This window comes from Pseudomonas bohemica, from assembly GCF_002934685.1.
GTDB lineage: Bacteria > Pseudomonadota > Gammaproteobacteria > Pseudomonadales > Pseudomonadaceae > Aquipseudomonas > Aquipseudomonas bohemica.
The window spans coordinates 1-57,262 of the sequence record NZ_NKHL01000093.1; the positions used below are offsets into that span (position 1 = coordinate 1).

The window sequence follows — 57,262 nt, forward strand, 5'->3', positions numbered from 1 at the left end:
TGAAATACAAAACGCCCGATGCGGTGCATCGGGCGTTTTGAGGGTAAAACAGGTGTAAACCTATTTCAGGACTAGACATGACACTGCGCAAGCACAGCCTTGTGGGAGTGAGCTTGCTCACGAAGAGCCCAGTACGTTCGTACTTGATTCAGCGCCTGGAGGTCAGCCTTCGTGAGCAAGCTCACTCCCACAGGTGTTGCCCCGAGGCCTTTAAGGCCGACCACCACTCACGCATAAAAAGACCCCCGAAGACTTATCGTCGACGAGGGCCAAGGCACTGCGCTCACAGTTCGGTTACAGGACCAAAGGCCTTATGGCATGCCCAGCCAGTTCGGTAGGGCTAGCGATATGAATGGCACGTAGGTCACCAGAATCAGGAACAACAACAGGATGGACAGCCACGGCAAGGCTGCACGGATGGTTTGCCCCAGGGTCAGGCCAGTCACCGCCGAGGTCACGAACAGGTTCAACCCCACCGGCGGGTGCACCAGGCCGATTTCCATGTTCACCACCATCACGATGCCCAGGTGAATCGGGTCGATGCCCAGCTTCATGGCAATCGGGAAAAAGATCGGCGCCAGGATCAGGGTGATCGCCGACGGCTCCATGAAGCTGCCCGCCACCAGTAGCACGATGTTGACCATGATCAGGAAGCCGATCGGCGTCAGCCCTTCGGAGATCACCCAGTTGGTGATTTCCTGCGGGATCTGTTCGGTGGTCAACACGTGGGCGAACAGGATCGCGTTGGAGATGATGAACATCAGCATGATCGCCAGGCGACCGGACTCCAGCAGCACCTTTGGGCAGTCGCGAAAGCGCATGTCTTTGTAGATGAACAGCGCCACGAACGCCGAATACACCGCCGCTACCGCCGCCGCTTCGGTCGGAGTGAACATGCCGCTGTAGATGCCGCCGAGGATGATTACCAGCAACAGCAGGCCCCAGAAGGCCCGACGCGCCGTGTGCAGCCATTGGCGGAAGGTGACCCGAGGCTGGGCAGGCAGTTTCTTGATCCGCGCGACGATGTAGATCGCCACCATCAAGGCCACGCCCAACAGGATGCCTGGCACGATACCGGCGATGAACAGCTTGCCCACCGAGGTTTCGGTCGCGGCCGAGTACACCACCATCACGATCGACGGCGGAATCAGAATCCCCAGCGTACCGGCATTACAGATGATCCCCGCGCCGAACTCCTTCGGATAGCCGGAACGCACCATCCCGGCCACGGCAATCGAACCCACGGCGGCCACGGTCGCAGGCGAGGAGCCTGACAGCGCCGCGAACAGCATGCAGGCCAGCACCGCCGCGATCGCCAGGCCGCCACGAATATGACCGACACAGGCATTGGCGAAGTCGATCAGCCGCTGCGCCACGCCGCCGGTGGTCATGAACGCGCCGGAGAGCAGGAAGAACGGGATCGCCAGAAAGGTATAGCTGTCGGAGGTTTCGAACAGCTTGATCGCCAACGAACTGAGAGAGTCCTGGCTGAACAGCAGAATCGACACCGCGCCGGACAGGCCCAGCGAAATCGCAATAGGCACGCCCAGGAACATGAAGACGAACAGCAACAGGAACAGACAGATGACCGTCATCAGTGTTGCTCCTCATCAGGTTGGGCCAGTTTGCTCGCTTCCGCCGCCTCATCGGCCAGGCCCAGACCGAGCTGACGGTGGGTGTAGATGCGGTAGAGAATTTCCAGATAGCGCAGCAGCACCAGGGTGAAACCAATCGGCACGATGATGGCGATATAGGCGACTTTCACACCATAGCGGTCCAGATCCTCGGCGCCGATACCGGCGACGAACAGGGCGCTGACCCATTTGTAGCTGGCCACCAGAAACAGGCCGGCGTAGGCCATGCAGCACAGGCACGCGAGCAGGGCCAGCAGACGCTGTATCGGTTTGCTGGTCATCTTCACCAGCGCGTCGACCCCCAGATGACCGGCCGTTCGCACGCCGTAGGACACACCGAAGAAAATCAGCCAGCCGAACAACGCTTTGGTCAGGGCCACGCTCCAGGTCATGTTCTGGGCGTACTCCATCGTGTGGTCGCCCAGGAACGAAAAGAACTCGCTGGTGAACGTCCATTTGTCGCTCAGCGAATAAAACAGGGTGTAGATGTTATTGAGCGCTACGTAGACAAATGTCACCAGCGTCATGGCAGCCAGCAGGAAGGCGATCATGCCCTCCTCCAGGTGCTCCCAGAGTCGCGTCAGCGATTGCATAAGAATTCTCCGAACATAGAGAGAGCGGCCACCCCCCCCTCCAAAGAAAAGCGGGTGGCCACGCAGACATCACTGCCTGTATCGATCAAGCCGCCGTTGTAGCAATCAAGGGGCGTTGTTCGAGTCGTCCGCAGCCTTGATCAGGTCGGCACCGATCTCGTCGGAGAACTTGTCCCAGACCGGCTTCATGACTTCACGCCATTTGGCGCGTTGCTCAGGCGTCAGGGTCACGATCTCACTGGTTTTGGAGTCGATGATCTTCTGCTTGGCGGTCTGGTTCAGGGCTTCGGCCTGTTTGTTCACCTCGACCGTCACCTGATCCATGATCTTCTGCAACTCGTCGCGCACGCCAGCCGGCAGGCCGTTCCAGAACTTGGAGTTGGTGATCACCATGTAGTCGATAAGGCCATGGTTGGATTCGGTGAAGAACGGCTGGACTTCGTTGACCTTCTGGCTTTCGTAGTTCGACCAGGTGTTCTCGGTACCGTTGACGGTGCCGGTCTGCAGGCCCTGATAGACCTCGGCGAAGCTCATCTTGCGCGGGTTGGCATGCAGCGCCACGAACTGCGCTTCCAGCACGCTGGAGGCCTGTACGCGGAATTTAAGGCCGCGAGCGTCCTTGGGCTCGACCATCTTCTTGTTCGCCGACAACTGCTTCAGGCCGTTGTGCCAGTAGGCCAGGCCGTGAATGCCCTTGTCGTCCATCGAGGTCAGCAGCGCTTTGCCTTGCGGACCTTGCTGGAAGCGATCGACCGCCGCCAGGTCGTTGAACAGGAATGGCAGGTCGAAGATCTGGGTTTTTTTGGTGTATTGCTCAAACTTGGCCAGGGACGGCGCAAGCATCTGTACGTCACCGAGCAACAAGGCTTCCATCTCCTTGCCGTCGCCGAACAGCGAGGAGTTCGGATAGACCTCGACCTTGACCTTGTCTTTGAGGGCCGGATCGGCGGCAACCAGTTTCTGGAACATCAAGGCGCCCTGGCCCTTTGGCGTGTTTTCCGCAACCACGTGGGCAAACTTGATGACGATAGGATCAGCGCAGGCCATGCCAGCCACGGACACTGCAGCGGCGCAGAAAAGCGCCTTGGTCAGCTTCAACATCGATATCACCTTTTTATTTTTGTAGGAGCTTGTTTTTTTATAGGAGCAATGGGTGGATCTTGAGCGGTTGTGCCATCTAACGATGCCCAACGGGATGTGTTTAGAGAATCAGCTTTTATGTAAGCCAGCGTTCGGTGCAGCCGAACGCCGAGTCATATCCGTCGATATCCCGCCAGCCGCGCGCTAGACAGGACGCAGCAAGGAAGTTAGCAGGCTGGTGAAAAAGTGCCACTATTCCCGGCGCAGTGCCAGGCTCAGCCTTTCCAGGACAAGGCTCGCCGTAGATTTCTGCAACAGCGTGATATCTGTCGGGACGCAGGCGCCTGCCACGGCAGCGAACGCGGGGAATCCGTGAATACCGGCACCTGACCCACCGAGTTCACCACTGTCACGCAGCGGCAGAAGCTCTTACAGCCTCTGTAGCGGCTCCGCTTTCCTGGTTCGCCGCAATTACTGTAGAGACGCCGACACCTGCGGAGTCCGCAACGGCGGTGATATCGCATTCACCCCGCCGCCAGCGCCAGTAGCCGCTGAGCCCGAAGCAAAACCGGGGCATCGACCATCTGTCCATCGAGCTGGAACGCTCCGGCGCCGTTTGCCGCAGTGCTGGCGTCCACCACCCGTTTTGCCCAACTCAAGTCGTCGGCACCGGGCATTAGCGCGGCATGAATCACCGGTACCTGCCTGGGATGAATGCACAGCGCGCCACCGTAGCCCATGTCGTAGGCATGCCGGGTCGCGCGGTGCAGGCCTTCCGGGTCGCCGATCGCGGGGTGCACGCCATCCAGCGGCGGCAGCAAGTCAGCGCCTCTGGAATGCAGCTGCACTGACATGCGCGCCTGGTCGAGAAACAACTGCGCCGCCGGGGTGCCGTTGTTCAGATTCAGATCCAGCGCCAGGTCCAGCCCGCCGAATGACAGGCGCTCGACCCCCGGCGCATGGGCAATCTGCTCCAGCGCCAGCAAGCCCTTGGCGCTCTCGATGATGGGGAGGACGGGCTTGCCGGTTTCCCGGACGGCAGCCACCTGGGCAGCGCTTTCGACCTTGGGCAACAGAACCCCGACGACCCCGGCGTGCTGTTTGCAAAAGGCCAGGTCCGCGGCGTGCTCGGCATGATCAGGCGCATTGACCCGCACCCGGACAGCGGCCTGGGGATTGTCCTGCAAGAACGCCGCGAGATTGTCCCGAGCCTGACGCTTGAGCGGTTCCTCCACGGCATCTTCGAAATCGACGATCACCGCATCAGCGCCAGCGGCCAGCGCCTTGGCAAAACGCTCCGGTCGGCTGCCGGGTACGAACAGCGCGGAGCGGACGATGGTTTGAGGCATGTTTGAAGCACTCCTAGAGAATGAGATCCGACGACGAATGGAGACCCTGTGGGAGCGAGCTTGCTCGCGAAGGCTGGGGTGAACCCGACGCAGAGGTGTCATGTACACCGGCCCCTTCGCGAGCAAGCTCGCTCCCACAGGGCATGCCGTCAGCCCTCTAAACCACCCCGGCCTTGGCCATCCGCGCTTGTTCGTCGGCTGAAAATCCCAGCTCCGCCAGAATGCTTTCGGTGTGCTGCCCCAGCCCCGGCACGCCATCCATGCGCGGGGTGAAGGCGGCATTGCGGCCCGGCGGCAGCAGCGATGGCAACGGGCCGGACGGGCTGTCGACTTCGCGCCAACTGTCGCGGGCCTTGAGTTGCGGGTGTTCCCAGACGCCATGCATGTCGTTGACCCGCGCGTTGGCGATCTGCGCCTCTTCAAGCCGCGCCACCACGTCGTCCAGGCTCAGCACCGCGAAGCCATCGACGATGATCTGGCGCAGCACTTCACGATTCTCCGAGCGCTTGAAGTTCGCCGAGAAACGCTCGTCGGTCGCCAGGGCCTTGTCCAGCAACACCTTCTCGCAGAACAACGCCCATTCCCGCTCGTTCTGCAGACCGAGCATGATGGTGCCGCCGTCTCCCGTGGGAAACGGCCCGTATGGATAGATCGTCGAGTGTGAAGCCCCGGCCCGTGGCGGCTGTGGCGCACCCTTGTAGGCGTAGTACATCGGGTAACCCATCCACTCCACCAGGCTTTCCAGCATGCTGACGTCGATGCGGCTGCCCTCGCCCGTCTTGTCTCGCAGCATCAGGGCCGAAAGGATGCCGGTGTAGGCATACATGCCCGCGGCGATATCAGCGATGGAGCAACCGGCCTTGGCCATTTCATTTTCGCCTGGACCGCCGGTCACCGAGAGAAAGCCGCCCTCGCTCTGGATCAGCAGGTCATAGGCTTTCTTCTTTTCATAAGGGCCGCCTTCGCCGTAACCGGAAATGTCACAGACGATCAGTCGGGGAAAGCGCTCATGCAGCGCCTCGAACGACAGGCCCATGCGCGATGCGGCGCCCGGCGCCAGGTTCTGCACCAGCACGTCGGCCTGGCCCAGCAGCGATTCGAGAATGTCGCCCGCCTCGTCCTGCTTCAGGTCCAGGGTCAGGCTTTCCTTGGAGCGGTTGGTCCAGACGAAATGCGATGCCAGACCGTCGACGCGCTGATCGTAGCCGCGGGCAAAGTCGCCGACGCCAGGTCGCTCGACCTTGATCACGCGAGCACCGAGATCAGCCAACTGACGGGTACAGAACGGCGCCGCAATGGCGTGCTCCAGGCTGATCACGGTGATGCCGTCCAAAGGACGTGGGGATTGTTGAGTCATGTTAGTAGCCTCTCCTACATTCCTTGTAGGAGCGCACTTGCCCACGATTGCGGTTTACCTGTGCCAGCTACAGTGACTGACACAACGCTATCGCAGGCAAGCGCACTCCTAAAGACGAACGCATTCGCAGTTAAATCAAATCCGCCAAATGCAGCGCATCACGCAGATGCCAGACACGGTCGATCAGCGCCTTGCCCTGCTCGACCGTGCGGGCGCCGGAGAACGCCAGCAGACGCTGCACCTTGTCTTCCAGTTCAGGCCGCGACAGGGTGTTACCCGGATCGCCTTTCGGGTCGTCGATGGCAGCGGTCAGCGTGCGGCCATCGGTGGTGGTCACGATCACGCGGCCCAGCCAGCGCGCCGGATAAGCGCCATCGACTTCGGGGTCCAGCTCCATCGTCACTTTCTCGCGGAAGGCCGCAACATCGGCATCGGTCAGCGCCAGATCGCGGAATTCGATCAGCTGTGCGCTGCCATGCACGGCGATCAGACCAAGCACCGCACCCATGGAGAACTTCGCCTGGTGCACGGTTTGCGGCACATCGACTCGACCAAGGACATCGATCGCGCCCTGATGCACGCGGGTGACGACCTTGGCGATCTGGTCGTGGCGCAAGCCTTCGCGCTGCATCAGATGCAACAGCGCATCGGCCGCCGGATGGGTGTGGCGGCAGGAGGCGTGGAACTTGAACGAGGTTTCCACCAGGGCCCAGCGCGAACCCAGACGGTCGGACAATTTGCTCGGATCACTGTCGGTGGACATACCCGCCGCCATGCCTTGATCGCCTTCGAGAATGTTACGCGCACCGGTCAGACCGTCTTCAGTCAAGTACGCAGCGAGCAAACCATCGGCTGCGGCCTTGGCGGTGTGCAGCTGTTTCGAATCGGCCGCGTCGCGCAAGAACTCCCAAAGGCCTGCAGCCTGAGTCCCGGCAGTGCCCAGCAGGTTGATGAACTGTTCCTGATTGAAGTTCAGCAGTTTGCCGACCGCCACTGCGGCAGCCAAGGTGCCAACCGTGGCCGTGGTGTGGAAGATGCGGTAGTGCGAGCGGCCCATGAACTCGCCGATGCGAATCCCGGCCTCATAACCGGCAACTGACGCCAGCAACAGGTCCTGACCGGACTTGCCCAGATCCTGCGCGGCGGCCAGTACAGCGGAAAACACCACGGTGGCCGGGTGCAGCACCGAGCTGTTGTGCAGATCGTCCTGCTCGACCAGATGCGACGCGGCGCCATTGACCAGCGCGGCAAAGTACGCCGAGGTTTCACGGCCGTTGACCAGGATTTTCGACTTGCCGCTGGCCGGGCCCATGCGCTCGGCGTAGCGCTCGAAGATCGGAATCGGCCGCGCGCCTTTGCTCGCAAGCGCCGAGCCGATCCAGTCCAGGAACAGGTCTTCGGTACGGTCCAGCACATGGCCTGGAATCTGCTCGTATTTCAGCTCGGCGAGGAAGCCCGCCAGTGCCTGGGTATGACTCATGTCGGTGTCCTCAGAAGCTGCGTGGCAGTTCGAGCAGGTGCTCGGCGACGTAGGAAAGAATCAGGTTGGTGGAAATCGGCGCGACCTGGTACAGACGGGTCTCGCGGAATTTGCGCTCGACGTCGTATTCGCAAGCGAAACCGAAACCGCCGTGAGTCTGCAAACAGGCGTTGGCCGCTTCCCACGAGGCCTTGGCGGCCAGGTACTTGGCCATGTTGGCGCTGGCTCCGGCGTTCTTGCCGCTGTCGTATTCCTCACAAGCGCGCCAGCGCATCAGGTCCGCTGCTTCGATTTCGATATACGCCTCGGCGATCGGGAACTGCACGCCCTGGTTCTGCCCGATCGGGCGCCCGAACACCACGCGGTCGCGGGCATAGGCGGCGGACTTCTCGTTGAACCAGCGGCCATCGCCGATGCATTCGGCAGCGATCAGGGTGCGCTCGGCATTCAGGCCGTCGAGGATGTATTTGAAGCCTTTGCCCTCTTCACCGATCAGGCTATCGGCAGGCAGTTCGAGGTTGTCGAAGAACAGCTCGTTGGTCTCGTGATTGACCATGTTGGCGATTGGTTGAACGGTCAGGCCCTTGCCGATGGCTTCACGCAGGTCGACAAGGAAAATCGACATGCCTTCGGATTTCTTTTTCACCTCGGCCAACGGTGTGGTGCGCGCCAGCAGGATCATCAGGTCCGAATGCTGGACCCTGGAAATCCAGACCTTTTGCCCGTTGATCACGTACTTGTCGCCCTGTTTGACGGCAGTGGTCTTGATCTTGGTGGTGTCGGTGCCGGTGGTCGGCTCGGTGACGCCCATCGATTGCAGGCGCAGCTCGCCGCTGGCAAGTTTGGGCAAGTAATAGCTTTTCTGCGCTTCGCTGCCGTGACGCAGCAGGGTGAACATGTTGTACATCTGGCCGTGCACAGTGCCGGAGTTGCCGCCGCAGGCGTTCACTTCTTCGAGAATCACCGAGGCTTCGGCAAGGCCCAGTCCCGAGCCGCCGTATTCGATGGGGATCATCGCCGACAGCCAGCCGGCATCGGTCAGCGCCTTGACGAACGCTTCCGGAAAACCTTTCTCTTCGTCGATCTTGCGCCAGTATTCAGCCGGGAATTCCGCACACAGGGCGCGCACGCCTTCGCGGATGGCATTGAGGTCTTCGTTGTCGTATGGACTCATCGTATTTGCTCGCGTTTAGCAACGGCCCGTGGGAAGTGCGGGCCTGGCTATATAAAAGAAGGATTCGGTCGAAGCTGGCTCAGTCGAAACTGATTTCAGCGCTCTGCGCGACACCGGCCTCATTGCCAGCCCACAATTGCGCCTTGCCCACCTCGAGAATGCGGCCACCCACCCGAAAAGGCGTCGGCACGTTCAGCGGACGCACGCCGCGGTAGGCGAAGCGGCGTACGCGTTTATCTGGATTGGCGCGGATGAACGCACGCAGGTTGAAGGTGGCGATCATCGGGCCGTGCACCACCAGGCCCGGATAGCCTTCCACTTCAGTGACGTAGGGGTAGTCATAGTGGATGCGATGGCCGTTGAAGGTCACTGCCGAGTAGCGGAACAACAGGGTCGGCGTCGGCTCGATAGTCTCGCTCCAGTCGCCCTGCTCCGGCGCTTCGCCGCTGTTCAGCTTCGGCGGATTAGGCTCGCGGTAGACGATGTCCTGCTCTTCACGAATGCACAGTTCGCCGTTCTGCGAGTAGTCATGGCGCAGGGTGACGAACAGCAGCGAACCGGTGCGGCCGTGCTTCTCTTCGATGTTCAGAATGGTCGACAGGCGATGGGCATCGGCGCCGACTTTCAGCGGCTGGATGAACTCGACGCGACCACCGGCCCACATGCGATTGCGATTGTCGGCAGGTGGCAGAAAGCCCCCGCGGGCTGGATGACCGTCAGTGCCGAGCTGGGCTTCGAACACCGGGTCCTGGAAGAAACACCACTGCCACAGCGGCGGCAGTGCGTCGCCAGCAGCGGGCACGGGTTCGCCGAACGTGGCGGCAATGCGCTTGATCAGGTTATGGCTCAAGTGATCCCGGGCCTCTTCGGTTCGTCCGATCCAGGCACTGAAATCCACTGGCGAATCTGAAGCACTCATAAGCGAGAACCCTCTGCATTTGTTGTTATGAGCAGATCATGGGAGCACGGCGGCATTCTGTGAATTTGCATTTGCATATACCGGCGTTAATGTATGCTGAACGCCCTGCGCAACGTCCGGATACAACCATGCACTTCGACCTGGCTGACTTGCGCCTCTTTATTCACATCGGCGAATCCCCCAGCCTGACCCAGGGTGCCCGCCGCGCCTTTCTCTCCCCCGCTGCCGCCAGTGCACGGATCAAAGCCCTGGAAAGTCAGCTCGACACGCGCCTGCTGTACCGCGACAGCCGAGGCGTCGAACTCACGCCCGCCGGCCAACGCTTGCTCAAGCACGCGCGGCTGATCATGAGTCAGGTCGATTACCTGAAAGCTGAATTCACCAGCTACGGCACCGATTCGGCGGGCCACATCCGCATCTTCGCCAACACCACGGCGGTGACCGAATTCCTGCCCGAAGTGCTGGCCGGCTTTCTGGCCGAACGGCCCGGCGTAACGGTTGACCTGCAAGAGCGGTTATCCCGGGACATCGTGCGCGGCGTGCTCGACGGCAGCTCCGACATGGGCATCATCGCCGGTCCCGTCGAAGCCGCGGGTTTGCAGGTCATCCACTTCAGCACTGACCGCCTGGTGCTCACAGTGCCCGAAGGCCATGAGCTTGCGGCGCAGAAGAAGGTCACGCTGAAACAGACCCTGGCTTATCAGCACATCGGCCTGCACGAAGGCAGCACGCTGCTGAGTTTCCTGCGCGATCACGTGGAGAGGCTGGGCCGGAATTTGTCGTTGCGGATTCAAGTGTCGAGCTTCGAGGCGATCTGCCGGATGGTCGAAGCGGGTGTCGGCATCGGCATCATCCCCGAGTCCGCCGCCTTGCGTCATAGCCACACGATGAAACTGGTGACCATCGAACTGGACGAGCCTTGGGCGGTGCGGGAGAGAAGCATTCTGGTGAGGGAACTGGACGCCCTGCCGGGGGTGGTCAGGGCGTTGATTGCGGTGTTGATGCCGCTGGGGAGTGATGGGGCAAGTCATGGTGGGGCTTCAAACGCGCTGAACTAAAGTACTTCGAACCACCCTATTTCTTAGAAGAACCATGACGTCCATTTTATTTTCGAACGTGTATTACAGAAGAGCGGACGATACCCTAATCTTCGGCACTGAACAGATCACCACAACTCTGCTCCCCCGATTTGAATGCAACGTATCAAGTCAGCTAAACCCTCACGTTCTGGCAAAGCTCCATGCACCTTGAATAGTGTCATTATTGGCGTTGCGCCATAAGTCCATCGCTGCTGCCAATGGTAGAAGTGATAAAAATCGGCCCCCCTGAAGCAGCCAGTAATGAACCTGACCTATGGGAAACGGGAGTCCATGGCAGAGCGTCACTTTGCGTTCGTGGGCGAAAGGGATGCCATTCATACATGATTTCCATGCTCGCCATTTTGCGCTTATATCATCCAAATTATCGTAGCCACCGCCCATACTACGAATCCAATTCACTGCCTGCTGCCCATTGAATGGGCCGGTGCTCATCGCCAGCCGCCACACGTTGTTGACGTTCAGAGGCACCCGTTACCTGAATCTAGGTTAAAGCTGTTTCCTGTTTAGTTTTTTATCACGTAAAGGCAATCGCAAAACCCTCTGGTGGATATGCGTACGTCTGAGCGCGGTGATGAAAGCTGGTGGCCATTGAACCAGGCGCGTCTTGAATGATGCGCAAACGAGCACTCTGGCCCTTGATCTCCCCGCCTAGCGTAATGACAGATGGGCGTGATTGGGAAGGTAACAATTAGGCGTCTTCGGGGGGAAGAGCTACGGCGATTTGAATATCATCTATATTTACATTTACAACCGACACCAGAGGGGGAGTACTCACTGTGATGCTGAAAATTATTACGAAACGGTATTCGGCCTGAGTTGCCCTGAACACCCCTTCAATTACCTTCCATTGATTCGAAAGAGCATTATCGGCGAACAGAGTAGTATTCGCCTGCAGATGAACTCTAAGACTATGGCCGGCGTAAACGTAGTGAACGTTAACTTTAAAGCTATACCATTGCCCTTCTACCAGCCCAACAAGTGTTTTCTCAAGGTACGACTTCTGCACATATTTCACAGGAATTGCTATAGAACCGTACACATTCTCTCCCGAAGCACCAATGCGATACCACTCAGAGGGAGACGTCAGTTTCCACCCGCCCCATGTGCGATCCTGAAAATCGGTCAACTCCAGAGTTGGATAAATTCCAACATCCCATTGCTCCGAGTCAATCTCACCCGCTCTAGCCGTAAAACCATGTAGGCCAGGCACCAGACTTTCCAATGGAACGCTCCATTGACCCTCTTTCACAGGTACGTTCTTCTTAACCAGGTCATCCCCATCGTATATGTCTAACAATGTAGCTGCTTTTTTTATCGGCATGACTTGACTCCCTCAATAGTGATCTGTGCGCGCTGGCGAAAACAGCCATGACAACCGAATAACCGAAGCCATCATCCGCTACTGAATAGCGTAGCAGCTATGCCGCCGTGTCAACGAACAGCAGCAGACATTGGATATGCACTTGCCCAAGCGTTATCTCTATGACGTCAAAGACAATTATCGACAGCTTCACCGCCCTTTATCGCGATCTAATAGCGCATCAATTTCCAAACAATCTATCAGCATTTAAAGTTCACGATTCAAATCCACACATCATTCTGCGCAGTACGCTCATTGGTATCGTCGCCCGTATTGGTCACCCCGACTGGCTCGATTAGCATCAGCTTCACCTCCCTCCCGGCATACGGCTTGTGCTCTACCCCCTTGGGCACGACGTATAATTCGCCTGCGTTCAGCTCGACGAACCCGTCACGAAAATCAATGCGTAGGCAGCCTTCGATGACGATGAAGGTTTCGTCGGTGTCGGCGTGGGTGTGCCAGAGAAAATCGCCTTCCAGCCGCGCCAGCTTGAATTGGTAGTCGTTCATCTGTGCGACGACCTTGGGTTGCCATTGTTCGGTGAACAGGCTGTATTTGTAGGCGAAGTTGACGGGGGTTGGGGTGGTTTGAGGGGCAGACATTCGGTTGGCTCCGTAGCGTTCGAGAAGTGTCCAATCTACGGCGATGGCATCGTGTCGGTCTTGTACGTTATTGCAGCATCACTCGAGTCACTGTACCAGCGCGCTTGCCAGGGAACGCGGTGTGCCAGTACCCAATGAGCGCCGGACCGACCGCGTTCGCTGCCGTCGTAACCTGCGACGTCTCCCCCAGGGTTCGAGGCAAGCCAGGAATCTGCGGCATCCCTTTTTCTGAAGTGCGCCGCAGCGAATGAAGCTGTTCACTGTCCCTGTGCGGGCTGTGGGAAAACCCCGACGAAAGATTGAACTGCGCGTTCCTGCGTAAATTCTGAAAAAGATTGGCCGGTGTGACGTAGCGGCGCAATTTACAGTTCGTTTTTTAACCAGTCACTGAATTGCCGAGGTTTTCACACAGCCTGTGTGAGAGACGTCGCAGGTTACGACGGCAGCGAAAACGATGGATCAGCCGACACATGACCGCCAGGAAATTCAATCCCCACGCGCACTCAACATCCTCAGCCACCGCCCCGGCGGGTAGCCGAAGGTCTTCACGAAATGTCGCGTCATGTGGCTCTGGTCGGAGAAACCCGCCATCACCGACGCATCGCTGAGCGACACGCCGAGGGAAATGGAATGGCGCACCAGATCCATGCGTCTCAGCGTTAGGTATCGATGGGGGCTAGTGCCGAACAATGCGCGGAAGTCCCGGGACAGGCGCCAGCGGTCGGTGTCGCTGGCCTGTTCCAGCTCTTCAAGGCTGACGCCCTGTTCCAGACTGGCCATGAGCAGTTCGCGGGCCCGTTCGGCCGAAGCATAGTCCACCGATTGCCGCCCTCTGCGCGCGCCCGCGGCGTCCTGCAGGGCAACGGCGATATCGAACACGGCATCGTCCAGTTCCAGAGGGTCGAGTGAAGTCTGTAGGTCCTGCAGCAGCACCTGAGTCGCCTTGAACAAACGCGGGTCGCTGGATACGCCGCCCTTGATGAAGGGCAACGGCTTGCCGCCGAGCACCTGCTGGATCAGCGCCGGTTCCAGATAGAACATCCGGTAGCGGAAGCCATCGTCGGTGCCGGCATGGCCATCATGGGGCTCATCGGGGTGCAGGACCATGGTCTGACCCGGCAGGTTGTTGACCATCTGCTTGTCGTAATGAAAGCTCTGCACGCCGGACAGGGTGTGGCCAATGGCGTAGGTGTCGTGACGATGCATTTCGAAACCATGACCATGGAAATATGCCTCGATGCGCTCCATCCGCGGCAAGGGTTTGGCGCGCACCACCCAGTCTCGCTCGGAGTGGGCGAGATGGGCTTCGCCATTTGAGTATTTGTCCATCGCGCGGGCTCATGATCGAAGTGACACAGGGCGACACTGATACCACTTGGCGCGGCAGTTGGGAATGCTCGCTGTCCTCGCAACCTGCCGCCGATGTCGCCGCCTCTGCAGATATGCAAATATCGTTGACTTTTCTTATAAGGGTTCGCGCATCGGTCCGGGGGTTGCGCATACGCATGCAGAGGTCAAGCAAACCGTGATCGGTCACGATGTGTGGATTGGCATGGATGTATTGATTCTGGAAGGCATCACCATCGGCACCGGGGCGGTAATGGGTGCGCAGTCGTTGATCGCCAAGGATGTGCCGCCCTACGCGATCGTGGTCGGCTCGCCCGCCAAGGTACAGCGCTATCGCTTTGACCCGCAGACCATCGAGGGCCTGCTGGCAAGCCAGTGGTGGAACCTGACTCCGCATCAGCTCGCCGACTTGCCCATGGAGGACCCGGTCAAACTGCTCGAAGCGTTGAAGGGCTTCGTGGTACCGGACAGCCAGCCGGGCAAGGTGGTGGTGCGCAACAAACCGTTTTCGGCCGAGCATCATCCGGCGCAGTGAAAGGCGTGACCGGGGCCTGTGTCGCTAGCCGGACTGCTTGGCACCCGCTGGCGCCTCGTTTATCGCATGCACCGCCGGTGCCTTCTCATTGAGCAGCGTTTGAATCGCCTGGCCATATGCCTGGCGTCCCAGGTTCATGCTGTTGTTGTGATTGCCACCGGGCACCATCAACAGGTTTTTCGGCTCCTGCGCGGCCTGGAACAATTCTTCACTGAAATGCGGCGAGACGAACGGGTCGGCGGTGCCGTGCACGATCAGCAACGGCATGTGAACGTCGGCGATCTTGTCGATGGAATTGAATTTCTGCGACACCAGCCAACGCACCGGCAGCGAGGTGCGGGTGCTGGCGACCGATGAAGCGACGTCGGCGAGGTTGGTAAAGGTCGACTCAATGATCAGCCCCCGCGCCTGAATCGGCTCATCGCCCTTCTGCGCATCGCGTCCCAACTCTGCGGCCAGGTCCACCGCCACGGCGCCGCCAAGCGAGTGCCCGTAGATCAAACGCTTCTGCGGATCAGGCTGCAGCTGTTTCAAGCGTTCCCAGGCGATGCGTGCGTCCTCGTAAACAGAGGCTTCGGACGGCAGCTGCCCCTTGCTTTCACCGAAGCCGCGATAGTCGATCGCCAACACCGAAAAGCCCAGCGCATGCAGCTGTTCGATGCGAAAGAACTGACCTGTGAGGTTCCAGCGTGAGCCGTGCAGATACAGGATCGCGGGCGCGTCTTTCTTGTCGGCCAGCCACCACCAGGCGTGGATGTTCTGCGCCACGCCAAACGACGGCGCCTTGAGTTCCAGGTTCTGCACATCGGCCGGGATGCCGTGATACCAGCTGGCGGTGCCGGGTTCGATCATGAACACCAACTCGCGCTCCTTGTGTTGCAACGCCGCGCAACCGACCGGCAGGCCGACGACGATCAACAGCATGCACAGCCAGAAAAACCAGCGTGCCTTGAAATGCGGCAGGGAGAGTTGCGGCATGGGGTCTGTCCGGTGTGAAGGTGAATACACCGGCAGTTTGCCATTCATCGTGCAGGGAGGTCAGTGCCGTCTGCCGGAAGGGTTAGCCTCGCAAAGGCTGCATGCGTCACAGATCACTGTGAGAGCGAGCGTGCTCACGAAGATTGTGTCGGTCAACCTGTTCATAGCTGACCCCCGCCTTCGCGAGCCAGCTCGCTCCCACAGGTTTAGTGTTCGCTCCAGAGACTCAGTAACCGGAACCCGACACCGGAGTGCCGCTGACGATGGCAATGCCGGAACTGGTGCCCAGCCGTGTGGCGCCGGCTTCGATCATGGCCACGGCGGTGGCATAGTCGCGCACGCCGCCCGAGGCCTTGACGCCGAGACCCGCGCCGACCACCTTACGCATCAGCGCGACGTCTTCAAGGGTGGCGCCGCTGCGGCTGAAGCCGGTGGAGGTTTTCACGAAAGCTACATTCAGCTCCCGGCAGATCTCACAGGCAGTGGTCTTCTGCGCGTCATCCAGCAGGCAGGTTTCCAGGATCACTTTCAGCGGCACTGCGCCACAGGCCTGCTTGACCGCCGCGATGTCGTCACGCACGACATCCAGCAGGCCGTCCTTAAGCGCGCCGATGTTGAGCACCATGTCGATCTCGCCCGCACCTGCAGCAATCGCCTGCTTCGCCTCAAAAGCCTTGGTATCGCTCAGACCGGCGCCCAGTGGAAACCCGACCACCGCGCAGACTTTCACCGTTCCACCTGCCAGCAGAGACGCCGCATACGGCACCTGGCCGGAGTTCACGCACACCGAATAGAATCCATGCTCCCGGGCTTCGCGGCACAGGGTCGCGATCTGCTCGCGGGAGGCATCGGCGGCCAGCAGGGTGTGGTCGATATACTGCGCGAGTGCTGCGGGTTCGATCTTCATCGGGGGCCTTCTTTTCATTGGAGAACAGGTCAATAGAGAGCGTTGCCAGGCGACAAGCTTTATGCTGCGAGCCTGTACGTAGTACTTTATGTTGTATATATAACAGAAAATGTTATTTTTTTACCATATTCAATCGACAGCCGGAATGCCTGTGGACAGTAAAAAATCCGATCGCATCAAATTGATTCAGCAAGCCCTCCAGGATCAGAAAGCCATCCATCTGCGGGAAATGGCAGCGCTATTGGATGTCTCGGAGATGACCCTGCGTCGTGACCTGGGTCGGCATCCGGAGAAGTTTCACTTGCTCGGCGGGCACATCACCCTGGCGTTCGATCCGTCCGAGGCCAGCGATTACAAGGTCAGCGAGCAAGGCACCCGTCACGTCGAAGAGAAACGCCGTATCGGCAAACTGGCCGCGGCGTTCATAAAGCCGGGGGACACGGTGTTCTTCGATTGCGGCACCACCCTCCCTTTCGTCATCGATTTCATTCCCGAGGAACTCGAGTTCACCGCCGTGTGCAACTCCCTCAACGTCTTGCTCAAGCTGCAACACAAGCCCAACTGCCACATCGTCCTGTGCGGCGGCAGTTTCCATCGCAAGAACCAGGTCTTCGAGCATCACAGCGAATCCAGCATTCTCGATGGCATCCGCCTGACCTGGGCGTTCGTGTCCGCGGCCGGTGTCAGCGATGAATTCGGCGTGACCTGCTTCAACTTCAATGAGGTCGAGGTCAAGCAGAAGGTCCTGCGCCAGGCGCGACACTGTATGTTGCTGGCCGACCATTCAAAATTCGACGCGGTGCGCACCGCGCACTTCGCGACGCTGGAGCAGTTCCATGTGGTGGTTACCGATAAGAAACTGCCCAAGCCATATCGTGATTTGATTCAGGGGTATGGGGCGCAGTTGGTGATGTGATCGGACCCTGGATCTGCGTCGCCAGTACCCGCGCATTCGTGAGCAAGCTCACTCCCACAGTAATTTTGCGCCTGACCGCAGATCATGTGGCGATGCCGAAATCTGGAGGAGTCGGCTTGCCGGCTCCTTCAAAGATATGCGGCGCAGGGAACATCTCGGGCGGACTGGCGCGTCTGGGTTTGGGCGTGTTCCGGGCCGCATCCGGACAATCAGGTCATAAGCGCTTCAAATCCCCTTCTATCTGCCGCACTTCTTCAGCCGCCAGATACCCCGTCGTCACACTGAACGCAGCACGCTCCCCTGCATCCAGCACCCGCACATTACCTTTCGCCTTTTCCGCCAGATAGCCTTCAGGCTCGCAGGTCGCCGGCAGTACGAACGCGGCCACCTGCTGATCGGCGTTGTGCAGAATCCAGCGCGCAGCGTGGTCGAACTGCGCGGGCTTGTAGCGGGTGTAGAACGCCGGTCCGTCGGTGTGCTTGAGCAGGAAATGCGCATCACCGTTGGCATCGGCCTTCACGCCGTCGAAGAAGCAGACGATTTCAGGGTCATACAGCTCGGGGGCATTCAAGGTCTGCAAGCGCGACGGATCTTCGGTCAACTCGGTGATATACGCAGACCACGCAGGCGTCGGCTTCACATGGGCCGGAACGCTGCTGCGCACCCGCGTTACCTCGATCCCCAGCGGTTCGACAAATTGCCCATCCGCGATGTAGGCATAGTTCATGTGCGCCATGTACATCAGCTCCATCGGCTTGCCGGCCAGATTGCGCACGTCCATGCCGATGTCGAACAGCGCCGAGCCTGCACGCAAGGTCACGCTGGGCCCGGCGCGGTAATGATCGCCAAAGCCCATGACGTATTCGTACTCGCCGCCCACCCGCACAAATGCGCCGGAGCCGTCCTCGCCGACTTCCAGCCAGGCGCTGTCCATCGGCGCGCAAGGCATCTCGCCGTGCAGAGGGTGATCGTCCTCAGGCGTCGGGCAGCCGTTGCGCAAGATGCCGCTGTGAAACATGAAGCAGCCGTAGGTGCCAATCACCGTCGGGCTCGGGCGCGGCTGTTCGAACATGTTGCGCATGGTCAAGTCGCAACCATCGAACACTGCCGACCAGACCATCTGTCCCTGATACGGCAGTACCACGACCCGGCCACGATTGTTCTCCAGCGCCAGCGCTTTTACGCCACTGGGATAAGTCCAGGCCAGCACGCGAAAGTCAGCCGACTCCAGCAGGGTCTTCTCATCGCCAGTGAACAGTTCCGCAAACAACGCAATCGTCGTGGTCATGATGCAGTCACCGCGCCCACCGGCGCCGTTTCGCTGCGCGGATCACGCATGCATTTAATCGCATAAGCCACGATGACCACGAAGCACAGCAGCGGCACGACGTAGGCGATCTGCATATTGCCGTTGGTGGCGTCGGACAGCAGGCCCTGGAAGATCGGCATCACGCCGCCACCGACGATGCTCATCACCAGCAGCGAGCCGCCAACGCCGGTGTCTTCGCCCAAACCGTCGATGGTCAGGCCATAAATGGTTGGCCAGCACGGCCCCAGGAAAATACTCACGCCCACCGCCGCATACACCGCGCTGATGTTCGGCACCAGAATCGTGTAGGCCAGCAGCACGATGGTCAGCACACCGTAGATCGCCAGGACCTTGGCCGGGTGCAGTTTGCGCATCAGCAGGTTGGCGACCATTTTGCCGACGAAATAAGCGGCGAACGTAGTCAGCAGGAACCACGACGCGCTGCGTTCGTTCATCCCGCCCATTTGCATGGCCAGGCGAATGGTGAAACTCCACACGCCGACTTGCGCGCCGACATACAGGAATTGCGCCAGCACGCCAAAGGTAAAGCGCGGGTTGCGCCACAGACGGGAAAGGCTCTGACCGATGCTGCTCTTTTTGACGTTGTTCTGGATGTTGCCTTTGCACGCAGGGAACCTGGTGAAGGCAATCAGCACGAACATCAGGATCAGCACCGCGATCATCCACTTGTACGGCAGCAGGGTCGATTGGATCATTTGCAGTTGCTGGATGGCGGCGTCGGAGGCACTCATCTGAGTCAGCTGTTCGCGAGTGGCGTCGGTGTCCTTGAACATCACGAAGCTGCCGACGTACACCCCGGCCATGGCGCCGAACGGGTGGAAAGTCTGCGAGATGTTCAGGCGACGAGTGCCGGTTTCACGGGGGCCCATCAGCGTCGAGTAGGTGTTGCAGGCGGTTTCCAGGAATGACAGGCCAGCTGCGATAACGAACAACGCCATCAGGAACATGCCGTATTTGGCCATCGATGCGGCCGGGAAAAACAGCGAACAGCCCCCCATGTACAGCAACAGACCGATCAGGATGGTGGTTTTGTAGCTGAAACGTCTGACCACCAGGGCCGCCGGAATCGCCACGAAGAAGTAACCCAGGTAAAACGCCGACTGCACGAAGGCCGTCTGGAAATCGCTGAGCAGGAAGGCTTTCTTGAAATGTGCGATGAGCACGTCGTTCATGCTCGCCGCCGCCCACAACGCGAAGCAGCAGCACAACAGCAGGAAGGCGAACCACGGCGTACGGTTCAGGTAGAACCCGTCCGGGGATTGTTGGAGCGCGGGCTTTGTCATTGTTGTTCTCCATGAATCTGTGAGAATACCCCGCCTTGCCAGCCTTGCGACCGGGAAAGGCGCGGCGCTTGATTGGCTTAAAGCGTGTCGAGGAATTGCCCGAACGTGGCAGCGTCCGGATAGGAACTCTGGGTACCGAGCCCGGTGACCGAGCAGGCGGAATAGGCGACGGCCTGGGTCATGGCCCGGCGCATGTCGCCGTCCTGACTCCAGTGATGAGCGAAACAGCCGATGAAAGCATCGCCCGCCCCCGTGGTGTCGCGGGCATTGACCTTGATGCCCTCGACCCGGAACTCGCCTTCTTCACCGACGTACAGCGCGCCCTTTTCACCCAGGGTCACGATGACGTGGCGAATGCCGTCCTGCACCAATTGCAAAGCAGCGGCGCGCGCCGAATCCAGCGAGTCGACGACAAGCCCGGTGATCAGCGCCAGCTCGGTCTCGTTGGGGATGAAGAAGTCCAGCTGTAACAAGTGCTCGCGGCTCAGTCCTTTGACGGCCGGCGCCGGATTGAGCAGCACCGGAATGCCGTTGGACTTGGCGAAATCGATTGCGTAGTAAACGGTTTGCAGCTCGATTTCCAGCTGCAGGACGATCAGCTTGCAGTCGCGCAAGGCGGCCTGGGCGGCGTCGATGTCGGCTGGTTTGAGGTGAGCGTTGGCGCCCTTGACGATGAGAATGCTGTTGTGCGAATCGCTCTGCACGAAGATTGGCGCCACGCCGCTGGACACGCCAGGCACGCGCTGCACGAATTGAGCATCGATGCCGTAACGTTTGAAATTGGCCAGGGTGTTGTCGGCAAACATGTCGTCACCGACCTTGCTCAGCATCAGTACATCCGCGCCGAGCTTGGCCGCCGCGATGGCCTGATTAGCACCCTTACCGCCGCAGCCCATGGCGAAATCCGGCGCTTCAAGGGTTTCCCCCTGGGCCGGCATTCGGTCGATGTAGGTGATCAAATCCACCATATTGCTGCCGATGACCGCGATCTTGTTCATGTGTGTCGTTACCTTATCTACACCACAGCAGGCACTGGGCGGCATTATTTTTGTTATTTAAATAACATTTGTTGTGACTATTCAACCTCTATTTTATGGGGCGACCGCATCGCGCGCAGAAAAAAGGGCCACACATCACTGCCTGACCCGTTGAGAGCCGGGATTTAGAGGGGTCAAGCTGCGGAGCCATTCAGACAACCGGTGGTCGCAATCGTTTGCGGTAGGGGGTGATTCGGCCTGAATCGGCATCGACGCAAGGCATTGCGCGCTCAGGATCGGGACTTCAGCGGCTCTTTGCGCCGCGCCAGTTCAACAGGCGGACCCATGATCTTCGCATGAGCATCGCCTCAATAATCCCCCTGCCCTTCGAGCAAGGTATCCAGCAGCCATGCCCCCGCAGGCCCGAGGCTTTTTTGTCGCGACCAGATCACATCGACCGCCGAACTGCGCGGCCAGCCAGGCACCTGTAGTTCCTTCAAGCGTCCTTGGGCATAGCCTCGCACCAGCCAGCGCGGCAACGCCGACCATCCAAAGCCGAAGATCGCCATGTCCATCAACAGCAGGTAATTGGGTGCTGACCAGTTGCGCCGGGCGCCGTCGGGCAGGTCGTCGGTGGGGATGCTTTCGTCAACGATGGTGTTCAGGCGCAGTGCGCGGTGCTGCGCCAGCTTGCGGTAATCGACCTCGCTTTCGGCCGCAAGGGGATGCAGGTGCGAGACGAACAGACCAAAGTCGGCGCGCTCGGCGATGGTCGCGTGACCCACCTCCGGCGGATAACTGGCCTGCGCTGACAACAGCCCCAGCGACGCCCGGCCACTCTGGATCAGGTTGATGGCATCGCCGTGTTCGGCGAAGACGCATTCGAGTTCAAGCTCCGGAAAACGCTGGTCGAGCTCGGCCATGCGCATTTCGAATTCAGCGAACTGATTGGCGTCCGAGAGCACCAGTGTCAGGCGCGGTTCCATGCCCTCGGCCAGACGTCCTGCGGCGCGCCGCAGTTTGTCCGACGCCGCCAGCACCTCTTCGATTCGCACATGCAGCGCTCTGCCGGCCTCGGTCATCGCCGGGTGTTTGGAAGATCGGTCGAACAGCTCGACACCCAGATCGATTTCCAGCCGCGAGATCGCTTCGCTGATGGTCGACTGGCTTTTACCCAAGCGTCGGCCAGCGGCGCTGAATGAGCCCAGGGCAACGGTCTGGGCAAAGGCTTCGAGGGCTTCGGGGGAATAACTCATGACAGATACGCTCTTCCACCCATCGGTTTTTCCGATGGAAACGATTTTCACTTTAGTCCATCGGACCACGACAATGCACGCCTGCCCTGAACAAAGTGAACACAGTCATGTCCCGCAATACTCGCAAAGCCGCGAAGTCGGCTGTCCCGGCAAAATCCGTCAAGGAGCGCGCCTTTCATGCGCTGCTGTTCGAACTCATCGGTGTCGCGCTGTTTGCACCGGCTCTGGCCTGGGTGCTCGGCCAGTCACTGGGCAAAATGGGCGCGATGACGGTGATGATTTCCACCGTGGCGATGCTCTGGAACATGCTGTTCAACGCAGGATTCGATCGGCTGCGGGGGCGTTTTGGATTTGCCCTGAATCTGAAAGTACGCGCGCTGCATGCGGTCGCATTCGAGACCGGGCTGATCACCGTCGTGGTGCCCCTGGCGGCGTGGTGGCTGTCGATCAGCTTGTGGCAGGCGTTCTTGCTGGATATTGGTCTGCTGCTGTTGTTTCTGCCGTACACGCTGCTGTTCAACATCGCTTATGACAAGGCGCGGGAGCGGCTTGTGGTATCGCCCGAGCCGAACGTGCGGGCGAATCGTTGAGGCAGCAGCCAACACATCTCTGTCGGAGCGCGCTTGCCCTCGAGGGGGGGTGGCAGTCACCGGACTGGGTACAGACATAACGCTATCGCGGGCAAGTGCGCTCCGACAGTGTCAATGCTGGATCAGAAACGGCATCACCTGCGCCAGTAGCTCCTCCGGTATTTCCTCCGCCAGATAATGTCCGCCCGGCAGCGCTTTACCGCGAACGTCCGTCGCGACTTGCTGCCACTCTTTCATCGGGTCGAAACATTTGCCCACCGTGCCCTCCGCTCCCCACAGCACCAACAATGGCAACTGCAGATGATTGCCCGCAGCGATGTCGGCGCGGTCGTGCTCCAGATCGATGCTGGCGCTGGCGCGATAGTCTTCGCACACACCGCGAGCAGCCCCCGGCAAACTGGCGCAACGCAGGTATTCGGCGAACGCCGCTTCGGTGAAGGGCGTCAGACCGGCGCTGCGGCTGCCCATCACGCTGCGCAGGTATTGCTCTGGATTGGCCTCCAGCAACGTCTCGGGCAACGGTGCCGGGCGAATCAGAAAGAACCAGTGCCAATACGCGCGCGCAAAGGCTTCGTCGGTCTGGCTGTACATCGCCAGCGTTGGCGCGATATCGAGCAAAGCCATGCGCGTCACGGCCTGGGGATGGTCCAGCGCCAGTCGATGCGCCACCCGCGCGCCGCGGTCATGAGCCAACACCGAAAACGTCGACAGGCCCAGTTCACGCATCAGCACCACCATGTCACGGCCCATCTCGCGCTTGGAATAGCTGGAATGGTCCTCGCTGGCCGGCGGTTTGCTGCTGTCGCCATAACCGCGCAAATCAGCGGCGACCACGGTGAAATGCTGGCTCAAGCGTTCGGCGATCTTGTGCCAGATGACATGAGTCTGGGGGTGTCCGTGCAACAGCAACAGCCCAGGCCCGGTGCCGCCGATGCGATAGGCGATCTGCACGCCATTGACCTGACGCTGGTCTTTCTGGAATCCGGCAAACATGAATGACTCCTTGTGATTGTTGGGGCTAATCCTAGTTCGCCGAGTCTGTGCGGCAAGGCGCAAAGCGTGGCGGCGCCGTTCATGAAGCGTGTTCACCCGGAAATGCGCCGGATGGGACGGGCGCAATTGGTCTCTGAAATTCCCGAACCATTGGCTATTCGGCCGCCACACCGGCAAGCGTAAGGTAGCGCCACATCCAACGAGTTCCCCTACCTCTGCACCGGAGTATGCATACATGAACAAGCGAATTGCCTGGGCTCAGATATCGCCAGAAGCCTACAAAGCCATGGCCGGCCTGGAAACCGCGCTGGCCAGATCCGGCCTGGACAACGCACTGCTCGAACTGATTCGTCTGCGCGCTTCTCAGCTCAACGGCTGCGCCTACTGCATCAACATGCACGCCAATGACGCGCGCAAGGCTGGCGAGACCGAAGCCCGCTTGCAAACCTTGAGCGTCTGGGAAGAGACCGAATTTTTCAGCGACAAGGAAAAGGTCGTGCTGGCCTGGGTAGAAAGCCTGACGCTGCTGCCGGTCCACCGTGCGCCTCAGCATCAATACGAAGCGCTGCTGGCGCATTACAGTGAAACCGATGTCGTCAACCTCACCCTGGCCATCGCTACCATCAATGCCTGGAACCGCTTTGGGGTGGGCTTCGCCATGATCCCTTAGCCGCAGTTGCGAGCATTGGGCTGCAAGCTGCATGGGCGCGTCTTTGCAGCATCAAGCTTGAATCTTGAAGCTGCATTCAGCCATCAACATGCCGAATGCCATCCATCAGCATTATTCGTTGGTATCCGTTACTCGCTTCGACAACAATCGAGCCATCTTCCTCTGGCTCCAGGCTTGCGCGAACATGATTCAGGACATCCTCAGACTCGCCGCTTTTTCTGACGCGCAACAAGGCGGTAATCCTGCAGGCGTGTGGATCGGCGAGGTTTTCCCCGACGACGCCACCATGCAGGCGGTGGCCTTTGACGTGGGCTATTCGGAAACCGCTTTCGCCGTCCCGCAAAACAATGCCTGGCGCGTGCGCTATTTCTCCCCCAAGGCAGAAGTGCCATTCTGCGGTCATGCCACCATTGCCCTGGGCGCCGCTCTGGCCACTCGCTATGGCGAGGGCGATTACAAGCTGGTGCTGAACGAGGCACAGATCAGCGTCGAAGGTTACCGACACGGCGCACTGATGTCGGCCACGCTGCAATCACCGCCCACTCACAGCCAGCCCGTCAGCCATGAATTGCTCAGTCAGGCAATGACGTTGTTCGACCTGCGGGCCGAAGACATCGACCTGCGTATCCCACCGGCGCTAATCAACGGCGGCGCGCAGCATCTGGTGCTGGCGTTGAATCGTCGGGAAACCTTGAAGAACATGCGCTACGACTTCAACACAGGTCGCGAACTGATGGTGCGCGAAGGGTTGGTAACGATCCTGCTGGCGTTCGCCGAATCCCCTCGCCTGTTTCACACTCGCAATCCGTTCGCGTTCGGTGGGGTTTATGAAGACCCGGCCACCGGCGCTGCCAGCGCCGCCTTTGCCGGTTACCTGCGCGCCATCGGCTGGAACCACGGCGGCGCCATCGACATCGTGCAGGGTGAAGACATGGGCCGCCGCTCGCGGATTCGCGCCCAGTTCAGCGACGTGCCCGGAAGCTCGATTCGCGTCTCGGGCACGGCACGCATGCTCTGAGTCTCAGACCTTCAGAAACCGGCCACTGAGCGCCACTCCCAGCAGCATGACGGCAATGACCAGAAAGGCGATGCCGAGGCTACTGAGGTGGGCGACCAAGCCGATGCCGGCCGGGCCCATGAGGATGCCGATGTAACCCAGAGTGGTGATGGCCGGGACGGCAACGTTTTCCGGCATGGTCTTCTGGCGTCCCACCGCGCTGTAGAACACCGGCACGATGTTGGAACAGCCGATGCCGACCAGCGCATAACCAGACAGCGCGGCCTGCCAGTACGGAATCAACGTGGCAACGGCCATACCGACTGCAGCGCACAAGCCGCCGAACAGAATGATCTTGTGCACCCCCAGGCGGCGCACGATCGGGTCGCCACACAACCGGCCGATCGCCATCGCCAGGGCAAACACCGCATAACCAAACCCGGCATAGGACGGTTCGACGCCACGCTGGGCGCTGAGAAATACCGCGCTCCAATCGAGCATCGCGCCTTCGGTGAGGAACACGGTAAAGCACATCAGGCCGATGAACAGCACCACGCCACGGGGAATCGCGAAGGCCGGGCCGCCCGCTTCGCTGCCGTAACCGAGCATGTTGGGACCGGCCCTGAACAGGGCGATGGCGATGAACAGCGCCACCAGGCTCATGGTCAACCAGGGTCAGACGCCGACGCTCAATAACGCTGAAACGCCCGCCGCGCCGAGGATGCCGCCGCAGCTGAACAGACCGTGAAAGCCAGACATCATGGTTTTGCCGCTGGCGCGTTCGACGATGATCGCCTGAATGTTGGTGACACAGCCAAGCGCCCCCATGCTCGCGCCGTAGACGAACAGCGTCGCCACCATCAGTGGCACTTGAGTGAGGGTTGCCAGTAAAGGCAGGCACAGACAGGCAATACCGCCGACCGTCACGATGATCCGCCGACAGCCGTAGCGCACGGTCATGGCGCCCGCCAGTGGCATGGAAAGAATCGAGCCGATGCCCAGGCACAACAGCAGCAGCCCGAGGCTGGCGTCGTCCAGTCCCAGACGGCCCTTGGCGTAAGGCACCAGAGGCGCCCACGCAGAGATGCTGAAGCCGGTGACGAAGAACGCCACGCGTGTGGAGAACTGTTCCAGCCGCCCAGGCACGACCGGTGCCGCGGTGCCGATGGAGGTCATTGCAACTCCCTTGAATGGCATGCCTGCCCATCATGGGTCGACAAAAAAGCAGCCTAACAAAGGTTGGCGCGATGCCGAAGAAGGGATGCCGAGGGATTTGGCCTCAGGAATGCCTCAAGACCGCGCATCGCTCCCGGCCAAACGCATCTCCAGAGTTTGCACCATCAAGCGTCGATCAGGCTTTCCACGGCGAAGTACGAATGATCTCGACGAAATTCAGCGGCTTGAATTTCGGATCTTCGTCCACCAGCACGTCGGCATTGACCGTACCGAAGGTGGTGTCGGGCTTGTCGCGCAAACCGTTGGCGAAGGCGCACAGGATGCACTCTTTAAAGGCCTCGCCACGTGGATGGGCATGGGTGACCACTTCTCGTTGCTCATCGCTGAATGTGTCGTAGTTGATGCCCAGCACGTCCATTTCGACGCCTGCAGTCACTAATGCCACGTTCGGGCGCAGATGCTCGGGAACACCTGGCGTCGTGTGCAGCGCGATGGACAACCAGACTTGCTCCAGATCGCCTTCGGACAGCCCGAACGGCTTGGCGAAAGCCCGCGCTGCGTTAGCGCCGTCGACTTCGAACCGCAGGTCGGCGCTGCGGTGTTTTTCCACCAGGCCCAGGTCATGGAACATAGCGCCGACGTAGAGCTGCTCGGCATCGTACTTCAGGCCTTTACGCTCACCGGTCAACGCGCCCCAGAGGAACACCCGGCGAGAGTGATGGCACAGCAGGTCGTCTTCCTGATCGCGAATGTACTCGGTGGTCGCCCGTGCCAGGGCGCTGTCAGGGATTCTGATACCGGCGATTTCTTGGGTCATGGAGGTCTTCCTCAAAGGGCCGCGTCGGTGTGGCGCGTTGAGAAAAAGTCTGAGGGACAGTGATTAATCACTCAATCGGCAGGCGGTCTCGTTCTCTGCCAAACGTGCATCGTTTACTGCCAGCCGAAGTGGTGTTTACCAGAACGCGGGCGAACGCCGGGGATGGCTTCGGATAGACTGTGGGTCGTTTCCTGCAAGCGGGCCGTCAGAGCCTGATAACGGAAGCCATCCATACCTATAAAACCGGAACCTCAAAAGAAAAAGGGAGCCCCTGTGTACAAGGGTGTTGCGTTATCGGTCATGGCCTCCTGCCTCTTCGCGGTCATGTACTACTACACCTCATTGCTGAAACCATTGAGTGGAGAAGAAATATTCGGTTGGCGCATGCTGCTGACCCTGCCCTGCGTGACGATCTTCATGCTCTCCAGCGGAGACTGGGAACTGGCACGCGCCCTGGCTGCGCGGGTTCGTCATGCACCGGCCCTGCTGGCGGGGATGGTGTTATCGGCATCGCTGATTGGTGTGCAGTTGTGGCTGTTCCTATGGGCGCCGCTGCATGGGCGCAGTCTGGAAGTGTCACTGGGCTACTTTCTGCTGCCGCTGACGATGATCCTCACCGGCCGTGCGGTCTATGGCGAGCGACTGTCACGCCTGCAGAAGATCGCCGCCTGCTGTGCGGTGGTCGGCGTGGGCAACGAATTGCTGCGGCTGGGGAGTTTTTCCTGGGAAACCCTGGTGGTGTGCCTGGGCTACCCGCTCTATTTCATCCTGCGGCGCAAGATCAGGAGCGACAATCTGGGCGGGCTGTGGTGGGACATGCTGCTGATTCTGCCAGTCGCGGTGTGGTTCATCTGTAAGGGCAATCCGGCGGTGGTCGAGCAGTTCCCGCGCTTCTATGTGTTGATTCCGGTGCTGGGTGCAATCAGCGCTTCGGCACTGGTCAGCTACATCCTCGCCAGCCGCCTGCTGGCCTTCAGCGTGTTCGGCCTGCTGAGTTACGTCGAGCCGGTGCTGCTGGTGGGCGTGGCCTTGCTGCTGGGGGAAACCATTGGCCGCGATGAGTGGATGACCTACCTGCCGATCTGGCTGGGGGTGATGGTGTTGGTAGGTGAAGGGATCAAGCATGTGTTGGCGCAAGGGCGGCGAAGCAGATCCTGATCGATAGCCCCCCTTTCCATTCAAACACTGGCTATGCCGCGGATGCACACGATCCACTGTGGGAGTGAGCTTGCTCACGAACGCGGCGTTTTAGGCCCGACATCTAACTATGGATGTACTGGGTGAGCACACTCCCACAGGTATCTACCGCGCCGGGTATGGAATCAAGGCGTCAATGCCCGAACCGCGCCAATTGCATCTCCTGCAAGCGGCTCAGGGTCCGGCGAAAGGCGAATGCCAGATACCCCTCGGTATACAGCTCTTGCATCGGCATCGCCGCTTCGACATACAGCGGCACCTTGCGGTCGTAACACTCATCCACCAGCGCAATGAAACGCCGCACACCATCATCGTAGGGCGACAACTGCGGCAGTTCGCGATCCCCCGCCACCACCTGCTCTACCCCGTCCTCGGTGCCTCGGGCAATGCGCCCCTCACGCTGCGGCGCACTCAAGGCCGGGACTTCGCTCAACAACACGGCGTTGTAACGGTCACACAGCTCGATGAAGTCCATCGCCGCCAACGGCTGTTCGCACAGATCCTTGTAGCGGCACCAGACCACCGTCTTGCTGCAGCGCAGCACCGGCAAATGACGACGGCCCAGCGGCACCGGCTGAATCGACACCGACTCGCCACTGCTCAGGGTCTCGAACACCTCGACCAGCGCGCTCGGCCCCTGTGCTTTCGCCACCCAATAACGCTGCTGCGCCTGGCCGGGGTGCAGACGATGATCCTCACCACCGTCCACCGACACCACCGTCATGTAGCGATTGATCGCCGCAATCGCCGGAATGAAACGCTCGCGATTGTGCCCGGTGGCATACAACTGCTCGGGCAACTGATTGGAGGTACAGACCAGTACCACACCTTCCTCGAACATCGCCCGCAGCAGGCCGCCGAGAATCACCGCATCGCCGATGTCATTGACGAACAGTTCGTCGAAGCACAGCACGCGCACCTCTTGCCCCAGCTCATGGGCCAGCACCTCGAGGGGTTTGGCTACGCCGGTCAGCTGGAACAGACGCTGATGCACCCAGCGCATGAAGTGATGAAAGTGCTGACGTCGTGCAGTCACCTGCAGCCCTTCGAAGAAACGGTCCATGAGCCAGGTCTTGCCGCGCCCGACCGGCCCCCACAGGTACACGCCTTTGAATGCACTACGGGGCGTGCCGTCACGCAGCGCCAACCAGCATTCCTGCAGTTTCTGCGCAGCCTGGCGCTGGGCCTCGTCAGGCTGAAAACCCTGCGTGTCGACCGCCTGCTGCCAGGCATCCAGAGGAGACAGAACACTCATCGCACAATTTCACCGAGTACTGGAAGGTGGGTCGTGGCGTTTGGAGTACGAGGCTCCCAGCAGATAGAAGCAGCCGCCACCCACGATAAAGGCCGCCAGCACATAGAACATGAAGTGCGCTGGCTGCGATGCCAGGGCGAAACCGCACAACACCGGGCCCAGCGCGCCGCCGAGGTTGGACAGATTCTGCGCGCCGTAATACATGCCGCGCAGGTGGTTCGGGGCGATGCGGTCGATGAACATGTATTCGGCGGGGAACACGATGATCTCGCCCAGGGTGAAGAGCGCCACCGCCACTGCCCAGTGCAGCACCGTAGTCGACAACGCAAAACCGACCACGCCCATCAGAAACAGACTGAAACCCGCCGTCAGCCATTGATTCAAGTACTGACGGCTGATGTGCTTGCCGACGAAATATTGCAGACAGATCACCACCGCGGCATTGACGGCGACCACAGAACTGATGACCTGGTAGGTAAATTCCGGGGTGCTGGTGGTCACCAGGTATTGCGAGATGTAGGCGGTGAACTGACCGAACACCACCGCGCTGAGCACGCCACCGACCGTGAAGCACACCAGGCGATAGTCCTTGAGCAGAATCTGCCCCACTGCAAGGAACGACACCGGTGCGTTGGCCGGGTCTGCGGAACTGAGCTTGCGATCGCCATAAATCGCGTAGACCACAAAGAAGCCCAGCCCCAGCGCCGCCGACATCAGGAACGGCAGCTTCATGTTCCAGTGCGCCAGGCCAGCGCCAATGAACGGCCCCACCGCATAGCCGATGTTGATCAGGGTGTAGCGCACCGAGAACACCTTGCTCTGCTCGGTCACTGGCAACAGCTTGCCAAACGCGGCCTTGACCACGATGTCGGTCACCGAATACGCGAAGTTGAACGACACCAGAAACAGGAAGAACAGCCAGAGCTTGCCGGTCACGCACATGCCGACGAAGCCTGCGACGAAGAAGCCGGTGAAGCACAGGATGAGTTTGTAGCTGGACAGCTTGTCGGTGAGATAACCGCCATACAGGCTCAGCAGCGAGCCGACGATCAAGGCGCTGCCGACGATCATGCCGATGTCACTGATGCCCAACGTGAAGTTGGATGACAGATAGATCACCAGATACGGCAAGGTGATCGCCCTGCCCAGCGTCAGAAACAGCGATGACGCAAGCAGGAGATTGACTGAGGCAGGGTAATGTCTGAGAGCGGCGAGCATCCGTGTTCTGTCCTTCATGAGGGGGCAGCGTTTATTCAAGCCCGGCATCGTTACACAATCGCGGTTGACTGGACACTGAGATAATTTCATTTGGCGTGGCGGTTTACGAGCCAGAGCTGTGGGAGTCAACCTGCAGGCCTACTGCAAGAATCCAGGCCGCCGTTTCGCCGGCTCCGTGCCAAACCCGGATCCTGTAGGAGTGAGCTTGCTCACGAAAGCGCCAGTCCAGACGCCAACCTCCTTCGGCCATTAAGCAGCCTTCGTGAGCAAGCTCACTCCCACCAGATCGGAGTCAACCTGCAGGCCTACTGCAAGCATCCAGGTCGCCATTTCGCAGGCTTCGTGTCAAACCCGGATCCTGTGGGAGTGAGCTTGCTCACGAAAGGGCCAGTACATTCGACGTATCTTTGCGCCTGAAACTCAGACTTCGTGAGCAAGCTCACTCCCACCAGATCGGAGTCAACCTGCAGGCCTATTGCAAGAATCCAGGCCGCCGTTTCGCCGGCTCCGTGCCAAGCTCGGATCCTGTAGGAGTGAGCTTGCTCACGAGAACGCCAGTCCAATCGGCGTATCTTTGCGCCTGAAACTCAGCCTTCGTGAGCAAGCTCACTCCCACGGGTTCGAGTCAAGCTGCAGGCCTATTGCAAGCATCCAGGCCGCCGTTTCGCAGACTCCGTGTCAAATCCAGCCCCTGTGCCAAACCCGGACCATGTGGGAGTGAGCTTGCTCACGAAAGGGCCAGTACATTCGACGTATCTTTGCGCCTGAAACTCAGCCTTTGTGAGCAAGCTCACTCCCACGGGTTCGAGTCAACCTGCAGGCCTACTGCAAGCATCCAGGCCGCCGTTTCGCCGGCTCCGTGCCAAGCTCGGATCCTGTAGGAGTGAGCTTGCTCACGAAAGGGCCAGTACATTCGACGTATCTTCGCGCCTGAAACTCAGCCTTCGTGAGCAAGCTCACTCCCACCGCTCATCATTCGACGATGATATTTCGGTCTGGCTGGCCCGTTTGCCACACATTCCGTAACATTCGCACCCTTTACGCCTCCGTCCTCAGGTATCCCATGAAACCCGCTCGTCTGCGCGCCGATGTCCTTGCCGGCCTCACCACCTCCTTCGCCTTGGTGCCGGAGTGCATCGCTTTCGCCCTCGTCGCGCACCTCAACCCGCTGATGGGCCTGTACGGCGCGTTCATCATCTGCACCCTGACCGCTCTGTTCGGCGGTCGGCCAGGCATGGTGTCCGGGGCGGCGGGCTCCATGGCCGTGGTCATTGTCGCGCTGGTGGTGCAACACGGCGTGCAATACCTGCTGGCGACGGTGCTGCTGGGCGGATTGGTGATGATCGCGTTCGGCCTGCTGCGCCTGGGCAAGCTGGTGCGCATGGTGCCGTACCCGGTGATGCTCGGCTTCGTCAACGGCCTGGCGATTGTCATTGCGATGGCGCAGCTCGAACACTTCAAAAACGGCGAGCACTGGCTTGGCGGCACGCCGTTGTACCTGATGCTCGGTCTGGTCGCGCTGACCATGGCGGTGGTCTATTTGCTACCCCGCCTGACCCGCTCTGTGCCGCCTGCGTTGGTCGCCATCCTCGGTGTCGGCGCTCTGGTCTACTGTTTCGACCTGCCGACCCGCACCCTCGGCGACATGGCCCACATCGCCGGCGGCCTGCCAAACGTGGTACTGCCGGACGTCCCGTGGGACCTCGACACCCTGCGCATCATCGCCCCCTACGCCATCTTGATGGCCCTGGTCGGCCTGCTGGAAACCCTGCTGACCCTCAACCTCACCGACGAAATCACCGAAAGCCGTGGCTACCCGGACCGCGAATGCGTGGCCCTGGGCGTGGCCAATATCGCGTCGGGCGTCTGCGGTGGCATGGGCGGATGCGCGATGATCGGGCAGACCGTGATCAACCTCAGTTCCGGCGGCCGCGGGCGACTGTCGGGGGGCGTGGCCGGGGTGATGATCCTGATGTTCGTGCTGTTCCTGTCGCCGCTGATCGAGCGTATCCCCCTGGCGGCGCTGGTCGGCGTGATGTTCGTGGTGGCCCAGCAGACCTTCGCCTGGGCCTCGCTGCGAGTGTTGCGCAGGGTGCCGATGAACGACGTGCTGGCGATCATCGCGGTGACCGTGGTCACGGTACTGACGGACCTGGCGACCGCCGTGCTGTTCGGCATCCTCATCGCCGCCCTCAATTTCGCCTGGCAGCAGGCACGCGAGCTGTACGCCGACAGCCATATCCAAGCCGATGGCAGCAAGCTGTACCACCTGCACGGCACCCTCTTTTTCGCCTCCACCACGCCGTTTCTCGATCAGTTCGATTACCAGGCTGACCCCGAGCACGTGACCCTCGACTGCCAGCACTTGCGTTTCGTCGACTACTCGGCGATTGCCGCGCTGAAAACATTGCGCGAGCGTTATGAGAAGGCCGGGAAACATCTGCGCGTGGTACACCTGTCCGAACGCTGCAAGAAGCTGCTGAAACGCGCCGGGGTGCAGCACGCCTAGCTTCTCGGCCCCCCTGCAAAGACGCTTGTCTCGGAGTGAGTTTGCTGAGTCATTGCGTCAGGCAAATGGCAAAAGCCGGGGCACGGTGCTGGGCCATTCGCCACTTTTTCGCGCATCAGGAAAAGAATTGTTCCAAAAATACTCATTCTTTGTACACAACCCTCCTCTGAAACACCTTTGAAACAATCCGCCGAACGGATGAGGCCCTTGTATCCAGAGGCCTGCCGGCTCCCCCCGCCCCTGCGAACTGACCATTCGATCAGCTTAATGGCCCACTTATTGCTCCGAGCGAATGAGCGGCACTGTTCCATCGTGGTTGTGCGCTTGTATTTGCGGAGTTTTCTATGCCTGTCTGGCGAAAAAGTATTCAGTGGCAACTGACACTGAGCATGGGGGCTGCGCTGGTGATCAGTAGCTTGATCGTCATCGGTATCTACGCCTATGCGCTCAACAAACTCACCGACCGCTACCTGCTGCAACAAGCCATGCCCGCCAGCGTCGAAGCGATCCGCAACGACCTCGAACGCCTGCTGGCCGCGCCTCTGACAGCCGCCAGCGACATTGCTGACAACACGCTGGTATCCGACTGGCTGGGCAACGGCGAAGATCCTACGCAACAGCCGTCGTTCATCCGCTACCTGGCCAGGATCAAGGAGCAGCACAACGCGCTGACCACCTTCATTGTCGCCAAGGACAGCGGACACTACATCACTAACAAGGGCGCAGACCGTACGCTGCAGCGCGGCCCGGCGGAAAACGGCTGGTTCTACGGCTTTCTCGACAGCAACAAGCAGCGCTCGCTGGACATCGATATCGATGCCACGACCAAGGTGCCGACGCTGTTCATTAACCAGCGCATTGAGCACAACGGCAGTGTGGTCGGCGTGGCGGGCCTGGGCTTCAGCATGAGCGCGCTGTCGCAGATGGTTCGCGACTTCCATTTCGGCAAGGACGGTCAGGTGTATCTGGTCAGCCCCGACGGCAAGGTCAAGGTTCATCCGAACGCCGATTTCAATGATCGCGAATCATTGACCCAACTGGTGGGCGATGCGGCGGCTGGCGCCCTGTTGGGCCAGGGCGGCAACGGGCAGGCGCTGGAATTCGAGCGCGACGGACTAGAGTATGTGGCCGTGGCCAAGCCAGTGAACTCTCTGGGCTGGACGCTGGTTAGCGAAGTGCCACTGGCGGAAGTCTATGGCCCGGCGAAAGAGGCGTTGACGACGATTTCGGCGATCAGTCTGGCGGTGGTGCTGTGCTTTTTGGGCTTCGTCGCCTGGATCGCGCGGGGTATCGTGCGACCGATCCAGCAAGTGACCACAGCATTGGTGGACATCGGCGGTGGCCAGGGCGACCTGACTCGCCGTCTGGACGACAGCCGCGCCAACGAACTGGGCGACCTGGCCCGTGGCTTCAACCGCTTCATCGAGAGCCTGCGCCTGTTGATCGGCGATGTGCTCAAGACCAGCGAGCAATTGCGCCACAGCGTGGTGGATGTCGCACGGGTCGTCGACAGCACCGCGAGTCGTGCGCTCAAGCAACAACAGATGACCGACATGGTCGCCACGGCCGTTCACGAAATGGGGCTCACGGTGCAGGAAATCGCCCGCAATGCCGGTGCAGCTGCCGACGTGTCGCGTAATACGCGTCAGGAAGCGGTGTCAGCCAAAAACGTTGTCGGCGAATCCATCGGTCACATCCAGAGCATGTCTGACGGTGTCGGCACTGCAGCGGTCGCGGTGGAAAACCTCGCCACGCAAATCTCAACCATCGATCAGGTGCTCAGCGTGATTCGCAGCATCTCCGAACAGACCAACCTGTTGGCCTTGAACGCGGCCATCGAAGCGGCACGTGCGGGTGAGATGGGACGGGGCTTCGCGGTGGTGGCCGATGAGGTGCGCACCCTGGCCGGTCGTACGCAGAGCGCCACCTCGGAAATCCAGCAGATGATGGGCGAGCTGAAAAACGGTGCCGATCAGGCCGTGACTTCGATGCGTGCCGGGCAGGCCGCGACAGGCACGGGCGTGGAAGCCAGCCGTCGCACGGGCAATTCGCTGGATGCCATCGCTGGGCATGTCGAAGAACTCACTGACCGCAATCACCAGGTCGCTGCCGCCACCGAAGAGCAGAGCACCGTGACCGAGGAGATCAACCGCAACGTGCAAGGCATCGCCGACCTGGCCCAGTCCACGGCCAGCGACGTCAAGGCCTGTCGGGAAGATTGTCAAAAGTTGTCGGAAAAGGCTGAACACCTGGCAGCGCAGATGGCGCGGTTCCGGTTGTAAGCAGCTCACTTTGCAGGAGCGCGCTTGCCCGCGATGACGTCGGCGGTCCAACATCATCAGGACGGAAGGTCGCCATCGCGGTCAAGCGCGCTCCCACATGCCGGAACGTTCTCGGGATCGCCAGCCGTGTTGCGACAGGGTTGGCTTGTTACCGGCCAAGGCTTTGCAAAATCGCCTCTGTCGCCACCACCTGCGCATACTCTCCATGCAGGTTGGCCAGCGACATGGCATGAATGTCTTCGGCGCTGCGTGGATGGCCGAAAAAATCCGCGCCGTCGAAGGTGTAGCAGGCGTCGTAAGGCACGATGACCTCAAACCCCAGATTGCCGCCGGTACGGGCCGTGGACTCTACGGAGTTGTGGGTTACCACGCCGACGATTAACAGCTGATTGATCCCGTCCGCCCGCAACCAACCCTCCAGCGCCGAATGACAGAACGCATCCGGCACCTGTTTGTGCAACTCCCCTTCCCCGTCCCACGGCAGAAACGCCGGCTGGAATTCGACCCCCGATTGCCTGGGCCAGAACACCGAATCCGGCGACCGGGAAAAATGCCGCACATGGATCACCGTGCGCCCGGTCTCGCGCCAGACGTCGAGCAATGCGAGCATCCGCTGCTCAGCCTCGGGATTGTTGCGCCGCCCCAGTTTCGGATGATTGATACCTTGCTGCATATCGATGATGACCAACGCAGCCTTGTGGTGTATTTCCATGGTTCTCTCGTCGTGAGCAATGTTGTCTGCAAAAGCGCGCCGTTTGTCCAAATCGCGCTGAAAGGCCGTGCCAACTGCTGCTCGGCAAACGGCTCGATCACAAAATCGACACAGGCCCGGGTCTTACCGGGCAACATTTTGTGTGCGCCGTAATAAATGCTGATATTGCCATCCTCCACGTACCAATCCCGCAAGACGCGCTGCAATACGCCAACGGCGCAGGTACGGCAACGCGAACGGCATGCGCACCAGCGCGACGCCCAATCCCTGCGCGGCGGCGCGGCAGGCGGCTTCGGCGCCTGATTCCCACGTCCGCAAGCGCGATGCAACGCCCCAGCCTTCACAACGAAGCCGGGGCTTGCTGCTTTTCTGCTTAACCGCATGAAAATTCTGAAAAAAAGTTTTGCCTTCGTAAGAGCTTTCGACTACATTAGCGCGCCTCGACAGACTGAACGTCTGAAGAGATACGGTGAAGTGTCCGAGTGGCTTAAGGAGCACGCCTGGAAAGTGTGTATACAGGAAACTGTATCGAGAGTTCGAATCTCTCCTTCACCGCCAAATTCGATATACGTTAAAGCCCTGACTTTCCTCGCGAAACTCAGGGCTTTTTCATGCCCATCCGATTCATCGGCGCATCTTGGGGCGACGGCGACAGCACGCCGTCCTGCCCCTTCGCGTCCTCTTCGCCAACATCCTCGAAAAACCACATCAACTCGATGCCCAATTTTGCTCAGGGAAAGACTTCGGATTGGGGCAAGCAACGCAAATACGGCCCCGGTAGCACGCCTCGTTCATGCTTGCCAAAGTCCGTTGGGCGGCATGGCGGTGATCGGAGCGAGCGGCTATCCCCGTATGGATAGAAAATATATCCAAAAGACCCGATTTTTCATGCGCCTGTGCCACATGCTCCATTTACTTTTCACAGACCATCGGAAACCTGCCCATCCAGTCAATTGACAAGCTACTGTCTACGCGTTGCTGCGTTCATTTGGCGTAGCAGCCCAGTACGAGGCTCGTTCTAAAAAGTAGATCACCCAGCCCGTATTCCAGCCCCCATTACGCGCCCCTGTCGAAACAGCGGCGCGAATTTCGCAGGAGTAGGTTGATGAACGGTATAGGCAAACGTCTGAAACAGGAAAGGAAACGCTTGAAACTCACGCAAAGCGCCCTCGGCGCTATCGGAGGCGTGGAGGCGAATGCTCAAGGTCATTATGAAAGTGGACAGCGCTTGCCCCGGGCCGATTATTTGTTCCGTATTGCGGCCGCTGGCGTGGACATCAGCCGGGTGGTCACGGGCATCGATTCAAGCAATCGAATGGAGGTGCCGATGCCGCCGTCGCTGGGTCAATTCGAGGACGATCGCGACAGCGCCGAAAGTGTGGTGAAAATCATCGGTCAACTGCGTCAGAGCCTTTGGGTAACTGCCAGCGCCCTTTGCGAAGTCACGCGGCTGATCGATTCCAAGGAGCAGCAGAACAACGCTGACCATGTGGAAGACCATCTTCGGGTTCTGCAGGGCGACGCCGATATGTTCGTGGCGCTGGCCCTGGCCAAGGTGCAAAAAGCCAGTCACGAAGCCCATTGAAATCTGCGGTCCGACGCTGACAGCCTATTCCTCTGATGGTAGCCTTGCGCCATCTATGGAGGGCTTCAATGAAAGGGTCTTTAATCGTGCTCGCGGTGTTTGCAATCGGTCTATGCGACGCGGCCAGTGGCGAGGTATTCAAATGCATCGCCCGCGACGGCAAGATCAGTTTCGCCGCAACGCCATGCCCCGATTACGTTGGCGAGGCATTGCCGCAACGCCCCGGTCAATCACGTCTTTCCAGCGACTGGGAGGAGCGGGATTTTCCCCATCGACTGAACAAGAACGCCACCGAAATTCTGCAGATCAGTCGGCGTCGGCGGATCATCATTACCAATGAAAAAGAGATCTCCGACCACATGCAGAGCATCCGCCCTGCTCCTCCTGGCGTGCCTTCGCGATGCGTCGCGCCAAACTACGACAGCGCGTGTTTCGATCCTTCCGGTGGGAGAATTCACCAGCCGTTGAAGGGCAGTCTGTTCAAGTCAGGCGCCAATTAGCGCCTTTTCTAAATCAACAGTGACGGGCACGCGCGCCTACAGTGGAATGTCTGACGAACGATTGATAGGGTCGCCAACCCTGTCCTTACTTCCGAAATTCCTGAACTAAGTATTTATCGGCAACGATGTTAACGAATGTAAGAGCTGCTTAAAGTCGTGCCCCATCGCCAGAATCACAACAACGAGACGGCCATGACCTCCACAGCGCACCTCAAAGAACACGTCCAGCAAGCCGCCAGCGAGCTGATCGCGGCGTTCGCCAGCAATGATACTGACGCTTATTTCGCCGCATTCAGCGAAGACGCCACCTTTGTGTTCTACACCCTGCCCGCTGCACTGCTATCCCGAGCCGCTTACCGCGAGGTGTGGGCTGGCTGGCAGGCGGACGGGTTCGCAGTGCTCGACTGCCAGTCAAGCAACGTCCACATCAATCTACAGGGCGATGTCGCGATCTTCATGCACGACGTCGCCACCCGCGTGCGTTTCGGCACAGCAGAAAGCCAGTTTCACGAGCGGGAAACCATCGTCTTGCGCCATGACGGCAGTCGCTGGCTGGCCTGTCATGAGCATTTGTCGGCGCAACCCGAATAACCCGATATCAAGGCTGAGCGAGCCACAAGAGCCCCGCCGCCGCACCGTTTCAACCACAACAACCAGACGTTCAAGCACTTCAGGTCGGCCTACCGACCACTGCCAATGCCACGGCCGGACTCGCTCCGGCCGAACAATACAGGCTCGCCTACAGATGCGGGCCTGATAACAACACGACAGCGCGCAGGAAACCGTCATGTCACATTCCACTACAAGTATCGAAACCTTCGGTGTCGAACAAATTCCGGACGATCAGCGCGATGCGTCGCCCATCGATCTGTTTCGCCTGACATTCGGCGGCGCCAACACCTTCGCCACGGCCGTGCTCGGCAGCTTTCCGGTGCTGTTCGGGCTGTCCTTCCAGGCGGGCGTCTGGTCGATCATTCTCGGCATCGTCCTGGGCTCGATCATCCTCGCGCCGATGGGCCTGTTCGGCGCGCTCAACGGCACCAACAATGCCGTCTCCTCGGGCGCGCACTTCGGCGTTCACGGGCGGATCGTCGGCTCTTTCCTCTCACTGCTGACCGCCGTCGCATTCTTTTCGCTTTCAGTGTGGAGCTCGGGCGATGCCCTGATCGGCGGTGCCAAGCGCATGGTCGGCCTGCCTGAAAACGATCTGACCCTGGCGGTCGCCTATGGCGTGTTCGCAGTGCTGGTGCTGGTGGTGTGCATCTACGGCTTTCGTTTCATGCTGTGGGTCAACAAGATCGCGGTGTTTGCGTCCAGCCTGCTGTTCCTGTTGGGCATCTTCGCCTTCAGCGGCAGTTTCGATGCGGGCTTCGCCGGGACGGTCAATCAGGGCAGCGAAGGCTTCTGGGCGGCATTCATCGGTGCGGCATTGCTGGCAATGAGCAACCCCGTTTCGTTCGGCGCATTTCTCGGTGACTGGTCGCGCTATATCCCGCGCCATACTTCGAAAAAACGCATCATGGCCTCGGTGTTTCTGGCCCAGATATGCACGCTGATCCCGTTCCTGTTCGGGCTGTGCACGGCCACCATCGTTGCCACCCAGGCGCCGCAGTACATCACCGACAACAACTATGTGGGCGGCTTGCTGGCCGTGTCGCCGAGCTGGTTCTTCCTGCCGGTATGCCTGATCGCGATCATTGGCGGCATGTCCACCGGCACCACGTCGCTGTACGGCACCGGTCTGGACATGTCGAGCATGTTCCCGCGTTTGCTCAATCGCGCGCAGGCGACGATTCTGATCGGTCTGGCCGCCATTGCCTTCATCTTCATCGGCCGTTTCGCCTTCAACCTGGTGCAGAGTGTGTCGACCTTCGCGGTATTGATCGTCACCTGCACATCGCCCTGGATCGTGATCATGGTGCTGGGCCTGATCATTCGTCGCGGCTTCTATCATCCGGCGGACCTGCAGGTCTTTACCCGCGGCCAGAGCGGCGGCCATTACTGGTTCGAACACGGCTGGAACTGGCGCGGTCTGGGCGCCTGGATCCCGAGCGCGGCAGTGGGCTTGTGCTTCGTCAATCTGCCGGGGCAGTTCGTGGGGCCGCTGGGGAATCTGGCCGGTGGTATCGACATCAGCCTGCCGATCACCCTGGGCCTGGCGGCGCTGCTGTACATCACGCTGCTGCGCACGTTCCCGGAGCCCGTCGGTGTGTACGGCGATCACGGCCCCCATCCGCTGCTTGGCGATAATGCGCATCGCAACCTGAAGAAGCCCATGACCATTGATTGAGCGGATTCGCGACATAGCCGCATGAGGAAGGGCTCACCAACCGGTGAGCCCTTTTCATTTGCAGCATCGCACTTTCCAGCACGACGGACGGGGCATGTTCGTCTGGCATGAGCGGCGGACATCCCGCACAATCGTGCCTCACGTCAGCATCCCTACACTACAAAACGTCAGCTCGACCCACAGGAGATCTACCTCACATGAATAAAGAAGAATGGATCGAAGCTGCCCTGCCGAAGTACATCGTGACCAACCCGGCTTTGCAGGAAGAGATTCAAAGCCTGAGCCCCAAGGATCAGCAAGACCAGACGCGCTGGGCGTTCGAAGACGAAGCCGAGGCGCTGAGCATCGAAACCTGGGAGCTGGCCCTGCGGTTCAGCAGCAAGTCCGAAGAAGAGATCAAGGCATTGCGCATGGCCGTGCACAAGGAAGCGGCCGAGGCGCTGGACATGGACTGGGATGAGTACTGCGAGCTGAACGCGGTCGAGGAATAACTTTCGCCCCCGCCTTTCGGGCCGCGCCCTTCACTGCCCTGCATGCGGCCCGAGACCTTGACTCATCGGTCACCCTTTACGCTTTACCTTGCCTCTTGGGGTGAGTAACGTCTGCGCCATCTCAAAACAATAAAGGACTCGTCCCATGAGTGATTTGGTCGCGTATCAGTTGGACGACGGCGTCGCCACGCTGACCCTGAGCAACGGCAAGGTCAACGCCATCAGCAATGAAGTCGTCGCAGCCTTCAACGCCGCGCTGGATCAGGCGGAAAAGGATCGTGCGGTGGTGATCATCACCGGTCAGCCGGGCATTCTCTCCGGCGGCTACGATTTGAAAATCATGACCTCCAGCCCTGAAGCCGCTATCGACCTGGTTGCAGCAGGCTCGACCCTGGCGCGGCGTATGCTCTCGCACCCCTTCCCTATCGTCGTTGCCTGCGGTGGCCATGCCGTGGCCAAGGGCGCGTTTCTGTTGTTATCGGCGGACTACCGCATTGGCGTCGAAGGCGCGTTCAGCATCGGCCTGAATGAAGTGCAGATCGGCATGACCATGCACAACGCCGGCATCGAACTGGCCCGTGACCGCCTGAACAAGAGCGCGTTCGGCCGCTCCGTGATCAACGGCGAAATGTACGATCCCAAGGGCGCGCTGCAGGCCGGTTTCCTCGACAAGGTCGTTGCCCCGGAAGCACTCATCGACGCCGCCCGCACCGTGGCCCTGCAGTTGAAGAAGATCAACATGAAGGCCCACAAGCAGACCAAGCTCAAAGTGCGCAAGGCGTTTCTGGAGACGCTGGACAAGGCGATCGAGCTGGATCGGCAGCATCAGTTCTGATGCCTTGCTTGCCATAAACCACCTGCAAACCTGGTGAGAGTGAGCTCGGTCACGAAGTCGGCAGTTCAACAGCATCAATGTTGACTGACGCGACGCATTCGGGAAGCTCACTCCCACAGTGTCAGCTGCGCGGCTCAAGCCAACGCTGAGCCCAATCTCACCTCTGAAACATTCGCTTAAATTCGCCGAATACCACACGTCCGTCCGGTAATTGCCGATTCGAGTGCACATCCGTACACTGCGCCACCTTTTGTAGCCGAGAGTGGTCCGCATGCTGTTTGTCCTGCGTATGTTGCTGATGGGGGTGCATTTCGTTGTCGCTGGGGCGCTGGGACTGGCCCTCGGCATCTGTCGTCCGTTCAACCCCGATAACAGCCGGTTGTGCGCGCGTCTGTATGCGCTGCCGGCCATGTGGATTCTGCGTCTGCGCCTCAAGGCCCAGATGGGTGCGCACTTCGACAGGTCGCGCCCGTGCGTGGTCATCGCCAACCATCAGTCCAACTACGACCTGTTCGTCCTCGGCAACATCGTGCCACCGCGCACTGTGTGCATCGGCAAGAAGAGCTTGAAATGGGTGCCATTGTTCGGTCAGTTGTTCTGGCTCGCCGGCAATGTGCTGATCGATCGCGGCAACCCGTTGCGCGCACGTCGCTCGATTCGGCAAACCACCGATACCCTGCAGCACAAGAACACTTCGATCTGGGTGTTCCCCGAAGGCACGCGCAATCTGGGCAAGGGCCTGCTGCCATTCAAGCGTGGCGCCTTCCAGATGGCCATCGAAGCAGGCGTGCCGATCGTGCCGGTGTGCGTGAGCACCTATGTGCGCGACATGCGTTTGAATGTGTGGGACAGCGGCCAGGTGATGATCCGCTCCCTGCCAGCGATCTCCACCGCTGGCATGACCAGCGATGACATCCCTGATCTCATCGCCCTTTGCCACAGCCAGATGCAAACCTGTATCGAGCAGATGGACGCCCAATTGCACGCCACCCCGACGCCAGGCCAAACCGCTGCTGAACAGCTTGCACAAAACCCTCGAACTCGTTGAACCGTGCCCACTCTGAAGAGAAGACCGCGCTAAGCTGCGCATCAGTCCCCCTAAAAGAAGAAGCAGATCACCATGGGCCGAGTTGTCGCTGCTGCCGTTTACAACGCCGGGAAGAAAGTCACCGATATCACCCTCGACGAAGGGGCCGCCTGGGCCGCGAAGCCCGGGCATTTCGTCTGGATTGGCCTGGAGCAGCCCAGCGCTCAGGAGCTGGCCTCGCTGCAAAAGCAATTCTGTCTGCATGAGCTGGCCATCGAAGATGCGCTGGAGATCCACAGCCGCCCCAAGCTCGAGACCTTCGGCGATGCGCTGTTCATCGTGACCTACGCGCCGATCCGCGAGGACGGCAAGCTGATCTTCATCGAAACCCACATTTTCGCGGGCAAGGGCTACATCATCACCTCGCGCAACGGGCATTCGAAGTCTTACGGGCTGGTCCGCCAACGCTGCGAGGCGCGGCCACTGCTGCTGGAGCACGGGGAAGACTTCGTGCTGTACGCGTTGCTGGATTTCGTCACCGAGAATTACCAGCCGGTCACCGAGGCCATTCACTGCGAGCTTGAAGCGTTGGAGCACAGCGTGCTGAGCACCGAACTCAATGAAGCCGACATCCATCGCATCCATAGCCTGCGCCGCGACCTGCTGCGCCTGCGGCGTTACGTGGCGCCGATGGTGGAGATTGGCGAAGAGCTGCAGAAGCTGAGCTTCCCCTTCATCGACAAGAACATGCGCCCGTACTTCCGTGATGTGGAGATTCACGTCAAGCGGCAGATGGAAGACCTGGCCAACCTGCGCGACATCGCCAGCCAGACCATTGAAATCGGCTTGCTGCTGGAGTCTTCAAGACAAAGCCTGACCCAACGCAAATTCGCCGCCTGGGCCGCGATCCTGGCGTTTCCGACGGCGATCGCCGGGATCTACGGGATGAACTTTCAGAACATGCCGGAGCTGACCTGGCATTACGGCTACTTTGCCGTGTTGGGGGTGATTCTGGGCGGATGCGGGATTTTGTTTGCCAGCTTCAAACGTTCGGGTTGGCTTTGAATACACCTTGACCTATGGGCGCGCGCTTGCCCGCGATTGCGTTGTATCCGTCACACCAGTGGCGGCTGACACGAGGCAATCGCGGCCACGCGCGCTCCTACAAGGGATAAGGCCAGCCTGAAGAGATCACGCCGCGTCTGGCTTGTTCGCCACAAACCGCATCATCCATTCAGCCACCGTAGTGCCGTGGTGCTCTTCTTCCAGGCTGGCGATTCCCTTGCTGTACACCTGCTCCCCCAGCGCCTCCTGACGAATGTCGAGCAAGGTGCGCGAGTAATCGTGGATGAACTCGGGATGGCCCTGGAAGCACAGGACCTGGTCGTTGATGTGATACGCCGCGAACTGACAGAACTCGCTGGAGGCGATCACCGTCGCGCCTTCAGGCAAGGCTGTGACCTGGTCCTGATGACTGATCAGCAGCGTCAGCTTGTCCATCGCCGGGGTCATCCACTGCTTGGCCGGGGCCAGGTTGTAGTGGTGGATGCCCACACCCCAACCCTGAGTCGCGCGCTCGGTCTTGCCACCGAGCAGAAGCGCCAGCAATTGGTGACCAAAACACACGCCCAGCAGCTTGTCGCCCCGCGCATAACGCTCGAGCAGGTAGGTCCTCAGGGTTTGAATCCACGGATCGGTGCCGAAGGAGTCAGCCTTGGAGCCAGTAATCAGGTACGCATCGAAACGCTCATCGTCGGGCGGATAATTGCCCTGCATCACGTTGTAGACCACGAATTCGGCGGCAATGGGCTGGCGGGAAAACAGTGACTCGAACATCCGCCCATAACCTGTGTATTGATCGACCAGTTCCGGGCGAAGAACGTCGGTTTCCAGAATGCAGATGCGTAACGACATAAAAATACCTGAAGCGACAAGGCGAAAATGCACACGCCCAAGCCTGCCTTGAAGCCCGAGGCAAGGCAATAGCCGTTTGTGCCGGACCCTGCCTCTGGCTGAACCCTGGCCGTAGCAATGCCAGGTCATCGACGTATCAGAACAGCTCGCCGTTGCGGGCCTTTTCCAGCAGCAGCGCCGGTGGCTGGAACCGTTCACCATAGCGCTCGGCCAGGTACTGGGCGCGGGCGATGAAATCCTTGACGCCATACTGATTGATGAATTGCAGCGCCCCGCCCGTCCACGCCGGAAAGCCAATGCCGAAGATCGAGCCAATGTTAGCGTCGGTGGTCGAGCGCAGCACGCCTTCCTCAAAGCAGCGCACGGTTTCAATCGCCTGAATGAACAGCAGGCGGTCGCGAAGCTCCTGTCCTGCAAGTTGCGAATCGGGCTTCTCGAAGCGCGCCTTGAGTTCAGGCCACAGACGCTTCGGCGCACCTTCGGGGTAATCGTAGAAACCGCCGCCTGCGGCCTTGCCCGCGCGCTTGTACTCATTGAGCAGCAGATCGATCACGGCGGTGGCCGGGTGCTCTGCAACCGTTTCGCCCTGCCCTGCCTGGTCCTTGCGAGCTTGCTGGCGAATATGGCTCATCAGGCTCAGCGACACTTCATCCGACACAGCCAGTGGCCCCAAGGGCATCCCGGCCTTGCGCGCTTCGGTCTCGATCATCACCGCGCAAACGCCCTCGCCAAGCATGGCGCCCTCGTTGGTGAATGTGGCGAATACCCGTGAGGTGAAGAACCCTCGGGCGTCGTTGACCACGATCGGCGTCTTGTTGATCTGCTGCACGAAGTCGAACGCGCGGGCCAGGGTCATATCGTTGGTGCGCGCACCCTTGATGATTTCCACCAGGCGCATCTTGTCGACCGGGCTGAAGAAATGCATGCCGACGAACCGCTCCTGCCGACTGACCGCCGTGGCCAACCCGGTGATGGGCAGAGTCGAGGTATTGGACGCAATCACCGCATACGGCACCACCACCTGCTCGGCGGCAGATGTGACCTGTGCCTTGAGCTCGCGATCCTCGAACACCGCTTCGATGATCAGATCGCAACCCTCCAGATCACTGTCACGGCCCGTGGTCTTGATCCGTCCCAGCACGGCGTCCCGCTGTTCGGGCTTGATCCGGCCGTTGGCGACCTGTTTGTCCAGCAGCCTGACGGAATAATCCTTGCCCTTCTGCGCAGTGGCGAGATTGATGTCCTTGAGCACCACATCGACACCGGCCAGCGCCGTGACGTACGCGATCCCGCCACCCATCATCCCCGCGCCAAGAATGCCCACCTTGCGCATGCGATACACCGGCGGCGCCTTGGGTCGCGACTCGCCAGCCTTGAGTTCGTTGAGCTGAAACCAGGTGCCAATCATGTTCTTGGCGATCTGGCCGGTGGTGAGTTCGGTGAAATAACGCGCTTCGATGACTTCGGCGGCGTGAAAATCCACCTGCGCACCTTCGACCGCTGCCGCCAGGATTTTCTCGGGCGCGGGGTAACAGCCCTGGGTTTTGCTGCGCAGCATCGAAGGCGCGATCGCCAGCATCTGCGCGACGCTTGGGTTGGACGGCGAGCCACCCGGAATCTGGAAACCCGGTTGATCCCACACCTTGCTCGGCGCCGGATTGGCCAGAATCCATTCACGAGCCTTGCTCAGCAGATCCTCAGGGTCGCGGGCCAGTTGATCGACCAAGCCTGCCTTGAAGGCCTGTTGCGCGTTCAGGATCCGCCCTTCCATGAGCAATGGCAGGGCCTTTTCCAGCCCCAGCATGCGCACCAGCCGCACCGTGCCGCCGCCACCGGGCAGCAAACCCAGGGTGACTTCCGGCAAGCCGAGGCGCACGTGTTTTTCGTCGAGGGCGATGCGCTGATGACAGGCCAGGCACAACTCCCAGCCGCCGCCCAGCGCCGCGCCATTGATGGCGGCGACCACCGGTTTGCCAAAGGTCTCGAGGGCGCGAAGCTGCGCCTTGAGGTCCAGGGTCATCTGGTAAAACCACTGAGCTCGAGACTTGTCGACCTTGACCAGCTCATTCAGATCGCCTCCGGCAAAGAACGTCTTCTTCGCCGAACGAATGATCACGCCCACAACGCGGTCCTTGTCCGCCTGTAACCGGTCGAGGGTCGCACCCATTGCCTGGCGGTACAGCGCATTCATCGTGTTGGCCTGCTGGCCGGGCATGTCCAGCGTCAGCGTGACGATCTGATCGGGGCCGATTTCGTAGTGGATGGCGTCAGTCATGCGGTCGTTCTTCCTGAAACTGTTGTTATATGTAGAGTCACTTTCAGCCGCTAGAGTCGCTGCGGCTGTAACGCCCTTTTAGTGAGCAAGCTCACTCCTACAGGCTCGAGATTAGCCTGAGCAAACCTCGCAATCGGCACAGTCCTTCAAACCCGCTCGATAATCGTCGCTATCCCCATGCCTGCGCCTACACACAAAGTCGCCAGGCCGTAGCGCAGCTGCCGTGCTTCCAGTTCGTCGAGCAGGGTGCCGAGAATCATGCAGCCCGTGGCGCCCAAGGGGTGGCCCAGCGCGATAGAGCCGCCATTGACATTGACCTTTTGCGGGTCGACGCCCATGTCCTTGATGAACTTGAGTACCACCGAAGCGAAGGCTTCGTTGACCTCGAACAGATCGATATCTTCAATCTTCAATCCGGCGCGGGCCAGGGCCTTGCGAGTCGCCGGAGCAGGTCCGGTGAGCATGATGGTCGGATCGGTGCTGGTCACGGCGCTAGCGACGATTCGCGCACGGGGTCGCAGCCCGAGTTCCTGACCTTTCTGGGCCGTACCCAGCAACATCAGCGCCGCGCCGTCGACAATCCCTGAACTGTTGCCGGGGGTGTGCACGTGCTCGATACGCTCGACCTGGCTGTAGACCCGCAGCGCCGTTGCGTCGTAACCCATCTGACCGATGCTCTGGAAACTGGGTTTGAGCTTGCTCAGGCCCTCGAGCGTCGAATCGCCGCGAATGAATTCATCGTGGTCCAGCAACAACAGGCTGTTCTGATCGCGTACCGGAATCAGCGAACGCTTGAATGCGCCGCTCTGTCGCGCGCGGGCGGCTTTTATTTGAGATTCCAGTGCAAAGGCGTCGACGTCAGCGCGACTGAAGCCTTCGATTGTCGCGATCAGGTCGGCGCCAATGCCTTGCGGGGTGAAGTGCGTGTGCAAATTGGTCAACGGGTCCACTACCCAGGCGCCGCCGTCGCTGCCCATGGGGACCCGCGACATGGACTCCACACCGCCGACCACCACCAGATCCTCGAACCCGGAACGAATTTTCATCGCGCCGAGGTTGACCGCTTCCAGGCCCGAAGCGCAGAAACGGTTGATTTGCACACCCGCCACGCTGATCGCCCAATCAGCGACCAGGGCCGCGGTCTTGGCGATGTCGGCGCCCTGATCGCCGACGGGGGTCACGCAACCCAGGACGATGTCGTCGACCTGGGCGGTGTCCAGATGGTTGCGCAGTTGAAGTTCACTCAGTAATCCCGCAACCAGCTTTACCGGTTTGACGCTGTACAGCGCGCCATCAGCCTTGCCTCTGCCCCGCGGGGTGCGCAGTGCATCGAAAATAAACGCCTCGGTCATCGTATCCCTCGCTGCCCTGCTGGATGTTTCTATTCTGCTGACAGCATACGGTCACACAGATGGTGTCATGGGTCCAAGCACTCTGTTCACTGACTGTGAGCAAGACTAGCTTGTTGCGAGAGCTTTCGGACTCGGACGAACGGTAGCGAGCTATCGGACGTCCCCCTGTTTGCCCGCAAGTGTCTAGCAAGGGAGTGTCCAATGCTAGCCAAACGCCTTATCTCCTTTTCTCCTAACCAAATCGAATTATTCATAGCAAACCGATCTAAGCGGCGCCGCACGTGGGCTCTAAGGTTAAGTCTGTAGCAGGAGCGCAATAAAAAAGATGCCTACAGCGCCCGTCGTCTCCGATCGATTGTCGGAACACCTGCTCTTTTGGATTTCACCTCTGCCAGCTGTCGCTTCCCTGTTCAGTGAAGCAGGTAGCTTTTGTTGCTCAGGAAAAACAAGAAAAGGCCATTACGCCATGTTCAAACATTCGAAAGTACGTCAAGCCGGGCTGATTGTTTTCGCCACCACACTGTTGCTGATCCTGCCGAACCTGACCCGCCTGTTCGGCTGACCCAGTGAATTCACGCTTGCGAGCGAGCGTATTTGCGCCGACCTGGTTTCTATCGAAGGATGGGAAGTGAGCGCATGTGTCAGCGGGTACCACAACTCAAGCGGGTCATGGCAAATCGCATTCGGGTGGAGGGTGGTCTTCAGCGAAAGCGATCCGCGGGCTGATAGGCCAGCCTGCTGAAAGCGGGCTACAACGGCATCATCAACGATGGCACCTGCGATCCGGCGCAGTGATGGCTGGCATGCGAAGGCACTGTAGGAGCCGGCCTGGCTCCTACAGCGTGTCAAAAGTCAGGACTGTCGCTGCACCTGCATCTGCACGACCGGCGTGGCGACTGGCGCCGAATCCGAGACCACCACCTTGGCGTGCATCTGCTCACAACCGCCGCCACGGCGCATACCGCGTACCGGGCAGGCATCCAGATAATCCAGCCCTACTGCCAATTTCAAATGGCGCTCGGGAATCGCTAGTTGATTGGTCACGTCGAAGCTGTACCACGCGTCGTCGATCCACGCTTCGGCCCAGGCATGGCTGGCCAGGTGTTCGCTGCTGTCGCTGTAAAGGTAACCCGAGACATAACGCGCCGGCACGCCAAGGCTGCGAGCGCAAGCCAGGAACGCGTGGGTGTGGTCCTGACAGACCCCTGCCCCATTGGCAAACGCCTGCGCCGCGCTGGTGTCGACCGCGGTCGAACCCGGCGTATATACGATGTGCTGATTCAACGCCTGCATCAGATCGATCAACGCGTTGCGATCGGTGCGCTTCTTGGTCTGCCTTGCGGCAAATGCACGAATCGCTTCGTCGGCTTCGGTCAGACGGGTGAAACGCAGGAACGGCAGCGAAGACTGGCTTTCATGCTCGGCCTCGCGCTTCTCATCGATCTCCACCTGGCCCCGCGCGCCGATGACGATGGCCTCGTGGGGCTCGTCCATGGTCAGCACATGGAGAATGTTGCCGAACGGATCGACCTGCGCGCGCACCGGGCGCGGCAGGGAAAGTTGCCAGCTGAGCACCTGCTGGCGCTCGCTGTCATGTGGGGTCAGGCGCAAATACTGGATGCTGGCGCGGACCTGATCGTCGTAGTGATAAGTGGTCTCGTGGCTAATTGAAAGTCTCATGCAGCCTCCAGATAAGAGGTGTGAATAACGTTACCGAGTTGGGCCAGCAGCGGAATGAATTCGTTCAACCATTCATGCAGGCCCTCGCCGAGGATTTCGTCGATACCGGTGTAACGCAGGCGCGCATCGAGCTCGGCGGCCAGACGTTGCGCGGGACGACCATTGGCGCCGGGAAGACTGGCCAGAATCATGTCCAGCTCCTCAAGGCAGGCGCGCAACGAACGCGGAATATCGGCGCGTAGCAACAGCAGTTCAGCGACCTGGCGCGCACCCGGCGCATCGCGATAGACCTCGGTGTAGGCCTCGAACGACGACAGCGCGCGCAGCAAGGCGCTCCACTGGTAATAACCGGCTGCGGAACTGTCCGCCGCCGCGTTGGCTGAAGGGCCGCGCAGCTCGAGCATCTCATAACGCGCATCGAGCATGCGCAGGGTATTGTCGGCGCGCTCGATGAAGGTCCCCAGGCGAATGAAACGGAAGGCATCGTTGCGCATGATGGTGCCGTAGGTGGCGCCACGGAACAGATGCGAACGCTCCTTGACCCACTCACAGAACCGGCTCATGCCATAACGGCTCAGGCCTTGTTCGGCGATCCCGCGAATCTCCAGATACGTGGCGTTGATGTTTTCCCACATGTCCGCAGTAATCCGCCCACGTACCGCATGAGCACTGGCCCGTGCGGCGCCGATACAGCTGAAAATGCTAGCAGGGTTGGCGGCGTCCAGAGCGAAGAAATGCAGCAAACGCTCGGCGTGCAGCTCGCCGTGGCGCTCCAGATAATCGTCCAGGGTTCCGGTAATCAGCAGAGGCATGGCGATTTCATTGAGGCCATCTCCGCGTCCGTCCTGGGGCATCAACGACAGCGAGTAACTGACGTCCAGCATCCGCGCGAGGTTTTCCGCCCGCTCCAGGTACCGCGACATCCAATATAAATCCGAGGCAGTTCTACTTAGCATTGGCAGGCATCCTTAATCCTCGACCACCCAGGTGTCCTTGGTTCCGCCACCCTGCGACGAGTTGACCACCAGCGACCCCTCGCGCAATGCGACGCGGGTAAGTCCGCCAGGAACGACGCGGGTTTCACGGCCAGACAGAACGAACGGGCGCAGGTCGATGTGTCGCGGGGCGATGCCGTTCTCGACGAAAGTCGGGCAGGTCGACAGGGACAAGGTGGGTTGAGCGATGTACGCGTGTGGCTTGGCCTTGAGTCGGGCGCGGAAGGCCTCGATTTCAGCCGCGGTGGCCGCCGGACCGACCAGCATCCCGTAGCCGCCGGACCCCTGCGTCTCCTTGACCACCAGATCGCCGAGGTTGGCCAGAACGTGAGACAGCTCTTCTGGCTTGCGGCACTGCCAGGTCGGCACATTCTTCAGGATCGGCTCCTCGTCGAGGTAGAAGCGGATCATATCGGTCACGAAGGGATACACCGACTTGTCGTCCGCGACGCCGGTGCCAATGGCATTGGCCAGGACTACATTGCCCGAGCGATAGGCCGACAACAGACCCGGCACGCCGAGCATCGAGTCCGGGTTGAACGCCAGCGGATCGAGGAAGGCATCATCGAGACGACGGTAAATCACATCCACCGCTTTCGGGCCATCCGTGGTGCGCATGAACACACGATCGTCGCGCACGAACAGATCCGCGCCTTCAACCAGTTCGACGCCCATTTCCCGAGCCAGGAACGCGTGCTCGAAGAACGCACTGTTGAAGCGGCCGGGCGTCAGTACCACCACGCTGGGATTATCCAGCGGGCTGGAGCTTTTCAGGGTGTCGAGCAACAGATTCGGATAGTGATCAACGGGGGCGATGCGTTGCGCGGCGAACAGCTCGGGGAACAGACGCATCATCATCTTGCGGTCTTCGAGCATGTAGCTCACGCCGCTCGGGGTGCGCAGGTTGTCTTCGAGAACGTAATAAGTCCCGTCGCCATCGCGCACCAGGTCGACGCCGGAGATGTGTGAATACAGATCGCGGTGAAGGTTCAGACCCTGCATCGCCAACTGGTATTGCTCGTTGGCCAGCACCTGCTCGGCGGGGATGATCCCGGCCTTGATGACGCGTTGACCGTGATAAAGGTCGGCAAGGAACATGTTCAGCGCCTTGACGCGCTGGATGCAGCCGCGCTCAACCACGCGCCATTCACTGGCAGGGATACTGCGTGGAATCGTATCGAAGGGGATCAGACGCTCGGTTCCCTGCTCGTCACCGTACAACGTAAATGTAATCCCGGCGCGATGAAACAAAAGATCGGCCTCACGCCGGCGCTGAGCCAGTAACTCAGGTGGCGCTTCGCCCAGCCAGCGGGCGAATTCCCGATAATGCGGACGGACAGCCCCGTCCACATCGTACATCTCATCATAAAAGGTGCGGATCATGCCGTACTCCTTGTCACCATGGACACAAGGGCCTTCGCAAGGCCCGTGCCAGCGGTATAAACGCTGTTAAATCAAATGGTTAAAGAAATCGACAGTCATCCTCGCACCATACCTGTGCAAGATGCGCCCCCACCCATTCTCTTACGCTTCAAAGAGAAGCGTCCTGCCACTGAAAATCTATTACCAGCATAGCCAGAGTTGATTTCCCGACCGGACTTTGTTTCCAGATAATCGCCCCATCGACGCAGACAAGCTGGCTACAGGCTGCTTGAGCAAACTTCATGCATCGCAGGACTCCTTCATGAAATTCCCTTTAGGCCGCTCACATGGAGCGGCCTTTTTTTGCCCTTTTTTTGGCTGCTCGGCGACCTGTTATTTATTAAATGACCTTCTTTAGCAACACGGCTTGCCGGCGGTGGCAAGATTGAAATCGTCGCCGCAGGCAAGCCGTGCTAGAGGTTTCCGGAACCGCCCGACAGCGAGGCCGGGCGTCATATCAGGTGCGCTCATCAATGAAGCCGTTTGATCTCCTGCTTCACCCCCCAACCCTCGACTTCACCATCAAACCCTAGAATCGCAGTCTGGAAATCCTGTTCGAAGTCGCCGATGCCGTCGTAAGTGGCGTACATCAGTTTGCTCAGTTGCAGATGCCACGCTCCGTCCTCACGGGCGTTGACTTGAGTGTTAAGAGATTCACCACGAAATTTTTCCGCTGCCTGACGCGCCCGCTCCTCGTCCGGGAAGACTGCATAGAACTCGATGGGATGGATACTTGCGAAGTCGAAACCGCCTTCTTTCATGCGGCGCAGCACGTGGGTGCTGATGTCTTCTTGATAGGTCGTGCTCATGAAACGTCCTCCTATGCAACGATAGATAGAGTTTCAACGATCCCGAAACGGCCTCTGCTCCAGAGGGGCGTCAAGCGACAGATCATCTGCCGCCCGGGACTCAAGCATGTCGCTGACAAGGTCGGTGCTGCTATTACAAATCAGGCATCTACACGAACTTGCTCGGGTAGATGCTTCACCGCCTTCGCCTGGAGATTACGCCCATTAATGGCGTGTTGCCAATTGGCAAATAGCGACGACCGCAAGTGGTTTCAGGGAGCTTCCACAATGGAAATGATCTGTACCGCGTTTTGCTCCTTGAGTGTTTTGACGGTGGGGTCTGCTGTGCGCCCATCCAGGTCGTTGAGATCAAGGTCTTCGGTTACCGGAAACAGGGCATGACGCAGGCGCTGGGCAGCCTCCTCGTCACTGGGACGCTGGTCGGATTCAAGATTGTGGGTCTGCTGCACGCCATCTTTATCCTGAAACGAAATAGTCCAGACTTTCATCAATGTCTCCTCAGTCAGGCCGCACGCCGGCCTACTGAAATCGGACTGCGCTTTTTTATCATTCGTTCAACGTTTGTGACGTGGCACAGAGGTTGTTTCAATGCAAAAAAAAGAGGCCATGTGGCCGCCACGGGGGCGGCCAAGAGGGCCTCTTTTTTCTCCAGCAGACAGCTTACGGCTTGGCGTCTTTCACCCCGGCGGTGTTGTCCAGCAGGCTCTTGGTCGCGGTCTGCAGAAAGCTGTCGAGCTTCTTGCGCAGCTCGGCGATGTCCGGCGCGTTGGGCATCACTTCGGCGTGGGGCTTGGTGCCCAACTCGTAACTGTAGACCTTCGGCTCCATTTCCTTGGGTTCGATCAGGATGCGGTTGCCGGTGACCAGCGCAACCGTCTGTTCGCTGCCCGAAGGCTTGATCACGCCGAAGCCCAGGTCGCCCGCTGGCAGGTTGAGCAGATCGCGGCCCCAGCACTGGTGCACGGTGTCGCCCCCCAGACGGCCCATGATGGTCGGCACGATATCGATCTGCGTGCCGACGATACTGCTGCGCTTGCCGAACTTGTCCTGCAAGCCCGGCGCGATCATCAGCATCGGCACGTTGAAGCGCCCCAGGTCCATCTCGGTGATCTGCTCGTTATTACCGAAGCCATGGTCACCAACGACAACGAAGAGCGTGTCCTTGTAGTAAGGCTCCTTCCTGGCCTTCTCGAAGAACTGACCCAGTGCCCAGTCGGAATAACGCATTGCCGTCAGGTGCTCGTCCAAGCTGCCATGGCCAGTCACGCGTTCAACCGGCAGGTTGGCTGGCAGCGCGTATGGCGTGTGGTTGGACAGGGTCTGCAGCAAGGCATAGAACGGCTTGCCCTTGGCTTCGCGGGCTTTGAGTTCCTCGGCGCCACGGTCGAACATGTCCTGGTCGGACACCCCCCAGGTCGGATCAGAGAACACCGGATTGACGAAATCGTTGCGGCCGATGAAGTTGGTCATGCCCTGGTTACTGAAGAACCCGGACTGGTTGTCCCAGGCGAAGTCGCCGTTGTAGACGTACACGTCGTCGTATTTGCGCGCGCTCAGCAACTGCGGCAAACCGGACAGCTTATGACTGCCTTCCGGGGTCTGCATCAGGTATTCGAAACCCGGCAGGTTCGGGAAGCAGGCCATGGTGGCGAACATGCCCTGGTGAGTGTGGGTGCCGTTGGAGAAGAAGTGGTCGAACAGCAGCCCTTCTTCCGACAGCTTGTCGAAGTACGGCGTGATGTTCGACTCATCGCCCAGCGCACCGACCGAATGACCGGCGAAGCTTTCCATCAGGATCACTACGACGTTCTTGATCGGCAGGGTATTGCTCTCGGGCGGCGTGAACTCACGACGCACGGCAGCAGTGCCCGGATCCACCAGTTTTTCATTGGCAGTCAGCAGCATGTCGCGCACGGTCTGCTGAGCTTCAGGCTGCGGCAGCGTGGCCTTCCAGATGTTGTCGCGGTCTTCGGACATGCGGCTCTTGGCGGCAGCGATCAAGGTCAGCGTGCCATTGAGGCCCAAGGTGTTGGCGAAATTCGACTCGGTGGTGTAGGCATCGCCCCAGCGCAGTGGCGGGCCTTGACGCAAGGTGCCGCGCGCGGCGATCACCGCGACCGCCAGACACAGGACGAACACCCCGATGCGGGTGTACCACGGCGCGATGGCGCGATTGCTGGAGCTGCCAATACTGAAGCCGCCACGAGGCCGGGTCAGACGATCGATGCCCTTGAATACCAGACTCAACAGCCAGGTCAGCAAAGCCCAGGCCAGCAGGTAGCGCACCACTGGGTAGCCGTACCAGATCATGCTCAATACGGTTTTCGGGTCTTCCTTGACGTACTGGAAGACCAGGCCGTTCAGGCGCTGGTGGAATTCGCGGTAGAAATCCATCTCCATCAGGCCGAAGAACGTGGTCAGGCTGGCGACCAGCGTCAGCCAGAACCGGAACAGGCCGCGGGCTGCCATCAGACGAGCACTGAAGAGTGCCAGCAGCAGTGGAATCAGGATGTAGACCACCAGCCGCAAATCGAAACGCAGGCCGTTGCCAAATGCCTCGATGAACGTCGAGGCCGGCGTTGCGCCGATCCCTTCACGGTTGTAGACCAGCAGCGCAACGCGCAGCAGGGTGTACAGAACCATCAGCGCCAGCCCGCTCAGCAGCGTATAAGCCAGGTGTGATTTGACGGTAGGTTGCGGCGCGCGCGCCGGGGCGTCCGGTTTGGCCATGTGTTGTAGGATCCGTTGGATTCAGGTTTAAGGTCGAAAAGCCTGTGCGCCCGGTGACATCGAAACGATGGTGCGGGACGCGGGGGGCAAATATTACGTGATCGCCCGGTGTTTACCACCAACGCGGCTCATTCTTCATGAGCCGCGAGGTGCATGACAGGGGGTCGGCCCGGTCGGCGAGACTGAAACGACGCGAATTTTCCCGAAGGAGCAGTGAAAATTCCGTTGTTTTGCCAGGTATCTCATATTTTCTTACAAAGCCGTCGGGCCCTCATTGGCCGCGAAAGTCTGGGCGTACAAGCCCACGGCATATTCGATTGCCAGGAATACCTGCGGAGCATGTTCAGACAGATGCGCGTTCGCTTTCAGCGACTGGTACACCGCAGCAATCAGCCGCTCCAGGCGCGGCCCGGGCTTGCGAATGTTGCACGCGCTTGCCAGTTCCAGGATGCCCAGCCGCGAGCCGAACAGGCTTTTCGACCCGGCAAGCCTCAGGGCAAGCGAATCCTCTTCTATGTAAGCGGTGGTGTTGACGATGTCGTAGGCCGGGGCCAGGTGCGCGTCGCGCCCGAGCGGGTCGCGGTAAAGCAACCCGAAGTTTTTCAAATGGGCATCTCCATTGCCGACCATGCAGCTCAGGGCCACGATGTCGAAGAATTGCTCAAGCGACGTCGCAATCTTCTCTGGCCCACAAAACAGTCGAATCGCGCGCGCGATCTTTTCGTAACTGGAGTCGTACTTCTGCTCGGTGCCCAAGCCCATCA

General features: G+C 59.9%; 49 protein-coding genes, 1 tRNA gene and 4 pseudogenes (1 of these 54 cut by a window edge). 19 read left to right on the forward strand and 35 right to left on the reverse strand.

The annotated features are described in order from the left end of the window. Positions 1–311: 311 nt before the first annotated feature. The 8 genes from dctM to CE491_RS07230 all read right to left on the reverse strand — a co-directional run bounded on the left by dctM (position 312) and on the right by CE491_RS07230 (position 9,586). The gene (gene dctM, locus CE491_RS07195) at positions 312–1,595 is read right to left on the reverse strand and encodes a C4-dicarboxylate TRAP transporter large permease protein DctM (RefSeq protein WP_110947663.1); all 1,284 of its coding nucleotides are present in this window, start codon (positions 1,593–1,595) and stop codon (positions 312–314) included. After that, the gene (locus CE491_RS07200) at positions 1,595–2,227 is read right to left on the reverse strand and encodes a TRAP transporter small permease (protein WP_110947664.1); all 633 of its coding nucleotides are present in this window, start codon (positions 2,225–2,227) and stop codon (positions 1,595–1,597) included. The genes dctM and CE491_RS07200 overlap by 1 nt, the downstream gene beginning before the upstream one ends. 105 nt (positions 2,228–2,332) lie before the next feature. Continuing rightward, positions 2,333–3,328: a TRAP transporter substrate-binding protein gene (locus tag CE491_RS07205; RefSeq protein ID WP_110947665.1), complete on the reverse strand. Its 996-nt coding sequence runs from the start codon at positions 3,326–3,328 to the stop codon at positions 2,333–2,335. 503 nt (positions 3,329–3,831) lie between these two features. Beyond that, a complete protein-coding gene (locus CE491_RS07210; RefSeq protein WP_110947666.1) occupies positions 3,832–4,656 on the reverse strand; it encodes an HpcH/HpaI aldolase/citrate lyase family protein in 825 nt (274 codons plus the stop codon). Positions 4,657–4,813: 157 nt separating this feature from the next. Next, positions 4,814–6,013 carry a CaiB/BaiF CoA transferase family protein gene (locus CE491_RS07215; RefSeq protein WP_110947667.1) on the reverse strand — a complete coding sequence of 400 codons (1,200 nt, stop codon included), beginning with the start codon at positions 6,011–6,013 and terminating at the stop codon, positions 4,814–4,816. A gap of 130 nt (positions 6,014–6,143) precedes the next feature. Further along, positions 6,144–7,493, reverse strand: a complete 1,350-nt coding sequence (locus CE491_RS07220; RefSeq protein ID WP_110947668.1) for an MmgE/PrpD family protein — start codon at positions 7,491–7,493, stop codon at positions 6,144–6,146. Between the two features lie 10 nt (positions 7,494–7,503). Continuing rightward, positions 7,504–8,667, reverse strand: a complete 1,164-nt coding sequence (locus CE491_RS07225; protein WP_110947669.1) for an acyl-CoA dehydrogenase family protein — start codon at positions 8,665–8,667, stop codon at positions 7,504–7,506. Positions 8,668–8,746: 79 nt separating this feature from the next. Then, positions 8,747–9,586 carry an FAS1-like dehydratase domain-containing protein gene (locus CE491_RS07230; protein ID WP_110947670.1) on the reverse strand — a complete coding sequence of 280 codons (840 nt, stop codon included), beginning with the start codon at positions 9,584–9,586 and terminating at the stop codon, positions 8,747–8,749. Between the two features lie 128 nt (positions 9,587–9,714). Here CE491_RS07230 and CE491_RS07235 point away from each other — a divergent pair, with 128 nt between their 5' ends. Continuing rightward, the gene (locus tag CE491_RS07235) at positions 9,715–10,644 is read left to right on the forward strand and encodes a LysR family transcriptional regulator (RefSeq protein ID WP_110947671.1); all 930 of its coding nucleotides are present in this window, start codon (positions 9,715–9,717) and stop codon (positions 10,642–10,644) included. A gap of 730 nt (positions 10,645–11,374) precedes the next feature. Here the strand turns inward: CE491_RS07235 and CE491_RS07240 are convergent. The 3 genes from CE491_RS07240 to CE491_RS07250 all read right to left on the reverse strand — a co-directional run bounded on the left by CE491_RS07240 (position 11,375) and on the right by CE491_RS07250 (position 13,977). Further along, positions 11,375–12,007, reverse strand: coding sequence for a hypothetical protein (locus CE491_RS07240; protein WP_110947672.1), 633 nt, complete (start codon positions 12,005–12,007; stop codon positions 11,375–11,377). A gap of 260 nt (positions 12,008–12,267) precedes the next feature. Next, positions 12,268–12,648: a cupin domain-containing protein gene (locus CE491_RS07245; RefSeq protein ID WP_110947673.1), complete on the reverse strand. Its 381-nt coding sequence runs from the start codon at positions 12,646–12,648 to the stop codon at positions 12,268–12,270. A 486-nt stretch (positions 12,649–13,134) separates the two neighbouring features. Further along, positions 13,135–13,977 (reverse strand): AraC family transcriptional regulator, encoded by an 843-nt coding sequence (locus tag CE491_RS07250; protein ID WP_110947674.1) that lies wholly within the window; start codon positions 13,975–13,977, stop codon positions 13,135–13,137. A gap of 193 nt (positions 13,978–14,170) precedes the next feature. Here CE491_RS07250 and CE491_RS07255 point away from each other — a divergent pair. Further along, positions 14,171–14,530 (forward strand): annotated as a pseudogene (locus CE491_RS07255) (CatB-related O-acetyltransferase); the annotation flags it as partial. A gap of 24 nt (positions 14,531–14,554) precedes the next feature. Here the strand turns inward: CE491_RS07255 and CE491_RS07260 are convergent. Then, positions 14,555–15,508: an alpha/beta hydrolase gene (locus CE491_RS07260; RefSeq protein ID WP_234407537.1), complete on the reverse strand. Its 954-nt coding sequence runs from the start codon at positions 15,506–15,508 to the stop codon at positions 14,555–14,557. Between the two features lie 226 nt (positions 15,509–15,734). Further along, complete coding sequence (gene deoC, locus CE491_RS07265; RefSeq protein WP_110947676.1) at positions 15,735–16,415, reverse strand: deoxyribose-phosphate aldolase; 681 nt, start codon at positions 16,413–16,415, stop codon at positions 15,735–15,737. A 145-nt stretch (positions 16,416–16,560) separates the two neighbouring features. Between deoC and deoR the strand changes: the two genes are divergently transcribed. After that, positions 16,561–17,331 (forward strand): DNA-binding transcriptional repressor DeoR, encoded by a 771-nt coding sequence (gene deoR, locus CE491_RS07270; RefSeq protein ID WP_199885022.1) that lies wholly within the window; start codon positions 16,561–16,563, stop codon positions 17,329–17,331. Between the two features lie 214 nt (positions 17,332–17,545). Here the strand turns inward: deoR and CE491_RS07275 are convergent, their stop codons facing one another. The 4 genes from CE491_RS07275 to CE491_RS07290 all read right to left on the reverse strand — a co-directional run bounded on the left by CE491_RS07275 (position 17,546) and on the right by CE491_RS07290 (position 22,177). Beyond that, positions 17,546–18,619 (reverse strand): aldose 1-epimerase family protein, encoded by a 1,074-nt coding sequence (locus CE491_RS07275; protein ID WP_110947678.1) that lies wholly within the window; start codon positions 18,617–18,619, stop codon positions 17,546–17,548. Beyond that, on the reverse strand, positions 18,616–19,944 hold the full coding sequence (gene fucP / locus CE491_RS07280; protein ID WP_110947679.1) for an L-fucose:H+ symporter permease: 1,329 nt from the start codon (positions 19,942–19,944) through the stop codon (positions 18,616–18,618). The genes CE491_RS07275 and fucP overlap by 4 nt, the downstream gene beginning before the upstream one ends. 77 nt (positions 19,945–20,021) lie before the next feature. After that, positions 20,022–20,942: a ribokinase gene (rbsK, locus tag CE491_RS07285; protein ID WP_110947680.1), complete on the reverse strand. Its 921-nt coding sequence runs from the start codon at positions 20,940–20,942 to the stop codon at positions 20,022–20,024. Positions 20,943–21,289: 347 nt separating this feature from the next. Further along, on the reverse strand, positions 21,290–22,177 hold the full coding sequence (locus CE491_RS07290) for a LysR family transcriptional regulator (RefSeq protein ID WP_110947681.1): 888 nt from the start codon (positions 22,175–22,177) through the stop codon (positions 21,290–21,292). Between the two features lie 107 nt (positions 22,178–22,284). On the opposite strand from CE491_RS07290, the gene CE491_RS07295 reads away from it, so the two are divergent. After that, a complete protein-coding gene (locus CE491_RS07295; RefSeq protein WP_110947682.1) occupies positions 22,285–22,767 on the forward strand; it encodes a multidrug/biocide efflux PACE transporter in 483 nt (160 codons plus the stop codon). A 111-nt stretch (positions 22,768–22,878) separates the two neighbouring features. Here CE491_RS07295 and CE491_RS07300 read toward each other — a convergent pair whose 3' ends face one another. Beyond that, a complete protein-coding gene (locus CE491_RS07300) occupies positions 22,879–23,760 on the reverse strand; it encodes an alpha/beta fold hydrolase (protein ID WP_110947683.1) in 882 nt (293 codons plus the stop codon). Positions 23,761–23,995: 235 nt separating this feature from the next. On the opposite strand from CE491_RS07300, the gene CE491_RS07305 reads away from it, so the two are divergent. Both CE491_RS07305 and CE491_RS07310 read left to right on the forward strand, forming a co-directional pair. Continuing rightward, positions 23,996–24,430: a carboxymuconolactone decarboxylase family protein gene (locus CE491_RS07305; RefSeq protein WP_110947684.1), complete on the forward strand. Its 435-nt coding sequence runs from the start codon at positions 23,996–23,998 to the stop codon at positions 24,428–24,430. A gap of 184 nt (positions 24,431–24,614) precedes the next feature. Beyond that, positions 24,615–25,448, forward strand: coding sequence for a PhzF family phenazine biosynthesis protein (locus tag CE491_RS07310; protein WP_110947723.1), 834 nt, complete (start codon positions 24,615–24,617; stop codon positions 25,446–25,448). A gap of 3 nt (positions 25,449–25,451) precedes the next feature. Here CE491_RS07310 and CE491_RS07315 read toward each other — a convergent pair. Beyond that, positions 25,452–26,603: pseudogene (locus CE491_RS07315) on the reverse strand (MFS transporter). 175 nt (positions 26,604–26,778) lie between these two features. Next, complete coding sequence (locus CE491_RS07320) at positions 26,779–27,420, reverse strand: HD domain-containing protein (RefSeq protein WP_110947685.1); 642 nt, start codon at positions 27,418–27,420, stop codon at positions 26,779–26,781. A 273-nt stretch (positions 27,421–27,693) separates the two neighbouring features. On the opposite strand from CE491_RS07320, the gene rarD reads away from it, so the two are divergent. Then, positions 27,694–28,578, forward strand: coding sequence for an EamA family transporter RarD (gene rarD / locus CE491_RS07325; protein ID WP_110947686.1), 885 nt, complete (start codon positions 27,694–27,696; stop codon positions 28,576–28,578). A 172-nt stretch (positions 28,579–28,750) separates the two neighbouring features. Here the strand turns inward: rarD and zapE are convergent, their stop codons facing one another. Continuing rightward, complete coding sequence (gene zapE / locus CE491_RS07330) at positions 28,751–29,872, reverse strand: cell division protein ZapE (protein ID WP_110947687.1); 1,122 nt, start codon at positions 29,870–29,872, stop codon at positions 28,751–28,753. Positions 29,873–29,881: 9 nt separating this feature from the next. After that, entirely contained in the window at positions 29,882–31,090 is a 1,209-nt protein-coding gene (locus tag CE491_RS07335; RefSeq protein WP_110947688.1) for an MFS transporter, read from the reverse strand. A 1,063-nt stretch (positions 31,091–32,153) separates the two neighbouring features. Between CE491_RS07335 and CE491_RS07340 the strand changes: the two genes are divergently transcribed. From CE491_RS07340 to CE491_RS31205, 3 genes and pseudogenes are all read left to right on the forward strand, one after another. Continuing rightward, a complete protein-coding gene (locus CE491_RS07340) occupies positions 32,154–33,599 on the forward strand; it encodes a SulP family inorganic anion transporter (RefSeq protein WP_110947689.1) in 1,446 nt (481 codons plus the stop codon). Between the two features lie 485 nt (positions 33,600–34,084). After that, a pseudogene (locus CE491_RS31200) lies at positions 34,085–35,023 on the forward strand (HAMP domain-containing protein); the annotation flags it as partial. A 129-nt stretch (positions 35,024–35,152) separates the two neighbouring features. After that, positions 35,153–35,881 carry a methyl-accepting chemotaxis protein gene (locus CE491_RS31205; protein WP_407681334.1) on the forward strand — a complete coding sequence of 243 codons (729 nt, stop codon included), beginning with the start codon at positions 35,153–35,155 and terminating at the stop codon, positions 35,879–35,881. Between the two features lie 148 nt (positions 35,882–36,029). On the opposite strand, the gene CE491_RS07350 is transcribed toward CE491_RS31205, so the two are convergent. Further along, positions 36,030–36,593 (reverse strand): cysteine hydrolase family protein, encoded by a 564-nt coding sequence (locus CE491_RS07350; RefSeq protein ID WP_110947691.1) that lies wholly within the window; start codon positions 36,591–36,593, stop codon positions 36,030–36,032. A gap of 50 nt (positions 36,594–36,643) precedes the next feature. Continuing rightward, positions 36,644–36,896 (reverse strand): annotated as a pseudogene (locus CE491_RS07355) (LysR substrate-binding domain-containing protein); the annotation flags it as partial. Positions 36,897–37,061: 165 nt separating this feature from the next. Between CE491_RS07355 and CE491_RS07360 the strand changes: the two are divergent. Continuing rightward, positions 37,062–37,151 (forward strand) — tRNA-Ser (locus CE491_RS07360). Between the two features lie 40 nt (positions 37,152–37,191). Here CE491_RS07360 and CE491_RS30955 read toward each other — a convergent pair. Further along, a complete protein-coding gene (locus CE491_RS30955; RefSeq protein WP_267894472.1) occupies positions 37,192–37,317 on the reverse strand; it encodes a hypothetical protein in 126 nt (41 codons plus the stop codon). Between the two features lie 381 nt (positions 37,318–37,698). Between CE491_RS30955 and CE491_RS07365 the strand changes: the two genes are divergently transcribed. From CE491_RS07365 to CE491_RS07400, 8 genes are all read left to right on the forward strand, one after another. Then, entirely contained in the window at positions 37,699–38,178 is a 480-nt protein-coding gene (locus tag CE491_RS07365) for a helix-turn-helix domain-containing protein (RefSeq protein ID WP_110947692.1), read from the forward strand. 68 nt (positions 38,179–38,246) lie between these two features. Beyond that, a complete protein-coding gene (locus tag CE491_RS07370) occupies positions 38,247–38,678 on the forward strand; it encodes a DUF4124 domain-containing protein (RefSeq protein WP_110947693.1) in 432 nt (143 codons plus the stop codon). A gap of 192 nt (positions 38,679–38,870) precedes the next feature. Continuing rightward, on the forward strand, positions 38,871–39,269 hold the full coding sequence (locus tag CE491_RS07375; RefSeq protein WP_110947694.1) for a YybH family protein: 399 nt from the start codon (positions 38,871–38,873) through the stop codon (positions 39,267–39,269). A gap of 196 nt (positions 39,270–39,465) precedes the next feature. Next, complete coding sequence (locus CE491_RS07380; RefSeq protein ID WP_110947695.1) at positions 39,466–40,968, forward strand: purine-cytosine permease family protein; 1,503 nt, start codon at positions 39,466–39,468, stop codon at positions 40,966–40,968. A 197-nt stretch (positions 40,969–41,165) separates the two neighbouring features. Further along, entirely contained in the window at positions 41,166–41,459 is a 294-nt protein-coding gene (locus tag CE491_RS07385) for a DUF6388 family protein (RefSeq protein ID WP_110947696.1), read from the forward strand. Between the two features lie 145 nt (positions 41,460–41,604). Then, complete coding sequence (locus CE491_RS07390) at positions 41,605–42,294, forward strand: crotonase/enoyl-CoA hydratase family protein (RefSeq protein ID WP_110947697.1); 690 nt, start codon at positions 41,605–41,607, stop codon at positions 42,292–42,294. Between the two features lie 271 nt (positions 42,295–42,565). Further along, positions 42,566–43,342: a lysophospholipid acyltransferase family protein gene (locus tag CE491_RS07395; protein WP_110947698.1), complete on the forward strand. Its 777-nt coding sequence runs from the start codon at positions 42,566–42,568 to the stop codon at positions 43,340–43,342. A 72-nt stretch (positions 43,343–43,414) separates the two neighbouring features. Further along, positions 43,415–44,386 carry a magnesium and cobalt transport protein CorA gene (locus tag CE491_RS07400; protein WP_110947699.1) on the forward strand — a complete coding sequence of 324 codons (972 nt, stop codon included), beginning with the start codon at positions 43,415–43,417 and terminating at the stop codon, positions 44,384–44,386. Positions 44,387–44,512: 126 nt separating this feature from the next. Here the strand turns inward: CE491_RS07400 and CE491_RS07405 are convergent, their stop codons facing one another. The 10 genes from CE491_RS07405 to CE491_RS07450 all read right to left on the reverse strand — a co-directional run. Further along, complete coding sequence (locus CE491_RS07405) at positions 44,513–45,235, reverse strand: amidotransferase (protein WP_110947700.1); 723 nt, start codon at positions 45,233–45,235, stop codon at positions 44,513–44,515. Between the two features lie 136 nt (positions 45,236–45,371). Then, complete coding sequence (locus CE491_RS07410) at positions 45,372–47,510, reverse strand: 3-hydroxyacyl-CoA dehydrogenase NAD-binding domain-containing protein (protein WP_110947701.1); 2,139 nt, start codon at positions 47,508–47,510, stop codon at positions 45,372–45,374. A gap of 146 nt (positions 47,511–47,656) precedes the next feature. Further along, positions 47,657–48,862, reverse strand: coding sequence for an acetyl-CoA C-acetyltransferase (locus CE491_RS07415; protein ID WP_110947702.1), 1,206 nt, complete (start codon positions 48,860–48,862; stop codon positions 47,657–47,659). A gap of 852 nt (positions 48,863–49,714) precedes the next feature. Then, entirely contained in the window at positions 49,715–50,542 is an 828-nt protein-coding gene (locus CE491_RS07420; protein ID WP_110947703.1) for a transglutaminase family protein, read from the reverse strand. Further along, positions 50,539–51,498, reverse strand: coding sequence for an alpha-E domain-containing protein (locus tag CE491_RS07425; RefSeq protein WP_110947704.1), 960 nt, complete (start codon positions 51,496–51,498; stop codon positions 50,539–50,541). Before CE491_RS07425 ends, CE491_RS07420 begins: the two co-directional genes overlap by 4 nt. A 12-nt stretch (positions 51,499–51,510) precedes the next feature. Continuing rightward, positions 51,511–52,920 (reverse strand): circularly permuted type 2 ATP-grasp protein, encoded by a 1,410-nt coding sequence (locus CE491_RS07430; RefSeq protein ID WP_110947705.1) that lies wholly within the window; start codon positions 52,918–52,920, stop codon positions 51,511–51,513. A 509-nt stretch (positions 52,921–53,429) separates the two neighbouring features. Continuing rightward, entirely contained in the window at positions 53,430–53,768 is a 339-nt protein-coding gene (locus tag CE491_RS07435; RefSeq protein ID WP_110947706.1) for a ribonuclease E inhibitor RraB, read from the reverse strand. A gap of 251 nt (positions 53,769–54,019) precedes the next feature. Beyond that, positions 54,020–54,256: a hypothetical protein gene (locus CE491_RS07440; RefSeq protein WP_110947707.1), complete on the reverse strand. Its 237-nt coding sequence runs from the start codon at positions 54,254–54,256 to the stop codon at positions 54,020–54,022. A 172-nt stretch (positions 54,257–54,428) separates the two neighbouring features. After that, complete coding sequence (locus CE491_RS07445) at positions 54,429–56,498, reverse strand: LTA synthase family protein (RefSeq protein WP_110947708.1); 2,070 nt, start codon at positions 56,496–56,498, stop codon at positions 54,429–54,431. A 252-nt stretch (positions 56,499–56,750) separates the two neighbouring features. After that, positions 56,751–57,262 carry the 3' portion of a type II toxin-antitoxin system HipA family toxin gene (locus tag CE491_RS07450; protein WP_110947709.1) on the reverse strand. Its footprint extends 721 nt past the window's final position, so the window shows 512 of its 1,233 coding nt (coding positions 722–1,233); the start codon falls outside the window, past its right edge; its stop codon occupies positions 56,751–56,753.

Excerpts from the sequence above, each read along its gene's own strand:
- dctM (WP_110947663.1), bottom strand. The coding sequence starts at position 1,595 with ATGACGGTCATCTGTCTGTTCCTGTTGCTGTTCGTCTTCATGTTCCTG.
- CE491_RS07200 (WP_110947664.1), bottom strand. The coding sequence starts at position 2,227 with ATGCAATCGCTGACGCGACTCTGGGAGCACCTGGAGGAGGGCATGATC.
- CE491_RS07205 (WP_110947665.1), bottom strand. The coding sequence starts at position 3,328 with ATGTTGAAGCTGACCAAGGCGCTTTTCTGCGCCGCTGCAGTGTCCGTG.
- CE491_RS07210 (WP_110947666.1), bottom strand. The coding sequence starts at position 4,656 with ATGCCTCAAACCATCGTCCGCTCCGCGCTGTTCGTACCCGGCAGCCGA.
- CE491_RS07215 (WP_110947667.1), bottom strand. The coding sequence starts at position 6,013 with ATGACTCAACAATCCCCACGTCCTTTGGACGGCATCACCGTGATCAGC.
- CE491_RS07220 (WP_110947668.1), bottom strand. The coding sequence starts at position 7,493 with ATGAGTCATACCCAGGCACTGGCGGGCTTCCTCGCCGAGCTGAAATAC.
- CE491_RS07225 (WP_110947669.1), bottom strand. The coding sequence starts at position 8,667 with ATGAGTCCATACGACAACGAAGACCTCAATGCCATCCGCGAAGGCGTG.
- CE491_RS07230 (WP_110947670.1), bottom strand. The coding sequence starts at position 9,586 with ATGAGTGCTTCAGATTCGCCAGTGGATTTCAGTGCCTGGATCGGACGA.
- CE491_RS07235 (WP_110947671.1), top strand. The coding sequence starts at position 9,715 with ATGCACTTCGACCTGGCTGACTTGCGCCTCTTTATTCACATCGGCGAA.
- CE491_RS07240 (WP_110947672.1), bottom strand. The coding sequence starts at position 12,007 with ATGCCGATAAAAAAAGCAGCTACATTGTTAGACATATACGATGGGGAT.
- CE491_RS07245 (WP_110947673.1), bottom strand. The coding sequence starts at position 12,648 with ATGTCTGCCCCTCAAACCACCCCAACCCCCGTCAACTTCGCCTACAAA.
- CE491_RS07250 (WP_110947674.1), bottom strand. The coding sequence starts at position 13,977 with ATGGACAAATACTCAAATGGCGAAGCCCATCTCGCCCACTCCGAGCGA.
- CE491_RS07260 (WP_234407537.1), bottom strand. The coding sequence starts at position 15,508 with ATGCCGCAACTCTCCCTGCCGCATTTCAAGGCACGCTGGTTTTTCTGG.
- deoC (WP_110947676.1), bottom strand. The coding sequence starts at position 16,415 with ATGAAGATCGAACCCGCAGCACTCGCGCAGTATATCGACCACACCCTG.
- deoR (WP_199885022.1), top strand. The coding sequence starts at position 16,561 with ATGCCTGTGGACAGTAAAAAATCCGATCGCATCAAATTGATTCAGCAA.
- CE491_RS07275 (WP_110947678.1), bottom strand. The coding sequence starts at position 18,619 with ATGACCACGACGATTGCGTTGTTTGCGGAACTGTTCACTGGCGATGAG.
- fucP (WP_110947679.1), bottom strand. The coding sequence starts at position 19,944 with ATGACAAAGCCCGCGCTCCAACAATCCCCGGACGGGTTCTACCTGAAC.
- rbsK (WP_110947680.1), bottom strand. The coding sequence starts at position 20,942 with ATGAACAAGATCGCGGTCATCGGCAGCAATATGGTGGATTTGATCACC.
- CE491_RS07290 (WP_110947681.1), bottom strand. The coding sequence starts at position 22,177 with ATGAGTTATTCCCCCGAAGCCCTCGAAGCCTTTGCCCAGACCGTTGCC.
- CE491_RS07295 (WP_110947682.1), top strand. The coding sequence starts at position 22,285 with ATGTCCCGCAATACTCGCAAAGCCGCGAAGTCGGCTGTCCCGGCAAAA.
- CE491_RS07300 (WP_110947683.1), bottom strand. The coding sequence starts at position 23,760 with ATGTTTGCCGGATTCCAGAAAGACCAGCGTCAGGTCAATGGCGTGCAG.
- CE491_RS07305 (WP_110947684.1), top strand. The coding sequence starts at position 23,996 with ATGAACAAGCGAATTGCCTGGGCTCAGATATCGCCAGAAGCCTACAAA.
- CE491_RS07310 (WP_110947723.1), top strand. The coding sequence starts at position 24,615 with ATGATTCAGGACATCCTCAGACTCGCCGCTTTTTCTGACGCGCAACAA.
- CE491_RS07320 (WP_110947685.1), bottom strand. The coding sequence starts at position 27,420 with ATGACCCAAGAAATCGCCGGTATCAGAATCCCTGACAGCGCCCTGGCA.
- zapE (WP_110947687.1), bottom strand. The coding sequence starts at position 29,872 with ATGAGTGTTCTGTCTCCTCTGGATGCCTGGCAGCAGGCGGTCGACACG.
- CE491_RS07335 (WP_110947688.1), bottom strand. The coding sequence starts at position 31,090 with ATGCTCGCCGCTCTCAGACATTACCCTGCCTCAGTCAATCTCCTGCTT.
- CE491_RS07340 (WP_110947689.1), top strand. The coding sequence starts at position 32,154 with ATGAAACCCGCTCGTCTGCGCGCCGATGTCCTTGCCGGCCTCACCACC.
- CE491_RS31205 (WP_407681334.1), top strand. The coding sequence starts at position 35,153 with ATGGTCGCCACGGCCGTTCACGAAATGGGGCTCACGGTGCAGGAAATC.
- CE491_RS07350 (WP_110947691.1), bottom strand. The coding sequence starts at position 36,593 with ATGGAAATACACCACAAGGCTGCGTTGGTCATCATCGATATGCAGCAA.
- CE491_RS07365 (WP_110947692.1), top strand. The coding sequence starts at position 37,699 with ATGAACGGTATAGGCAAACGTCTGAAACAGGAAAGGAAACGCTTGAAA.
- CE491_RS07370 (WP_110947693.1), top strand. The coding sequence starts at position 38,247 with ATGAAAGGGTCTTTAATCGTGCTCGCGGTGTTTGCAATCGGTCTATGC.
- CE491_RS07375 (WP_110947694.1), top strand. The coding sequence starts at position 38,871 with ATGACCTCCACAGCGCACCTCAAAGAACACGTCCAGCAAGCCGCCAGC.
- CE491_RS07380 (WP_110947695.1), top strand. The coding sequence starts at position 39,466 with ATGTCACATTCCACTACAAGTATCGAAACCTTCGGTGTCGAACAAATT.
- CE491_RS07385 (WP_110947696.1), top strand. The coding sequence starts at position 41,166 with ATGAATAAAGAAGAATGGATCGAAGCTGCCCTGCCGAAGTACATCGTG.
- CE491_RS07390 (WP_110947697.1), top strand. The coding sequence starts at position 41,605 with ATGAGTGATTTGGTCGCGTATCAGTTGGACGACGGCGTCGCCACGCTG.
- CE491_RS07395 (WP_110947698.1), top strand. The coding sequence starts at position 42,566 with ATGCTGTTTGTCCTGCGTATGTTGCTGATGGGGGTGCATTTCGTTGTC.
- CE491_RS07400 (WP_110947699.1), top strand. The coding sequence starts at position 43,415 with ATGGGCCGAGTTGTCGCTGCTGCCGTTTACAACGCCGGGAAGAAAGTC.
- CE491_RS07405 (WP_110947700.1), bottom strand. The coding sequence starts at position 45,235 with ATGTCGTTACGCATCTGCATTCTGGAAACCGACGTTCTTCGCCCGGAA.
- CE491_RS07410 (WP_110947701.1), bottom strand. The coding sequence starts at position 47,510 with ATGACTGACGCCATCCACTACGAAATCGGCCCCGATCAGATCGTCACG.
- CE491_RS07415 (WP_110947702.1), bottom strand. The coding sequence starts at position 48,862 with ATGACCGAGGCGTTTATTTTCGATGCACTGCGCACCCCGCGGGGCAGA.
- CE491_RS07420 (WP_110947703.1), bottom strand. The coding sequence starts at position 50,542 with ATGAGACTTTCAATTAGCCACGAGACCACTTATCACTACGACGATCAG.
- CE491_RS07425 (WP_110947704.1), bottom strand. The coding sequence starts at position 51,498 with ATGCTAAGTAGAACTGCCTCGGATTTATATTGGATGTCGCGGTACCTG.
- CE491_RS07430 (WP_110947705.1), bottom strand. The coding sequence starts at position 52,920 with ATGATCCGCACCTTTTATGATGAGATGTACGATGTGGACGGGGCTGTC.
- CE491_RS07435 (WP_110947706.1), bottom strand. The coding sequence starts at position 53,768 with ATGAGCACGACCTATCAAGAAGACATCAGCACCCACGTGCTGCGCCGC.
- CE491_RS07440 (WP_110947707.1), bottom strand. The coding sequence starts at position 54,256 with ATGAAAGTCTGGACTATTTCGTTTCAGGATAAAGATGGCGTGCAGCAG.
- CE491_RS07445 (WP_110947708.1), bottom strand. The coding sequence starts at position 56,498 with ATGGCCAAACCGGACGCCCCGGCGCGCGCGCCGCAACCTACCGTCAAA.